At 52.9% G+C, this 57,671-nt stretch carries 52 protein-coding genes and 1 tRNA gene (1 of these 53 running past the window's edge); 26 read left to right on the top strand and 27 right to left on the bottom strand.

Going from position 1 to position 57,671, the window contains the following annotated elements:
- Positions 1-131 precede the first annotated feature (131 nt).
- Positions 132-1,178, top strand: a complete 1,047-nt coding sequence (locus AC0VXT_RS17470) for a sensor domain-containing diguanylate cyclase (protein WP_102783332.1) — start codon at positions 132-134, stop codon at positions 1,176-1,178.
- A gap of 9 nt (positions 1,179-1,187) precedes the next feature.
- On the opposite strand, the gene AC0VXT_RS17465 is transcribed toward AC0VXT_RS17470, so the two are convergent.
- From AC0VXT_RS17465 to AC0VXT_RS17440, 6 genes are all read right to left on the bottom strand, one after another.
- The gene (locus AC0VXT_RS17465) at positions 1,188-3,101 is read right to left on the bottom strand and encodes an ATP-binding protein (RefSeq protein WP_475546441.1); all 1,914 of its coding nucleotides are present in this window, start codon (positions 3,099-3,101) and stop codon (positions 1,188-1,190) included.
- Positions 3,102-3,306: 205 nt separating this feature from the next.
- A tRNA-Gln gene (locus AC0VXT_RS17460) sits at positions 3,307-3,381 on the bottom strand.
- 78 nt (positions 3,382-3,459) lie between these two features.
- Positions 3,460-4,389, bottom strand: a complete 930-nt coding sequence (locus AC0VXT_RS17455) for a 4-(cytidine 5'-diphospho)-2-C-methyl-D-erythritol kinase (protein WP_475546440.1) — start codon at positions 4,387-4,389, stop codon at positions 3,460-3,462.
- A 21-nt stretch (positions 4,390-4,410) separates the two neighbouring features.
- Positions 4,411-6,126: a tetratricopeptide repeat protein gene (locus AC0VXT_RS17450; protein ID WP_475546439.1), complete on the bottom strand. Its 1,716-nt coding sequence runs from the start codon at positions 6,124-6,126 to the stop codon at positions 4,411-4,413.
- Positions 6,127-6,299: 173 nt separating this feature from the next.
- Positions 6,300-6,923, bottom strand: a complete 624-nt coding sequence (locus AC0VXT_RS17445) for a DJ-1/PfpI family protein (protein WP_475546438.1) — start codon at positions 6,921-6,923, stop codon at positions 6,300-6,302.
- Positions 6,924-7,110: 187 nt separating this feature from the next.
- Positions 7,111-8,748 (bottom strand): electron transfer flavoprotein-ubiquinone oxidoreductase, encoded by a 1,638-nt coding sequence (locus AC0VXT_RS17440; RefSeq protein WP_101299047.1) that lies wholly within the window; start codon positions 8,746-8,748, stop codon positions 7,111-7,113.
- A 245-nt stretch (positions 8,749-8,993) separates the two neighbouring features.
- Between AC0VXT_RS17440 and AC0VXT_RS17435 the strand changes: the two genes are divergently transcribed.
- The 3 genes from AC0VXT_RS17435 (at position 8,994) to AC0VXT_RS17425 (ending at position 12,280) form a co-directional block, all read left to right on the top strand.
- A complete protein-coding gene (locus AC0VXT_RS17435) occupies positions 8,994-9,896 on the top strand; it encodes a uracil-DNA glycosylase (RefSeq protein ID WP_475546437.1) in 903 nt (300 codons plus the stop codon).
- 215 nt (positions 9,897-10,111) lie between these two features.
- Entirely contained in the window at positions 10,112-11,986 is a 1,875-nt protein-coding gene (locus AC0VXT_RS17430; RefSeq protein WP_475546436.1) for a lytic transglycosylase domain-containing protein, read from the top strand.
- 18 nt (positions 11,987-12,004) lie between these two features.
- Positions 12,005-12,280, top strand: coding sequence for a hypothetical protein (locus tag AC0VXT_RS17425; protein ID WP_475546435.1), 276 nt, complete (start codon positions 12,005-12,007; stop codon positions 12,278-12,280).
- Positions 12,281-12,341: 61 nt separating this feature from the next.
- Here AC0VXT_RS17425 and AC0VXT_RS17420 read toward each other — a convergent pair whose 3' ends face one another.
- The 10 genes from AC0VXT_RS17420 to AC0VXT_RS17375 form a co-directional block, all read right to left on the bottom strand.
- On the bottom strand, positions 12,342-13,061 hold the full coding sequence (locus AC0VXT_RS17420; protein ID WP_475546434.1) for a tetratricopeptide repeat protein: 720 nt from the start codon (positions 13,059-13,061) through the stop codon (positions 12,342-12,344).
- 49 nt (positions 13,062-13,110) lie between these two features.
- Positions 13,111-13,611, bottom strand: coding sequence for a cytochrome c-type biogenesis protein (locus AC0VXT_RS17415; protein WP_475546433.1), 501 nt, complete (start codon positions 13,609-13,611; stop codon positions 13,111-13,113).
- Positions 13,608-14,144, bottom strand: a complete 537-nt coding sequence (locus tag AC0VXT_RS17410) for a DsbE family thiol:disulfide interchange protein (RefSeq protein WP_417825126.1) — start codon at positions 14,142-14,144, stop codon at positions 13,608-13,610. The genes AC0VXT_RS17415 and AC0VXT_RS17410 overlap by 4 nt, the downstream gene beginning before the upstream one ends.
- Positions 14,141-16,255, bottom strand: coding sequence for a heme lyase CcmF/NrfE family subunit (locus tag AC0VXT_RS17405; RefSeq protein ID WP_475546432.1), 2,115 nt, complete (start codon positions 16,253-16,255; stop codon positions 14,141-14,143). The genes AC0VXT_RS17410 and AC0VXT_RS17405 overlap by 4 nt, the downstream gene beginning before the upstream one ends.
- Positions 16,256-16,394: 139 nt before the next feature.
- The gene (ccmE, locus tag AC0VXT_RS17400) at positions 16,395-16,844 is read right to left on the bottom strand and encodes a cytochrome c maturation protein CcmE (protein ID WP_240626311.1); all 450 of its coding nucleotides are present in this window, start codon (positions 16,842-16,844) and stop codon (positions 16,395-16,397) included.
- Between the two features lie 52 nt (positions 16,845-16,896).
- On the bottom strand, positions 16,897-17,094 hold the full coding sequence (gene ccmD / locus AC0VXT_RS17395) for a heme exporter protein CcmD (RefSeq protein WP_022731031.1): 198 nt from the start codon (positions 17,092-17,094) through the stop codon (positions 16,897-16,899).
- Positions 17,091-17,867 carry a heme ABC transporter permease gene (locus AC0VXT_RS17390; RefSeq protein ID WP_101299067.1) on the bottom strand — a complete coding sequence of 259 codons (777 nt, stop codon included), beginning with the start codon at positions 17,865-17,867 and terminating at the stop codon, positions 17,091-17,093. The genes ccmD and AC0VXT_RS17390 overlap by 4 nt, the downstream gene beginning before the upstream one ends.
- Positions 17,868-17,923: 56 nt before the next feature.
- On the bottom strand, positions 17,924-18,589 hold the full coding sequence (ccmB, locus tag AC0VXT_RS17385) for a heme exporter protein CcmB (RefSeq protein ID WP_475546431.1): 666 nt from the start codon (positions 18,587-18,589) through the stop codon (positions 17,924-17,926).
- Positions 18,586-19,290 carry a heme ABC exporter ATP-binding protein CcmA gene (ccmA, locus tag AC0VXT_RS17380; protein WP_475546430.1) on the bottom strand — a complete coding sequence of 235 codons (705 nt, stop codon included), beginning with the start codon at positions 19,288-19,290 and terminating at the stop codon, positions 18,586-18,588. Before ccmA ends, ccmB begins: the two co-directional genes overlap by 4 nt.
- A gap of 264 nt (positions 19,291-19,554) precedes the next feature.
- Positions 19,555-20,298, bottom strand: a complete 744-nt coding sequence (locus tag AC0VXT_RS17375) for a DUF1223 domain-containing protein (RefSeq protein WP_475546429.1) — start codon at positions 20,296-20,298, stop codon at positions 19,555-19,557.
- Between the two features lie 277 nt (positions 20,299-20,575).
- Here AC0VXT_RS17375 and AC0VXT_RS17370 point away from each other — a divergent pair, with 277 nt between their 5' ends.
- Positions 20,576-21,916 (top strand): sodium-dependent transporter, encoded by a 1,341-nt coding sequence (locus AC0VXT_RS17370; RefSeq protein ID WP_475546428.1) that lies wholly within the window; start codon positions 20,576-20,578, stop codon positions 21,914-21,916.
- Between the two features lie 64 nt (positions 21,917-21,980).
- Here AC0VXT_RS17370 and AC0VXT_RS17365 read toward each other — a convergent pair whose 3' ends face one another.
- Both AC0VXT_RS17365 and acnA read right to left on the bottom strand, forming a co-directional pair.
- On the bottom strand, positions 21,981-24,536 hold the full coding sequence (locus tag AC0VXT_RS17365) for an EAL domain-containing protein (RefSeq protein ID WP_475546427.1): 2,556 nt from the start codon (positions 24,534-24,536) through the stop codon (positions 21,981-21,983).
- Positions 24,537-24,753: 217 nt separating this feature from the next.
- Complete coding sequence (gene acnA / locus AC0VXT_RS17360) at positions 24,754-27,441, bottom strand: aconitate hydratase AcnA (RefSeq protein ID WP_101299075.1); 2,688 nt, start codon at positions 27,439-27,441, stop codon at positions 24,754-24,756.
- 831 nt (positions 27,442-28,272) lie between these two features.
- On the opposite strand from acnA, the gene AC0VXT_RS17355 reads away from it, so the two are divergent.
- The 7 genes from AC0VXT_RS17355 (at position 28,273) to AC0VXT_RS17325 (ending at position 36,650) form a co-directional block, all read left to right on the top strand.
- Positions 28,273-29,082: an ABC transporter ATP-binding protein gene (locus tag AC0VXT_RS17355; protein ID WP_475546426.1), complete on the top strand. Its 810-nt coding sequence runs from the start codon at positions 28,273-28,275 to the stop codon at positions 29,080-29,082.
- Positions 29,083-29,084: 2 nt separating this feature from the next.
- Positions 29,085-31,034: an AMP-binding protein gene (locus AC0VXT_RS17350; RefSeq protein ID WP_475546425.1), complete on the top strand. Its 1,950-nt coding sequence runs from the start codon at positions 29,085-29,087 to the stop codon at positions 31,032-31,034.
- A gap of 62 nt (positions 31,035-31,096) precedes the next feature.
- Positions 31,097-31,990, top strand: coding sequence for a branched-chain amino acid ABC transporter permease (locus tag AC0VXT_RS17345; protein WP_022731041.1), 894 nt, complete (start codon positions 31,097-31,099; stop codon positions 31,988-31,990).
- A gap of 18 nt (positions 31,991-32,008) precedes the next feature.
- A complete protein-coding gene (locus AC0VXT_RS17340) occupies positions 32,009-33,082 on the top strand; it encodes a branched-chain amino acid ABC transporter permease (RefSeq protein WP_102783307.1) in 1,074 nt (357 codons plus the stop codon).
- A 110-nt stretch (positions 33,083-33,192) separates the two neighbouring features.
- Positions 33,193-34,437: an ABC transporter substrate-binding protein gene (locus tag AC0VXT_RS17335; protein ID WP_475546424.1), complete on the top strand. Its 1,245-nt coding sequence runs from the start codon at positions 33,193-33,195 to the stop codon at positions 34,435-34,437.
- A gap of 154 nt (positions 34,438-34,591) precedes the next feature.
- Positions 34,592-35,374, top strand: coding sequence for an ABC transporter ATP-binding protein (locus tag AC0VXT_RS17330; protein ID WP_033368604.1), 783 nt, complete (start codon positions 34,592-34,594; stop codon positions 35,372-35,374).
- 46 nt (positions 35,375-35,420) lie between these two features.
- Positions 35,421-36,650, top strand: a complete 1,230-nt coding sequence (locus AC0VXT_RS17325) for a phenylacetate--CoA ligase family protein (protein ID WP_475546423.1) — start codon at positions 35,421-35,423, stop codon at positions 36,648-36,650.
- Between the two features lie 93 nt (positions 36,651-36,743).
- On the opposite strand, the gene AC0VXT_RS17320 is transcribed toward AC0VXT_RS17325, so the two are convergent.
- Positions 36,744-38,009, bottom strand: coding sequence for a permease (locus AC0VXT_RS17320; RefSeq protein ID WP_475546422.1), 1,266 nt, complete (start codon positions 38,007-38,009; stop codon positions 36,744-36,746).
- Positions 38,010-38,145: 136 nt separating this feature from the next.
- Here AC0VXT_RS17320 and AC0VXT_RS17315 point away from each other — a divergent pair, with 136 nt between their 5' ends.
- The 9 genes from AC0VXT_RS17315 (at position 38,146) to AC0VXT_RS17275 (ending at position 46,778) form a co-directional block, all read left to right on the top strand.
- The gene (locus tag AC0VXT_RS17315; protein ID WP_475546421.1) at positions 38,146-39,354 is read left to right on the top strand and encodes an MFS transporter; all 1,209 of its coding nucleotides are present in this window, start codon (positions 38,146-38,148) and stop codon (positions 39,352-39,354) included.
- A gap of 179 nt (positions 39,355-39,533) precedes the next feature.
- Complete coding sequence (locus AC0VXT_RS17310; RefSeq protein ID WP_475546420.1) at positions 39,534-42,398, top strand: monovalent cation/H+ antiporter subunit A; 2,865 nt, start codon at positions 39,534-39,536, stop codon at positions 42,396-42,398.
- Position 42,399: 1 nt separating this feature from the next.
- Positions 42,400-42,756 carry a Na+/H+ antiporter subunit C gene (locus tag AC0VXT_RS17305; RefSeq protein ID WP_022731049.1) on the top strand — a complete coding sequence of 119 codons (357 nt, stop codon included), beginning with the start codon at positions 42,400-42,402 and terminating at the stop codon, positions 42,754-42,756.
- Positions 42,756-44,288: a monovalent cation/H+ antiporter subunit D gene (locus AC0VXT_RS17300; RefSeq protein WP_475546419.1), complete on the top strand. Its 1,533-nt coding sequence runs from the start codon at positions 42,756-42,758 to the stop codon at positions 44,286-44,288. The genes AC0VXT_RS17305 and AC0VXT_RS17300 overlap by 1 nt, the downstream gene beginning before the upstream one ends.
- A gap of 17 nt (positions 44,289-44,305) precedes the next feature.
- Positions 44,306-44,800, top strand: coding sequence for a Na+/H+ antiporter subunit E (locus tag AC0VXT_RS17295; protein ID WP_022731051.1), 495 nt, complete (start codon positions 44,306-44,308; stop codon positions 44,798-44,800).
- Positions 44,797-45,066, top strand: a complete 270-nt coding sequence (locus AC0VXT_RS17290) for a K+/H+ antiporter subunit F (RefSeq protein WP_022731052.1) — start codon at positions 44,797-44,799, stop codon at positions 45,064-45,066. The genes AC0VXT_RS17295 and AC0VXT_RS17290 overlap by 4 nt, the downstream gene beginning before the upstream one ends.
- A 12-nt stretch (positions 45,067-45,078) precedes the next feature.
- Positions 45,079-45,483 carry a Na+/H+ antiporter subunit G gene (locus AC0VXT_RS17285; protein WP_022731053.1) on the top strand — a complete coding sequence of 135 codons (405 nt, stop codon included), beginning with the start codon at positions 45,079-45,081 and terminating at the stop codon, positions 45,481-45,483.
- A gap of 78 nt (positions 45,484-45,561) precedes the next feature.
- On the top strand, positions 45,562-46,095 hold the full coding sequence (locus AC0VXT_RS17280) for a GNAT family N-acetyltransferase (RefSeq protein ID WP_475546418.1): 534 nt from the start codon (positions 45,562-45,564) through the stop codon (positions 46,093-46,095).
- A gap of 59 nt (positions 46,096-46,154) precedes the next feature.
- A complete protein-coding gene (locus AC0VXT_RS17275) occupies positions 46,155-46,778 on the top strand; it encodes a ribonuclease HII (protein WP_475546417.1) in 624 nt (207 codons plus the stop codon).
- Between the two features lie 36 nt (positions 46,779-46,814).
- Here AC0VXT_RS17275 and AC0VXT_RS17270 read toward each other — a convergent pair whose 3' ends face one another.
- Positions 46,815-47,597, bottom strand: coding sequence for an acyl-[acyl-carrier-protein] thioesterase (locus AC0VXT_RS17270; RefSeq protein ID WP_475546416.1), 783 nt, complete (start codon positions 47,595-47,597; stop codon positions 46,815-46,817).
- 191 nt (positions 47,598-47,788) lie between these two features.
- Between AC0VXT_RS17270 and AC0VXT_RS17265 the strand changes: the two genes are divergently transcribed.
- Positions 47,789-48,382 carry a TetR/AcrR family transcriptional regulator gene (locus AC0VXT_RS17265; RefSeq protein WP_475546415.1) on the top strand — a complete coding sequence of 198 codons (594 nt, stop codon included), beginning with the start codon at positions 47,789-47,791 and terminating at the stop codon, positions 48,380-48,382.
- A gap of 34 nt (positions 48,383-48,416) precedes the next feature.
- Here the strand turns inward: AC0VXT_RS17265 and arfB are convergent, their stop codons facing one another.
- Positions 48,417-48,833 carry an alternative ribosome rescue aminoacyl-tRNA hydrolase ArfB gene (arfB, locus tag AC0VXT_RS17260; protein WP_475546414.1) on the bottom strand — a complete coding sequence of 139 codons (417 nt, stop codon included), beginning with the start codon at positions 48,831-48,833 and terminating at the stop codon, positions 48,417-48,419.
- 154 nt (positions 48,834-48,987) lie between these two features.
- Here arfB and AC0VXT_RS17255 point away from each other — a divergent pair, with 154 nt between their 5' ends.
- The gene (locus AC0VXT_RS17255; protein WP_475546413.1) at positions 48,988-49,389 is read left to right on the top strand and encodes a YbaN family protein; all 402 of its coding nucleotides are present in this window, start codon (positions 48,988-48,990) and stop codon (positions 49,387-49,389) included.
- A gap of 27 nt (positions 49,390-49,416) precedes the next feature.
- Here AC0VXT_RS17255 and AC0VXT_RS17250 read toward each other — a convergent pair whose 3' ends face one another.
- The 5 genes from AC0VXT_RS17250 to AC0VXT_RS17230 form a co-directional block, all read right to left on the bottom strand.
- Positions 49,417-49,800 (bottom strand): MerR family transcriptional regulator, encoded by a 384-nt coding sequence (locus AC0VXT_RS17250; protein WP_475546412.1) that lies wholly within the window; start codon positions 49,798-49,800, stop codon positions 49,417-49,419.
- A gap of 44 nt (positions 49,801-49,844) precedes the next feature.
- The gene (locus AC0VXT_RS17245; protein ID WP_475546411.1) at positions 49,845-51,467 is read right to left on the bottom strand and encodes an ATP-binding protein; all 1,623 of its coding nucleotides are present in this window, start codon (positions 51,465-51,467) and stop codon (positions 49,845-49,847) included.
- A gap of 14 nt (positions 51,468-51,481) precedes the next feature.
- Positions 51,482-52,105, bottom strand: coding sequence for a chemotaxis protein CheC (locus AC0VXT_RS17240; RefSeq protein ID WP_475546410.1), 624 nt, complete (start codon positions 52,103-52,105; stop codon positions 51,482-51,484).
- Complete coding sequence (locus tag AC0VXT_RS17235; protein WP_417824810.1) at positions 52,102-52,476, bottom strand: response regulator transcription factor; 375 nt, start codon at positions 52,474-52,476, stop codon at positions 52,102-52,104. Before AC0VXT_RS17235 ends, AC0VXT_RS17240 begins: the two co-directional genes overlap by 4 nt.
- Before the next feature lie 69 nt (positions 52,477-52,545).
- The gene (locus AC0VXT_RS17230) at positions 52,546-55,020 is read right to left on the bottom strand and encodes an EAL domain-containing protein (protein ID WP_475546409.1); all 2,475 of its coding nucleotides are present in this window, start codon (positions 55,018-55,020) and stop codon (positions 52,546-52,548) included.
- Positions 55,021-55,345: 325 nt separating this feature from the next.
- On the opposite strand from AC0VXT_RS17230, the gene fdxA reads away from it, so the two are divergent.
- The 3 genes from fdxA (at position 55,346) to AC0VXT_RS17215 (ending at position 57,399) form a co-directional block, all read left to right on the top strand.
- On the top strand, positions 55,346-55,681 hold the full coding sequence (fdxA, locus tag AC0VXT_RS17225; protein WP_022731065.1) for a ferredoxin FdxA: 336 nt from the start codon (positions 55,346-55,348) through the stop codon (positions 55,679-55,681).
- Positions 55,682-55,992: 311 nt separating this feature from the next.
- Complete coding sequence (locus tag AC0VXT_RS17220; protein ID WP_475546408.1) at positions 55,993-56,493, top strand: CarD family transcriptional regulator; 501 nt, start codon at positions 55,993-55,995, stop codon at positions 56,491-56,493.
- Positions 56,494-56,595: 102 nt separating this feature from the next.
- Positions 56,596-57,399: a hypothetical protein gene (locus AC0VXT_RS17215; RefSeq protein ID WP_475546407.1), complete on the top strand. Its 804-nt coding sequence runs from the start codon at positions 56,596-56,598 to the stop codon at positions 57,397-57,399.
- Between the two features lie 110 nt (positions 57,400-57,509).
- Here AC0VXT_RS17215 and AC0VXT_RS17210 read toward each other — a convergent pair whose 3' ends face one another.
- Positions 57,510-57,671: the 3' end of a M48 family metalloprotease gene (locus AC0VXT_RS17210; RefSeq protein WP_475546406.1), read on the bottom strand. The gene runs 1,284 nt beyond the window's last position; only the last 162 of its 1,446 coding nucleotides appear in the window; its start codon lies off the right edge, out of view; the stop codon is at positions 57,510-57,512.

Genomic DNA, 57,671 nt, shown 5'->3' with positions numbered 1-57,671 from the left:
TATTGGTTTATGCTATGGTATAGATCGTGCGAAAATTATGAACAAAACACTGCCGGTACAGCGTATAGGGTTTGCCTTCATGTAAGGCGCTTTTGGTGGAAACGGCATCTTATTTTGGAGTGGATATAGTCATGTCAACCGACACACATGCAGCCGGTCAGGTCGCTGCTGAACAAGCGCTTAGTCGGTTGCATCGTATTACGTCGTCTGGTGAGCTTGATTTTGAACAGCGTGTGGATGCGATATTGCGTCTTGGGGCTGAGCATTTCGGGTTGCCGATTGCGATTTTTAGCAAGATCGACGATGAAACATACGAAGTTCAACAGGCCATTCACCCCGAAGATGCCCTTAAACCCGGTATGAGCTTTGAGCTTGAGAATACCTATTGCAGTCATGTGGTTAAAGCCGATGACGTGCGCGGTTTTCACCATGTTGCCGACAGCGAAATTCAAACCCATCCCTGTTACAAAAATTTTGCACTCGAAGCGTATCTTGGCGCGCCAATCATTGCCGACGGGGTGCGTTTTGGCACATTGAACTTTTCAAGCCCGGAGCCGACCCGACCATTTACCGGTCAGGACATCGAACTGGTGCGATTGTTCGCAGCCTGGGTTGGCAATGAAATCGCCAGACGCCGTGATCTTCGCGAACTTGAAGTCGCCCGCACCGAGCTTGAACGTCTGGCCACGACCGATCCGCTGACCGGTCTTTATAACCGTCGTTATATGGAAAATTGTCTGACCAAGGAACTCGAACGGGCTAAGCGATATGGTAAGTCGCTTATCATCGGATTGTTGGATTTCGATGACTTCAAAGAGCTCAATGACAATTACGGTCATACCACTGGTGATGCAGCACTCCGACTGTTTGCCAAGGTATCCTCGGACATGATGCGCGAAACCGACGTTATTGCGCGTTGGGGCGATGAAGAATTCCTGATCCTGATGCCCGAAACCGGTGCCGCCGGGGCGCTTAAGTACCTTCAACGTCTGAGTGACCGGGTGCGTGAAAGTGATTTTCAGGCAGAAGATGCCCGTGTTGAGCTGACGATGAGCATTGGGTTGGGGATTGCCGAGGCCGACGATACGTTGGACAGTCTTGTTTCACGCGCTGATATTGCGATGTATGAGGCAAAACAGGCCGGACGTAACGTAACCAAGTTGCAAAATGATCGTTAGGGATTGCCGTTAACCGGCATCCTTGATTGTTTTTGTCAGAGTTTCCTGTGTGATTGGTTTGGCAAGGTAGCCATCAAATCCTGCTGAGATATAGCGTTCGCGTGCCTGTTCAAGTGCATCGGCGGTGACAACAATAATCCGCGCATTTTGGGATGGGCCAGCCGACAGGCGGATGGCATTCATCGCCTCTGTGCCATCCATCACCGGCATCTGTGCATCCATCAGGATCAGGTGGAAGGCGTTGTTGATCGCCATATCAACCGCCTCCTTACCATTGGTGGCATAACTGACCTGATACTGGCTGGTGTCCAGAAAGGCGCCCAACACAATGCGGTTGAGTTCCTTGTCATCGACGACAAGAACCTTGATCAGGTCGTCTGGCACAGGTTCCGACTTGGATTGTGAATGCACAGCTTTATCCAACCCAGGACCAAACTCGTTAAGGTCAGGATCGGATTTAAGAGGGGCTTCCACAGGGGAGAAAGGTAAATCCACCCAAAAGGTTGCCCCTTTGCCCGGTGATGATGTGGCATCGATTTCGCCACCCATGGCGTTTGTCAGGCGTTTGGCAATTGCAAGCCCCAGTCCTGTGCCGCCAAATTGCCGTGTCGTGCTTTGATCGGCCTGGCTGAATGCTTCAAACAGGTATTGCTTCTTTTCGGGGGCAAAGCCAATGCCGGTGTCGGCAACTTCAAACCGTAAGACAACGCGTTCGGCCCAGTTTTCGGATAAACGGTCACTGCGTTGCAGGGTGACGGTAACGGATCCTTCCTCGGTGAATTTCAGGGCGTTGCCGATAAAGTTTGTCAGGATCTGTCGCAACCTTGTCGGATCGCCCTGAATAAGCTGCGGGGTGTCTTCGGCAATTAAGGTTTTTAACGACAATTTCTTTTCCGCTGCTGTGCTGCCAAAGCTGCCAACTGTGGCGTAGACAACGTCACGCGGGGAAAATGTGATGGTTTCAACGCCAAGGTGCCCCGCTTCGATTTTACTGAAATCAAGAACATCATTCAGAATAGCCATCAGCGATTTTGCCGACTCATTCACCAGCACGGCATACCGTTGCAGGTTGGACGACATTTTACCCTTTGCCAGAAGGTCCGAAAGGCCAAGGATGCTGTTCATCGGGGTTCGGATTTCGTGGCTTACCGTTGCCAGAAATTCCGATTTTGCCTGACTGGCGGCGTTCGCACGATTCCGTTCGTCAGCAAACTGATGCAGACTTGTGCGGATGACGGCGATCATTGGCCAGACGATTGCGAACATCACAACAAGGATGCAGGCAACCAACAAGAACCCCATGAAAAGCGAGACCTGCTGACTGATCTTTAAGTGGTGTTCCGCATCCCGTTGATAAATTTGAACGGCTTTGTCGAGTTTGCTTAAAAGCGGTTTGAAGGCGGCTTTGCGAATGGCTTCGACATCGTCTGAAATCCCCGGCTGATTTTCCGTATGCGTGAGGACCCGGGTAGCAGCATCCAGAAAATCCCGAATTTCCATGTCCAGTGATGGGTTTCCATCAAAGTAATGCTGTCGAATTTCACCATAAGGGGCGGCAAGACCAAGTTCTTCGTTGCCACGGGTGAGAGCCAGATGGGAGCGCCCCATCAGATCAATGGCGTCTGCCAAGGCTGATCGGATTTCGCTTTGTTCTGTTGCCGGGACCGAATCGTAGTGTGCCAGAGATTGGGTGAACCCGCCAATGCGCTGACTAAGCATGCGCTGGCGGCCGCTCATGTTGATTTGAAGTGCGGTCTCATTGCGGGTGTTTTGCGTGTAATATTCAACAAAGCCATCGCCAATGATCACGGCAAGCATCAAAACCGTGGCAACGATGATACGGCGACGAAAAGGGACAATTACGTCTCGCGGGCGCAGCAATAGGGGCCGGCCCGTCTGCGTATCTTGTTCCCCGTTTGTCATTCGGCTTCCCTGGAAAATATCGATTTTGCGCAAAGGCTTAAGGCTCACGCGGGATGCATGATGTGACGCATGAAGCCGATAGGATGCCAAACGCTACAGTGTTGATATGGGGCCTGTCACGCGCAATTCGATAGTTTGTGCGCAGGTGACCTGTCTACAGACAAAAAGAAAACCGCTTTGAGGAAAACCTCAAAGCGGTTTGTCTTGGCTGGGGCGGTAGGATTCGAACCTACGGTACACGATACCAAAAACCGATGCCTTACCACTTGGCCACGCCCCATCAGCGTGTGTGGCGCGGAAAATAGCGTTCCCGTCGCCAGAGCGCAACCCTCTATTTGAAGGTTTTTTTATCTATATCTCAGTCTGGAAAGGATGCGCCGATATTTGACAAAATCTGGGACTGTTCACAACGGATTTCGGTGGGAACAATCCACCAGTTTTCGTGCTGTGATGCGATGGCGTTTGCCGCCTTTTCTGCCTGTGTGGCGGTGTCGTAAATGGCAAAGCAGGTTGCCCCCGATCCTGACATACGCGCCAGTAAACAGCCTTCTTCGCGGGCCATGGCATTTAAAACATCACAGATGTCAGGCAGGATCGATGTTGCGGCAAGTGTCAGGTCATTTCCGCACTCCTGAAGATCCGCCGCAAGGGCGGCACCACTTTCATAACGCGTGTGAATGTTCCACAGGCCTTCGTCACTAAATCCGTCTTCTTCGCGTGCTTTGAAAATAGCTGGTGTTGAAACGGGCTTTCCCGGATTGATCAGGACAATCGGCAAGGGAGGTAAATCCGGAAGTTCGGTCAGTTTTTCGCCAATCCCCGACATCAGGGTCGCTTTGCCATGCAGACAAACTGGTACATCCGCACCAAGCGATAAGGCAATCGCGGAAAGCCGGTCGCCATCCAGACCAAGGTTCCACATCTCATACAGAAGGCGTATGGCTGCGGCCGCATCGGCAGAGCCCCCACCGATGCCAGATGCAACAGGCAGGCGTTTATCAAGGATCAAATCCGCACCAAGTTCGGTATTGGCTTCTTCTTGTAAAAGACGTGCAGCCCGAACGACAAGGTTGTCACTGGTGTGGTCGCTTGAAAGGGCGTCTGCCATCGGGCCAGTGACGGCAAGTGTAATCTTGCCGTCATTACGAAGCTCACCGCTTACAACGTCCCCGGCGGCTGTAAAGCAGACGAGGCTTTCCAAAAGGTGGTAGCCGTCGTCTCTTTTGCCTGTGACATGCAGGAACAGATTGATCTTGGCTGGAGCCTGCTGGCTATAGGTCGCGGACATCGGGTGTTTCTTCCCAAACGGTCAGTTTACGACAATCGGGTCTGTGCTTGGCACCTGGCCGTTGAGCTTGGCTTCTACTGTGGTGCGCAGTTCTTCTGTCGGGTTGAATGACAGCGCACGATGCCATTGGAAGCGGGCCTCGTGATAGCGTCCTGCCTGCCAATAGGCATCGCCAAGGTGATCATTGATGGTCGGATCATCGGGTTTAAGTTCGACTGCTTTTTCGAGCTGCGTCACCGCATCATCAAAGCGGCCAAGTTTATAATAAACCCAGCCAAGGCTATCGACGATGTAGCCGTCATCAGGCTGCAATTCGACCGCGCGTTTGAGCATGTCTTCGGCCTGATCGAAATTCATGCCCATATCAACCCAGCTATAGCCGAGATAATTCAAAACGTATGGCTGTTCGGGTTCAAGTTCGAGGGCTAGCAGGAAATCATATTCCGCCTTTTTCCAGAAGCCTGCACGTTCATGTGCGATGCCGCGACGATACAACAGGCGCCAGCCGACCTGACTGTCACCACCAAGTCGTGCAATCGCCTTGTCATAGGCGCTAGCCGCCCCGGCAAAGTCCTGTTGAATGCGCAGGATATCGCCAAGCTGAATAAGGGCGTCCGGGCGGCTATCGCGCTCGTTGACCATGTTTCTAAGCAGATCGACAGCCTTATCGGCCTGACCAATCTGTTCGAGGCTGGACGCGATACGCAGCTTTGCGTTCCAGCTGTGCGGGGATGTATCGGGGATTGAGCTGTAGACCGAGACGGCGGCGTCAAAGCGTCCCTGAATTTCCATGACCTCACCGACGAGCAAACGGGTGATGTCATCCCCCGGTCGCAACGACAGGGAATAGCGTGCCAGCAAAAGCGATGGATCAACGGCATTTTCCTGACTGAGCAGGGTTGCAATATCCAAGTAGGCTTCTGCCAGACCCGATGCCGGTGTCAGAACGGTTGCAAGCGGTGGGTCACCGCGTTCAAGACGTTTGAGGTGATAGGGCATCGCCAGCGATTGTGGATGACGGTCCATATAGCTTGCATACAGAAGGGCGGCTTTTTGTGTCTGGCCCTTGCGTTCATAAACAGCACCAAGTGCCTCGGCGGCGCGCAAAGGGGCGTCGGCCGGATCACCATATGCACTGGCAAGCGCGCGTTCGGCACCGTCGAGATCATCGAAATATGCCAAGATCAGGCCGCGGTGGTATTCCGAAAGCGGGTTAAGCGCGCCATTGCCTTCTATTTCATTTAGGGCCGCAAGTGCGGGCTCCTTGGCATCAAGCCCGGTATATAGCCATGCTTTGGCAAGCGGGGAGATCAGGGCGTTGATGCCACGTTGCGGCAAGCCCGATACAACATCCAGTGCTGCCTGAAAGTCATTATTTTGAATGTCGGCATCCATGACCGCCATGACGGCAAACAGGTCTTCCGGATTTTCGGCGTAAAGCTGACGTGCGATGTCTTCGGCATCGGCAATGCGGCCATCTGAAATCAGCGCAAGGAAGGCGCGACGACGCAGTTCCTTGTTGTCAGTGTCCAGCTCATGCGCGCGCAAAAGATATTTTGCGGCGTAATCGGTGCTGTTTTCAATCTGTGCGGCTTTCCCGGCAAGGAAGTTACCCGAGAAACCATCGCTTTGCGGATATTCGAATTCTACCTGCCCGCTATCCTTTGGCATGGTGCCACAGGCCGACAGTGCAAGGGCCGTCATCGGAATGATGATGTGTAACAATTGACGTTTCAAAGGCTTATCCTGCATCCGCAATTCGGGTTTGGCATCGCTACATTCTAACAAGTGCCATATTGAATCTCAGGGGTAGCCTACTCAGTCGGCAATTATAAGGCAAAGCATTTGCAACAACGTAAAGCTGTCTTTGGCAACGTTCTTAACCGATAGCCGGTGCCGATATGCTGTGACTAGCAGTAAAGCGGGCGTTTTGCAGGGATATCAAGCTGTTTGCTGATGATGTCGCGCGCCTGTTTGGCAAATTGTGATTTCTGACCAACCGGTGCGACATACTCCAATATCGAGATGGCTTTATGGATCCCGACGTATTTGGCCAACATCCAGCCGGCCAGATAGCTTGACGACAAACACCCGCCACTGGTCACGATATTACCCTGTGCAACAAGCGGGCGGTCTTCTATGACGGCATCGGTACGGGCCAAAACGGGACGGGTTTTGGTGTCAGTTGTAATGGTGGCGGGCAGAATTCCAAGACGATGCAGGAATAAAACCCCGGAGCATTGCGCGCCGATCAATTGACGTGACGGATCAAGTGAAAGCTTTGCCATTAATTCAGGCGTATTGATCTGATCGCGGGTGTGAATGCCGCTGCCAAACAAAACAGCGTCAGCCTTCGCAACAAAAGAAAGTGGTTGTTGAACGGTAACGGTCACACCGTTCATCGACGTAACGGTTTCACCCATGCCGGTTATTTCAGCGCAAACACCATCGGCCTTTGCCCGGTTCAAAATCGACAGGGCGACAAAACTGTCAATCTCGTTAAAACCATCGAGTGTGACGATTGCAATCTTCATGGTGTTCTGCCCGCGTGTAAGAAAAGGGCGGGTATTGAACGCTTGGATTGTAACTTAAACAAGAAAAAACTTGTATAGGGTGTGCCATGGCGGGACGATGTGCCATCATCGACAGGGGCAATGTCGTAAAATAAAAAGGGGCCGCAAATCTGCGGCCCCTTTTGTATGAGGATAAACCTGATCAGGTTTACATGTTCGGGTAGTTCGGACCGCCGCCGCCTTCTGGCACGACCCAGACGATGTTCTGGGTGGGGTCCTTGATGTCGCAGGTTTTACAATGCACACAGTTTTGCGCATTGATCTGGAGGCGGTTGCCACCGTTTTCTTCGTCTTCGACAAACTCATAAACACCCGCCGGGCAGAAACGGGCCTCGGGCCCGTCATACACCGCAAGGTTGGTGCTGACCGGAACACTGGCATCTTTCAATGTCAGGTGGATCGGCTGATCTTCGCTGTGGTTGGTGTTTGACAGGAAGACAGACGAAAGTTTGTCAAAAGTGATTTTGCCATCGGGTTTCGGATAGTCGATCTTTGGCATTTCACTGGCAGGCTTCAGGCAGGAATGATCCGCATGGTTTTTAAACGTCCAAGGGGCCTTGCCGCCAAACAGATATGTATCAACCGCACTATAGGCCATGCCGCCCCAGAAGCCCCATTTGGCAAAGCTTGGGCGGATGTTGCGCACTTTGTGCAATTCAGGATACACCCAGCTGTCTTTCAGGCGCGCCGGATAGCTTTCCATCGAGGCCGGAACTTCGTCGGCGGTCAATGCTTCAAATGCGGCTTCGGCGGCAAGCATGCCGGTCTTCATCGCGGTATGCGACCCTTTGATCTTGGGCACATTCATGAAGCCTGCCGAACAACCGATCAGGCATCCACCCGGGAAAACCAGATCCGGGATCGACTGGAAGCCGCCTTCGTTGAGTGCACGTGCGCCATAGGAAATACGACGGCCGTTTTCGAAAATCTTGCGGACCGTCGGGTGGGTTTTAAACCGTTGAAATTCGTCAAACGGGCTTAAGTGCGGATTTTCATAATCCAGACCGATGACGAAGCCGACAACCACCTGATTGTTATCAAGGTGATAGAGGAACGACCCGCCATAGGTGTCCTTATCAAGCGGCCAGCCGATTGTATGCTGGATCAGGCCTTCCTTGTGGACTTCCGGATCAACTTCCCAAAGTTCCTTGATGCCGATGCCATAGGTTTGTGGGTCGGAATTTTTGCGCAGATCAAACTTTTTGATCAACTGTTCGGACAATGACCCACGGCATCCTTCGGCAAAGAAGGTGTATTTGGCATGCAGTTCCATGCCCGGCTCGTGGTTCGGGCCCGGTGTGCCATCGCGCTGAAGGCCCATGTCGCCAGTCGCAATACCCTTGACCGAGCCGTCTTCGTTAAACAGAACTTCGGCAGCAGCAAAACCTGGATAAACTTCAACGCCAAGGGCTTCGGCCTGTTCGCCCATCCAGCGACAGACGTTGCCAAGGCTGACAATATAGTTGCCCTTGTTGTGCATCTGGGGCGGGGTTGGCATCTTTTGTGCGCCCGTCTCGCTCAACATCATGAACTGGTCTTTGCCCGCCGGAACGTTCAGCGGCGCGCCGCGTTCTTTCCAGTCCGGAAACAGTTCATTCATGGAGCGGGGCTCCATCACAGCACCCGAAAGGGTGTGTGCGCCAACTTCGGAACCTTTTTCCACCACACAAACGGTGATTTCTTTTTCCTGTTCCTGGGCGAGTTGCATCAGCTTGATGGCAGCCGACAGACCGGATACACCAGCGCCGACGACAACCACGTCAAATTCCATGGATTCGCGTTCCATTTGGCCTCTCTCCTTTGGTTGCCAACCATATCAGACTGTTTCCGTCCGTTTGGTTGCAAGCCGGTATTCACCGATCAGGGTCTCGCCCAAGCCCTGATTTCTCACATTTAGCCTTTTAATCGGTAAAGCTATACCGATTTGAGGCGCGTTTGTATATGGTACAAGTGGATCAAAATCGTTAAAGTCGGTCCAAATATCAGTGCGCCATATACAGGTGCGCCGCAACATACACCGTCTTTGTGTAGATGAGCAAACCAATTACAGATTTTGATGTAAATAATCTCGATCCATTTCAGGCGCTGATTTGGCAGTATGAAATGGGTGTTGACGAGGCGATTGCTGACGAGCCGCTTGATCGTTTCAAGGCGTCGGAAAGCCTGAGCCGCAATGCTGCAAACCGTCCGGGCTTTGCGCCTGCGGCGGCGAGCAGCCGACCTGCGCGTGGTTCATCGCCCGCAGCAGCGCGACCGGCAAACGTTCCGTCGGGTGGTGCCGGTGCTGGTGTGCAATCCGCCCCGATTGATGGCGGGTTCCTTTTATCCGATACGCCCCATGAAGCACGCCAGTCCGCCCGTGACGCGGCAGCGGCGGCCAAGACGCTTGATGAACTTAAGGACGCGATCGAGACGTTTGAAGGCTGCGCGCTCAAGAAATCGGCCAGTAATACGGTATTTGGCACGGGAAACCCCGAAGCCAAGCTTGTGTTGGTCGGTGAAGCTCCCGGTGCCGAAGAGGATCGTCAGGGACTTCCATTTGTTGGACCAAGTGGCAAGCTTCTTGATGCGATGCTGCGGTCCATCGGACTGTCGCGTGAAGAGGTTTACATCACCAATATCCTGCCGTGGCGGCCACCGGGAAACCGCCAGCCCACCACAGCCGAAACGGCGGTGTGCGAGCCGTTTGTTCGGCGCCATATTGAGCTGATCGCGCCCAAAGTCGTGATCTGTCTTGGTGGAAGTTCGGCCAAGGCCCTGATGGAAGAAGATCGCGGCATTACCCGTTTGCGCGGAACGTGGAAAGAACTGATCTTTGCGGATGGGGCCAAGGCCGATTTGACGGCGATGTTCCATCCCGCTTATCTGTTGCGCACGCCAGAGCAAAAACGTTTGGCGTGGCGCGATTTGCGCGCGACGGCGCAAAAGCTTTGATGATTTCGCGTTTTGGCGTCCCTGCATAGGAGATATGCAGGCTAGCGGTGTGTCCTTGCGGTTCCTCGCCAAGTGATTGATTCTGGATAAATCATTTCGCTGTTTTGGTGTTTCCTGCTATAACAAGCGCCATCACGCGGGGGGAACACCGCAAGCAACGGGTTGCGACATCAAACTGCTTCGGGATAAATACGCGGCTTTACGATAAAGCTGCGTTGGGGAAGATACTGATTTTGATCGAAGCAATAAGAACGAACTTGCTTGGTGCGCAACGTGCACTGGGGCGGGGTCTTATCATCGCTGTTTTCGGTGCCGTGTCATTTGCCATGGTTGCACCGTCACCTGCTGTCGCCAAGACGCAGGAACAGGCAGCCTTGGGCAATCCCGATCTTGGTGATGCGCTTTCGGGTTCGCTTCCAGAACCACTTTCCGAGCGTGACGCAGAACTTTACGAACAGATTTTTGCCGTGCAGGAGCAGGGCCGCTGGAAAGATGCGGACCGCCTGATTTCGCGCCTGAATGATGATGTCCTGATGGGGCATGTGATGGCGCAGCGATATCTGCATCCGACGGCCTACCGTTCGCGTTACAAGGAACTTAAGGACTGGTTGGCGAAATATGCCGATCTTCCGCAGGCACCACGCATTTATAAACTGGCCCTGACCCGCCGTGGTTCGGCAACCTATCCGAAAAAGCCGGTTGGCGGCTATGTTTCGGGGGCCGGATACGATTACGAAGACATCCGCCCGTATTATCACAAGTCCACCAAAAGCCTGTCGTCCAAGCAGCGTTCGCGTCTTTCGACGCTTAAGCGTCGTATCCGTCATCGCATCGGCAGTGGCTGGCCGACCGGGGCGTTGCAGGTTCTTGAAAGCCAGGAAGCAAAGCGCCTGTTTGATGCCTATGAACAGGATCAGGCACGGACGTCAATTGCGTCGGGATACTATTATTTTGGCAAGCCCGACCTTGCCTTGAAATTTGCCGGTGAAGCCGCAAAACGGTCTGGAAAATACCTGCCGCAGGCGCATTGGACTGCGGGCCTGACTGCATGGCGTCTGGGCAAGATGGATACATCCCATCAGCACTTTGTGGCTTTGAGCACCAATGAATACGCATCAAGCTGGACCCGTACTGCCGGTGCATTCTGGGCCGCACGTATTGATTTGGCCGCCGGGCGCTTTGAAGAAGCTGACACGATGCTAAACCGGGCGGCGGAATATCCGCGCTCGTTCTATGGCTTGCTTGCGATGCGCGCCCTTGGACGCGACGATGTGTTTGACTGGGATAGCCTTGAGCTTGATGAAAATCGTGCGAACAAGCTGAAGCTTGATCCGCACGGGCGTCGTGCACTTGCGTTGTTGCAGATTGACCAGCGCGATGAAGCCGAACGTGAATTGCGTAAAGCCGCGGCCTCGGATGATGATGCGCTGCGTCGTGCGGTTTTGTCATTGACCGATACGGCGAATTTCGCATCCCTGACCATGCGGTTGGGCAGCTATATCGCGCAGAAAACCGGCGAAGTGATCGTAAACGCGCTGTATCCGGTCCCGCCATGGGCGCCGGAAGGCGGCTATGAAGTTGACCGGGCACTGATTTATGCGTTCATGCGTCAGGAATCGGGTTTCAATACCGATGCGCGCAGTCATGCCGGTGCACGCGGATTGATGCAGTTGATGCCCGCTACGGCAAGCTATATCGGCAACACCCGTTATCGTGGTGCCAAACGTGCGGAGCTGTATCAGCCGGAAATCAACCTGTCGCTTGGGCAGAAGTATGTTGATCATCTGCTTGAACAGAACGGCGTTGATAATGGCGTTTTGCAGTTGATGGCGGCGTATAACGGTGGCATTGGCAATCTTGGTCGCTGGCAGAAGGCGCTTAAGGATAACGTCGATCCGCTTTACTTCATCGAAAGCATCCCGTCGCGCGAAACCCGTCTGTTTGTTGAACGGGTTATGGCCAATTTCTGGATGTATCGTTCGCGGTTCGGTCAGGAAGCACCGTCACTTGATCTGTTGGCGGCAGGAAGCTGGCCAACCTATCAGCCCCAGGACAATGCACCTGATAGCGGCCTCACCGCAGAGCGTTAACCGGCATCAATTTCAATCATGGCTGAAAACACCAACAAGCCCGGTTCGGATGGTTCGCATAGAACGGATCTGGGAACCGTGCTTGACCGGATTCCCATGCCGCCTATGAGCGGTGAAGAAGCCCTTCGCCGGTTTGATGAGCAACGGTCTTCTGATCTGGGGGATGGCACGCGCGTGCCACCTCAAAGTGAGCTGTCGCAACTTCATCCCGTCATGCGTCTGTTGGCGCTTGTTGGCACATTGGGATTGATAGTCGGCGTGTTGATCGGTGTTTTGTATCTGATTGGGCGTTGAGAGGCGCTTGATCTAAAGCGGTTGGGGCGTTCGGGCTGCCTCAACACCCTGCCGAATGAAGCTATTCAGCCTCAACCTTTTGATCGACTTTTTTCTGAAGCGCCTTGATCTCGCTCTCAGTGGCATTGCCCAGTGGATCATCCTTGGGGATGTCACGATGAAGGTCGCTTAGGACGCGCAGTGCCTGTTCGGATTTGTCATCCTGTTTAAGCATCATGCCATAGTAGTAGCGCGCCAGAAGATGGTTAGGCATCTGCCCAAGGGCGTGCAGCACCAGATCGCGTGATGTGCTATCGATCTCGCCGTTTTGCGCGGTAATCCGGGTATCGGCATATTCAATCGCCAGAAGTGGATTGTGCCCCGAAAGGGCATATGCCCGGGCAAAGGCCGCAACTGCGCGTTCGACATTCCCCAGACGCAGCGATCCACGTGCCAGAACGATCCAGCCTTGCAAGTTACGTGGATTAACTTCTAACGACAGGACGATCTGGTTGAGCAATTTTCGGATTTGCTGATCTGTTTTGTAGTTCGGATCGGTCACATTACCTGCCGCGGCGGCGGCCGCCGCCAGATTGCGTTCGCCGTCGCGATCAGCATATGGCTGTGCTGGGAGGGTCGGGTTGCCCAAAAATATGTATAGGCCCATGGCACCAATCACCGGCACAACCGCGATGCTCACGCGTCCAAGCGACCGTTTGGGTTGGTCATCTGTTTTGGGCACGCTGACATAGATCACAAAGCTGACCATGCATGCCAGAACAAGTAAGCCAAGCCAGATCACAGACGATCTCCGATGGACATTTTAGGATGTACCAGACAGAAAGGTCGCATCATTTCGAGCCGTCTTTTTGTGCTGTTTCGAGGATTTCATTCAGGCGCGTTTGTTCGTCCTTGGACAATTTATCTGGTTTGGCACCGGATTCGCGCTGTTTGCGGCGATAGAAGGCGGCAACCGCAATCAATGCAAGGATTGTCAGCACAATCGGACTTGCCCACAAAACATATGTTTCGGGTTTAAGCGGCGGGTTCAGCAAGACATAGTCGCCGTACCTTGCAACGATGTAATCGATGACTTGCTGATCTGTATCACCGGCAACCAACCGTTCGCGTACAAGAACACGTAGATCGCGCGCAAGGTCGGCATCGGAATCATCAATTGACTGGTTCTGACAGACAAGGCAACGCAGTTCCTGACTGATGTCGCGCGCCCGTTCTTCGAGCACAGTGTTAGATAATATTTCATCAGGATTGACGGCATGGGCCGGGCTGCTGAGCAGCAAGGGAACGGCAAGCCCGATGACACCGAGTAATATCAGGAAAGGCCTGTTCATCCTTTTAACTCCGCGATTTTCGGCAGCAGAACTTTTTCAAGAACTTCTGAGGTGACCGGGCCGATGTGCTTGTATTTGATTTGTCCCTGACCATCGATGATGAAGGTCTCAGGAACCCCGTAAACCCCAAAATCAATCCCGGTGCGACCTGATAGATCCATGCCGACAGCCTGATAGGGATTGCCAAGTTCTTCAAGCCACTTAACGCCGTCCTGTGGATCTTTTTCCTTATAGTTCAGACCAAAGATCGGAACGTCTGCTTCGCTTGATAATCGTTTGATCATTGGATGTTCCGCCCGACACGGGATGCACCAGCTGGCAAAGACGTTCAGCACGGAAACTTTGCCTTTGGTAAGATCGGCACGCGACAGGCCCTTATCCGCACCCGGCAACGGCGGCAGCGAGAAATCAGGGGCTGGTTTGTCAATCAGGACAGACGGAACAACCGAAGAATCCTTGTCGATATTGATCAGGAATATTCCGGCCAATGCCGCAAACAAAACCAGCGGGATCACAGCAAGCGAGAATCTCATGAAGCGGGAACTCCGTTCTTCCGAATGCGCAGGAACATGCGCGTCAGGATGCTGATACTGCCACCAATCAACATCAAAATCATGCCAGTCCAAACCCACGGCATCATGGGTAAAAAGCGTACCGTTACAATGCGCCCGCCATCTTCGGAACGGTCGCCAACCGAAACATGGACGTCACCGTCACGTCCATGAAAAATGTCGGCTTCGCGGGTTTCCGTTCCCCGGATCGGGTAGTAGCGGATTTCAGGAAACAGTTCAGCCACTGGCAGGGAATGATGATAGAGGATAAAGGTTGCCTGACGCGTGGCATAGTTTTCACCCGCAAGCAGGGCAACGCCTTCGTATTGCAAGTTGTAGGGGCCAACCTCAATGCTTTGTCCCGCACGGGCTGACAACACAACCTGTTCTTCCCAGACGGCACTGGCCGACCCGCCGGCAATCAGAATGGCAAGGCCGATATGGGCCAGTGTCATGCTGATATACCGCGGACCAAGAAGCTGCAGGTTGCGGTATTTGCTTTCGCCGTGATCGGGTTGATGCCAGAGGCGCGCCCAAAGGTCACTTAAGGCCGCAGCCAGTATCCAGCCAGCAAGGCCAATGCCAATTAACGGCAAAGGTGAAAGATCGATAAAGCGGATCGACACAAACAGCACAATGATGAGCGAAAGCATCACGGCAAGCTTCATCCGCCGTCCGATCAACCACAATTCATCCTGCCGCCAGCGCAAAACGGGGGCAAACCCCATGATGAACATAAGCGGTAAGACAACCGGTAAAAGGGCTTCGACGTAGAAGGGCGCACCAACGGTAATGTTCTCGCCGTCAACCCAGCGCAGGACGAGCGGATAGATCGTACCAATCAGAATGACGGCAGCAATCAGCGACAGTGTGACGCTGCTCAGGAACATGCCACTTTCGCGCGATACAAAGCCAAAAGCCTTTTGCTCGGCCATGCGATCCGATTGCCGCCAGAACAGAAAATAGGCTGCACTGAACAATAGACAGAAACCAACCAGCAAAGCGGTACTATCTGCTGACTGCGACAGCGTTTCGGTCAACGGACCCAAAAGGTCCGAACGGGTCAGGTAAACTCCGAACCATCCAACAGCGAAGGCAGACACACCAAGGAAAGCTGTCCAGCTTTTTAAGGTATCGGTCTTTTCAAGCACAGCCCGGCAATGGACAAGTGCGGTGGTCAGAAGCCAGGGGATCAGAAGACTGTTTTCAGCTGTATCCCAATACCACCAATTCCCCCATGCCTGCTGACTATAGGATCGGTAGGCGTTGATCGCGATTGCCAGGCCAAGAAACAACCATGCGCCAATGACCCACGGGCGCAGTGTTTCAGCAAAGCTGCGATCAATTTTATGGGTTAGAAGCCCGGCAATACTCACCGTGAAAATAACGGTTAATCCGGCCAGACCAAGATAAAGAACCGGTTCACGCAAGATGCGCAAAACATCCTGACTTTGCGGGCTCATACCACGGCCATCCAACGGTGCGACAGCGACCCGCAAAAACGGATCAGCATCAATCAAGGTCACAAGGGCGAGGATCGCTATGACAAGCCCAAGGATTGAAAGCGCATTGGCGATAAAAAGACTATCGCTGCTCGCAGTGGTTGGCGTGTTTGATGCCCGGCGAAAAACCTGCAGGGCAAAGACAATATTTGCCAGTGCGGTTGCCAGCACCCAAAGCAACATCGCCCCGCCATCGGGGGTGAAGGCCGCACCAACCCGAAACAGCAAGGGGGTGGAAGAATGGCTGACATCGGCAACAATCGGCAGGCTGAAGTCACTGACAACAAACGCATGGATCAGTGCCGCCTGCGACAGGATCCCCAAGGCCAGAATAATCAGCGGCAGGGCAATCAGGTTGTTGGGGAACGGGGTTGGGAGTGCCGACGAATGAGGTGTGGTATCGGGTTCGTGGACGTCAGACAGTGCTTCGTTCCCAGAATTTCCTGAAACGGCTGTGACGGCTTTGGTCCCGAATGACAAGGATGCAACAATTCTGCCTGCGTGCAGCCTAAGAGGGCTAAACAGCAGGGCCTGGCTGAAGCCGGCCACCAGAATCAGAAGCAGGGCAAAATGTCCGAACTCTGCAAGCATCTGCGGTTAAGGCTTCCCCGAATTTAATTTGCAACCACCGTGGTTCTGCCCGCCCGCAATGAATTGATTTGCGGGTGTGATGATGGATGCAGTGTTTTCCTTATGCACGAAGCTGGATTTTATGATGGCAGAATGTGGCTTAATTGCGCATTTGCTTTGCGTTCTTTGCTTCGATCTCTTCCCAGTATCCGCTTTTTTTAAGGGATTCGGCAACCTCTGGCGGCATATAGTTTTCATCATGCTTTGCAAGGACCTCTGACGCGACAAACGTTCCGTTGGCGTTCATGTGTCCTTCGGCAACAATGCCCTGACCTTCGCGGAAAAGATCGGGCAGGATGCCGCTATAGGCAACGGTAACCGATTGCGCCATGTCGGTGACGACAAAGGCTATGGTTTTACCATCCTGAAGTTTGGTGACAGTGCCTTCTTCGACCAATCCACCGATCCGCAAACGCTGATCCGGGTCAATTGGTGATTTTTCGACAATTTCGGACGGGCTGAAGAAGAACACAACAGAATCTTCAAACGCCGTCAGCGCAAGGGCCGCTGCCCCGGCAACGGCAAGCAGTACGGCACCGATGATATACATCCGCTGGCGTTTGCGGGACTTGGCGCGGGAAAGGGACACGTTTGATCTCCGATCAGGTTGCCTTGCGGCTTTTTCTGTTGCGACGCTGGCGTTTGGTGTGCAGCACCGTTTCAAGTTGATCAAGTTCACGGCGGCTATTGCGTAATCCACGCAAGGTGGCAAGCAGGAGCACAATCATCGCAATCGCAGTGACACCATAACTTGACCAGATATAGCTGCCATATCCCCCCATCGAGAAGAACTCACTCATTGGCTTGCCTCCGCGTTGTGACCCGGATCATAGGGTTCGGCGTCTTGGGCAGTGTCATCAAACATGCCGCTCAGATGCAGGGCGCGAATGCGCCGCTCGTTAAGCTCCAGCCGGACACGTAAAATGAGTACCACGAAATAATATCCGGTAAACCCAAGGATCATCAAAGCCAGAGGCAATTGCATGCTTGGATCAACGGCCGGTCCATCCATGCGCACAATCGATGCCGGCTGATGCAAGGTGTTCCACCAATCGACCGAGAATTTGACAATTGGCACATTGACTGCCCCAACCAAGGCCAGTGCCGATCCGGCCTTTGAGCCACGATCAGGATCATCAAAAGCATTCACAAGGGCGATATAGCCAAGATACAGGAACAACAGGATTAGCATGGAAGTCAGACGCGCATCCCAAACCCACCATGTGCCCCACATCGGTTCGCCCCAAAGTGATCCGGTGATCAGGCACAAGGCGGTAAAGGTGGCGCCAATCGGTGCGGTAGCCCGGGCGCAAATATCGGCAAGTGGATGTTTCCAGATCAGGCTCATCGCGCCACAAATGGCCATCCCGACATAGCAAAAAAGCCCCATCCATGCCGACGGTACATGCAGATACATGATCCGGACAGTATCGCCCTGCTGATAATCAATGGGTGACGCGAACAGGGCGAAATAAAGCCCAGCGGCAATCAGCATTGCCGTCGCACCCGCCAACCACGGCAGGATTGGCGCTGTTAGTTTTAAGAACACACTTGGTTTGGCGAAGCGATGCATTTTCTCTTGTCCGATGTGCGGGGTGTGCCGCAGAAGTCGTTTGTTTGGTGTTGCGGTTATTCCATAGCCTGACGCAGGGCATGTGCGGTGGCAAATGGTGTTGCCGCAAGCGCAAGCAAAAGGATTGCACCCATTATTTGTAACTGTGCCGTTGCCGACATTCCAAGCAAAGCAGCCTCAACCGCACCGGCCCCAAAAATCAGGATCGGAATATAAAGCGGTAAAACCAGCAAGGATACCAAGACCCCGCCGCGTCGTGCGCCCAATATCAGGGCTGCGCCAATCGCACCGATTAAACTAAGGGCCGGTGTGCCCAGCAACATTGCGATCATCAGGACGACAAAGCCGTCCGGGTCCATGTTCAACATCACCGCCATCAAGGGGGCTGCGACAATCAACGGCAGTCCAGTGGTCAGCCAATGGGCAACAACCTTGCCCAAGACAACAACCTCCAGCGAGATTGGCGACAATGTTAGCAGTTCTAATGTGCCATCCTCATAGTCGGTTTGAAAAACCCGTTCGAGCGATAACATCGCAGCCAACAGGGCAGAAACCCAAATGACACCCGAAGCAATGCGCGCAAGAATGTTGGCTTCCGGGCCGACACCGAATGGAAACAACGTGGTGGTGACGATGAAAAACGCGACCACCATAACGGAATCCGCACCCTGACGCATGGCAAGCTGCAAGTCACGCCGCAATATTGCAGTAAATCCGTTCATTGCGCGGCCCTTTTGGGATCAGATCGCATACCGTCATCAGCCGGGGTATCGTGATCTTTGAGCCACTCCATCATCGGGATGGCAAATTTATCAAGATCAAGAAGCGTGGGTTCTTTGACCGCCAGATCAATGTGGGTGGAATAAATCACAATGCCACCCTTGGCACGGAAGTCGGCGATCAGTTGGGCAAGCTCATTGCTGCTTTCGCGGTCAAGGCCAACGGTTGGCTCATCAAGAAGCCATAAATCAGCGTGGCCGATCAGAATACGGGCAAGAGCTGTGCGGCGTTTCTGACCACTTGATAGATAGCGGCCCGCCGTACGTGAAAGATGATGAATTTCAAGCGCATGCAGGGCGGTGTCGATTTCGCGGTCAATATCATCCACACCGCGCAGCTGCCCCCAAAGGTGCAAGTTGTCGCGTACGGACATTACGGGCTTAATCGCGTCCTGATGGCCGAGATACTGCAAGCGGGCATGATGGGCGATACGGTCGCTATGGATGGGTTCATCATTCCAGGTGATCTGGCCTGAGCGTGGGATAAGAAGTCCCGCCATCAGGCGCAACAGGCTTGATTTTCCTGCACCATTGCGTCCGCGCAGCATGATCGCGTCACCGGGATTGGCCGCAAAGGAAAGCTTGCCAAAAACCAGTCGCTCACCACGAAGGCAGGTCAGATCAGAACCGCTAAAAACTGCCATATAACCCGTTCTATTGTCGGAAGTCGCATCGCATCACGTCATTCTATAACGCGTTAGGGCGTAATGTTCATGCTTTAACCGACATTGACGGCAATGACATTGTTTCAAATCAATCAAAAAGACAGTTGTGTTTGAGGGGATTGAAATTCTTGGGCAGGGCATCAAGCGGTGTACCACAGACGGGTAAACACATTCCAAATCGTGGGATTGGGTAATTTACCGGTGTTTAGGGTGCGTGGGGTGTGGTCGCCAAAGTGCGCGACGTCAGAACCGCACCATCGAGGCCGCGATGATGGGGCCACCAAGCCCTTGTTGCACCAGAAGGGCAACGCCGCCGTCACCAGCCGTTTTCATGGCAAAGGTGCGTTCATCCGCCGAACCGTTCCAGGTTCCCAGATCGATCATTTCACGTACGACATTGGCGTGTACCAGATGTTTGCCAGCATTTTCACCAGATCTAACATCACGGGCATGTTCGCGGTCAAACCCTACCAACCACAGCTTGAGGCTTGGTGTGCGCTCAGGCGTGCTTAAGGATTGCAGGGTTATGGTCCCGGTCGCAGGGTGTTGTTGGTCGTGATTTTCGAGCAACAAGGTGGCAACATCGTACAGTGGTTCTGCGCTGTTGCTGGTGTCACCGATTCGCTGCTTTTGGGTGGCGCGAACGACATGTTCCCCATTGATGATAGCTTGCGGCGTATAGACGTATCTTTCGCGCATGTGTTGCGCATATTCACGTTGGCGTTCGCTAAACATGCTGTCGGAAAATGGGTCGGTCCAGCCAAGATAGTTCCAGTAATCGACATGGTACGACAGCACCAGAAGATCGCTACGTTCCTGATTTAACTCATAAAGAACACGGTCGGCAGGCGGGCAGGAACTGCACCCTTCCGAGGTGTAAAGCTCGACAACGGCGCGCGGGGTAATGCTTTCGCTTGCCATCAGGGGGGTGGAAAACCCGACAATGGCAAGTGTAAGCGCAAATATGAGGGGGCGAGTGTGTTTCATGAGCCTGATGATGCCCCAAAAGCGGCATCAACCCCTAATCACAAGACCTTGAAAGCTGTTTGAAGGGATTTGAGACAGATTTTTGCGCTTTTGGGTGGAATTTCGAAAGGAGATTTCCAAAGATTGATGCTATCAGCTGCGGACCAATCGGGACCATTGCGGATGCATGGTGACGTCGTGAGGCGGGGAAATCGCCTTTACGTTAAAAATCAGGAACCGGTCTGTCGGCGGGAGCATCATTCCGGCAAGATCGGTCCGAAACAAGGTTTGCAGGTACATGATTAAACGTGAACACTGGGGCTCTCGCCTTGGATTTATTCTGGCGGCTGCGGGCTCAGCTGTCGGTCTTGGGAACATCTGGAAGTTCCCGTATATGGCAGGTGCCAATGGTGGAGGCGCCTTTTTGGTGATCTATCTTGGGCTGGTCTTTACGATTGGCCTTTCGGTCATGCTGGCTGAATTTGTTATTGGCCGTATGTCAGAAAAGAATGCAATTGGCGCATTTGCCAAACTCAAGGGCGGGCTGTGGCCGATCATTGGTGTGTTTGGTGTGGCTGCGGCCTTTATCATTCTGTCGTTCTACAGCGTTGTCGCTGGCTGGACGATTTCCTACATGATCAAATCTGTGACCGGCGCACTGGCGGTCGAAGACCCGGCGGCACTTGGCGACATTTTTGGTACCTTTATTGCTGATACGACTTCGCCGCTGATTTTCCATGCGGTCTTTATGGCCTTGACCGTCTTTGTTGTTTTGGCCGGTGTTGGCAGCGGTATTGAACGTGCATCAAAAATCCTGATGCCGGCATTGTTTGCGTTGCTGATTGTATTGATTGTGCGTTCGGTGACGTTGCCGGGGGGCATAGAAGGTGTTGCGTTTTTGCTGTCACCGGACTTCTCGAAAGTCACATGGTCGACGGTTTCCGATGCATTGTCGCAGGCCTTCTTCTCACTCTCGCTTGGTATGGGGGCGATGATCACGTATGGGTCGTACCTGTCAAAGAAGGAAAATTTGCCGGGATCGGCAGGTTGGGTGACGTTGCTTGATTTTGCGGTTGCGGTGATGGCGGGTCTTTTGATTCTGCCGGCTGTTTTTGCCTTTGGCTTTGATCCGAGTGCCGGTCCGGGCCTTACTTTCATCACGCTTCCGGCTGTGTTTGCGCAGATGCCTTTTGGCGCGTTCTTTGCCTTCCTGTTCTTCCTGCTTTTGGCAATCGCGGCACTGACATCAGCGGTTTCGATCCTTGAAGTGGTCGTTGCTTATTTCGTCGATGACCGTGGGATCAGCCGTAAGTCAGCAGCCGTCATCATCGGGTTTGTGATTTTCCTGCTGGGCATTCCTTCGTCGCTGTCGATGGGTGTGATGGGAGATGTGAAAATCATTGCGGGCAAGAACTTCTTTGATCTGATGGACTTGATCAGCTCAAGCCTTCTTTTGCCAATTGGTGGCCTGTTTATTTCGCTGTTTGTCGGCTGGGTTGTCTGGGGTAAGGCACAGGAAGAAATTGCGGCGCATAATGGCGTCATTCCAATATGGGTCGGCGCATGGGGTGTGATTGTCAAATTCATCGCACCGATTGCAATTGCCTTCATCCTGCTCAAGGGACTTGGTGTTTTCTAAGCCAAAGAAACCTGGATATCGGTGATCTTTTTGAAAAGGGCGGGGTAATCCCGTCCTTTTCGATTTACGGTGCCAAGGAGTGTTGATTTTTGGCCAATGCACTGATGTCTTTCGCCGACATCGGCTTGCCCAGAAGGTACCCCTGGATCAAGTCGCAGCCTGCATTGCGGAGGAATGACAACTGGTGATGGTTTTCCACACCTTCTGCAACGCAGGTCTTATCAAGGTTCTTGGCCATATTGATGATGGTGAGTGCCAGTGCCTGACCGTCTTTGCCATCATCGATATCAAGGACAAAGCTGCGATCAAGTTTGATGCTGTCAAAAGGCAGGCTTCGCAGATAGCTCAGACTTGAAAATCCAGTGCCGAAATCATCGAGCGAAATCTTGACGCCAAGATCGTGAACGCGTTGCAGTTTGGCGCGCATATCGTCGATGTTGCGCATGAACAGGCTTTCGGTGATCTCTATTTCAAGGCGGTTTGCCGCAATCCCCTTATCGAGCAAGATGGCGCGTAGCTGTTCGGCAAAATCAACTGTGCCATAGAATTGCTGCACCGATACATTGACGGCAAGCCGCAGGTTCAGCAGTCCTTGTTTGCGCCAATCGACCAGTTGGCGGCAGGCTGTTCGCATGACCCAGCGTCCCAATTCACCGATGATACCGATCTCTTCGGCGATTGGAATGAAGGTGGAGGGCGGAATGATTGTGCCGTCTGGCGTCGTCCATCTTAGCAGGGCTTCGACGCCACAAAGTTCTTGGGAACAGGCATCAAATTGTGGCTGATAGGCCAGATAAAATTCCTGATTGTCGAGTGCGTGGCGCAAGGCCGTTTCCAAGGCAAGTGCTTCGCCTTTTTTGGCATGCAGGCCACGGCTGTATCGGCTGACACGGTTGCGTCCCTGTTCCTTGGCCTGCATCATTGCCAGTTCTGCATTACGCAGCAAAGTACTGGTGTCGTTGGCGTCTTCGGGGAAGCAGGCAATGCCAATGCTTGCTGAAAGATAAAGATCAGTTCCCTTTCGGGTCAGGTGCGGTTCGCCCAACCGACCAAGCAGACGTTCCGACAGCATGCGTGCTTCGTTGGCTGTATCGATATCAGGTAAGATCGTGGCGTATTCATCTGCGCCGACCCGCGCGACAACAGCGTCCGGACCAAGTTCGCGACCGATACGGCGTGCAACTTCAATCAGGACATCGTCGCCGTCCGTATGGCCAAGCGCACTGTTGACCCGTTGGAAGTTATCGATATCAAGCATGATCACGGTCAGGCGCATGCCGTGATGGCGTGAACGGCCGATATGATGTGATAGGAGTTCTGAAAACCGCCGACGGTTTGGCATTCCGGTTAGTTCGTCGGTGTGTGCCAGACGCAGGATATCTTCGCGATTTTTTTCCCGGCCACTGATGTCGGTGAAGATTGATGCATAGTGACTTGTGGTGCCATCTGCATCGCGGATGGCCATGATCGATAACCATTCGGGATAGACTTCGCCCGACTTTCGGCGGTTCCAAATCTCGCCTTCCCATTTTCCCGTGCGCAGAACATCAGTCCAAAGCTTTTTGTAAAAGGCCTTGTTTTGACGCCCCGATTGCAAAAAACGCGGATTTTGGCCGATAACTTCTTCGGCCTGATAACCGGTGACGCGGGTAAATGCCGGATTGACGGCCTCGATAGCGCCAAGCGCATTGCACACCATCACACAGTCTGGTGATGTTTCGATAAGTTTGCGCGCCAGCAAGAGTGAACGTCTGGCTTTGGCGCCGTCACTGTTTCTGTCTTCGGTGAGTGCGCGCAGATGTGAAAAATAGTCCTGTTCGATGAATTGTAGCAAGTCGGCAAAAGATAAAACGCCGATCACTTCCTTATGACGATTGCGCACGACAAGATGGCGGATTTTGTCACGCAGCATGATGTTACGTGCATCGTTGAGGTTAACGTCGTGCGTGACTATTTTGACGGGACGCGTTGCAATGTCACCAGCTGTTTGTGCGTCACGCCCCTCAACCAAATGACGCAAGATATCGCGTTCTGTGATGATGCCGGTTTGCTGCGCGGACGGAAGATCCGGGTTGAAGCCCGTGACGATTGCATTGTCGCATTTTTCTAGATGCATCTTTAACCGCAAGTCTTGGACGGGGATCTGCGCATCAACAAAAAGCGTTGAACTTCGAATAGCCGTTTCGACATCGTTGGCACTAAGAGCCTTGCTGACCGCGACCTGACGGATAAGGTCGGTTTGGCTGATGATACCTGCCAAATGACCCTGTTCATCGACCGTGATGAGGTGACGGACATTAAGATCACGCATCCGAACAATTGCAGTTTGCTGGCTGGCGTGAACGGAAATGGTGTGGGCCGGGCGCGACATGCGGTTTTCAATTGGGGCGATAAGGGCTGAGTAGCTGTCAGCGGGAAGCGACAGGATGTCTTTTTCGGTGATGATCCCGACGGGTTTGTTCGATCGTACAACCACAATCGAACTGCAGTTGTTGTCTTTCATAAGTGCAACAGCCCGACCCAGAGGCAGGTCAGGGGCGCAGCTTAGGACCTTTCCGGGCGACAGCGTTCCAACGGTCAAAGGATCACTTTGACTGTCATCAAGGTGGGGGCGTGTCATTTGAACCTGCAAATGTGCGTTGTGAACCTTTGGTTGTGGTGTGGCGGCCAACTCAACCATTGTCACTATCTATCAGAGTAGGTGCTTCTGAGAATTGTTCTGGATCAACGCCGCACTGTGGAAGTGTTCTGAAAAGATAAAAGATATTCCAACGAAAACACCCCGCCGGAAAACCGGCGGGGTGCAAGACGATCAGGCTATTGATTTCAAATTGAAATCAGGCAGCTTTCATCATGTTACGCAGAACGAACTGCAGAATGCCGCCGTTCTGGTAGTAGAGAACTTCGTTCTCTGTATCGATACGGCAGGTGGCGATGCACTCTTCGGTGCTGCCATCTTTGCGCGTGATGCGAACCGTGACGTCCTGAAGCGGGGTAATGCCATCGGCAATGCCCAGTACGTCGAAGGTTTCCGAACCATCCAGTTTATAGGTCTCACGACCTTCACCATTTTTGAACTGCAGTGGCAGAACGCCCATGCAGACCAGGTTGGTGCGGTGGATACGCTCGAAGCTTTCCGCGATCACAGCTTTGACGCCAAGAAGATTGGTGCCTTTTGCGGCCCAGTCACGTGACGAACCTGTGCCGTATTCTTTACCGGCAACAACCACCAGCGGGGTGCCTTCGGCCTGATAACGCATTGCAACGTCATAGACCCAGCCTTGATCCCCGGATGGATAATGAACCGAAACACCACCTTCGGTGCCCGGTGCCATCTCGTTGCGGATACGAATGTTGGCAAAGGTGCCGCGCATCATGACTTCGTGGTTACCACGACGTGCGCCATAAGAGTTGAAGTCGCGAACGGCAACGCCATTGTCCTTGAGGTATTCACCTGCAGGGCTTTCTTCCTTGATCGAGCCGGCCGGAGAAATGTGGTCGGTGGTGACAGAGTCACCGAGGATCAGGAGCGGACGTGCGCCGTGTACTTCGGCAAAGTCACCCGGTTCTTTCGCCATGTTGACGAAGTAAGGCGGGTTCTGGACATAGGTGGAATTGTTGTCCCAGAGGAAGGTTTCGCCTTCGGTGACTTCGATGGCCTGCCAAGGCTTCGGACCGGCAAAGATGTTGTCATAACGATCTTTGTACATCGAAGCCGAGATCGAGGTTGCAATGGTGTCTGCGATCTCTTTGTTGGTTGGCCAGATGTCTTTCATAAAGACGTCTTTGCCATTTTTGTCGGTGCCCAGCGGATCGTTGTTCAGGTCGATCTTCAGGTTGCCGGCAAGAGCATAGGCAACAACCAGCGGCGGTGAGGCAAGGTAGTTTGCCTTAACGTGCGGGCTGATGCGGCCTTCGAAGTTACGGTTACCAGACAGAACTGCCGTTACCAGCATGTCCTTGTCTTCAATCGCACCGGCAATCGGTGCGGAAAGCGGACCGGAGTTACCAATACAGGTGGTGCAGCCAAAACCAGCAACGTTAAAGCCGAGCTGATCAAGATAGTCCTGAAGGCCTGCTTTTTCGAGGTAGTCGGCAACAACCAGCGAGCCCGGTGCGAGCGAGGTTTTCACCCACGGTTTGCTCTTAAGGCCAAGTTCGACAGCTTTTTTCGCCAGAAGACCTGCTGCAATCAAAACACTCGGGTTCGAGGTGTTGGTGCAGGACGTGATCGCAGCGATAACGACGTTACCGTCTTTCATGTCGAAGTTTTCATTCGAAACCGGAACGGAGCGGTCGGCATCAACACCCGGTGCCATGTCGGCAAAGGTGTCTTTGAAGCTCGTCACGGCATCTTTTAGCAGAACACGGTCCTGCGGACGCTTCGGACCTGAAAGGGCTGGCTCGACAGTTGAAATGTCAAGTTCAAGCGTTGCGGTGTATTCAGCTTCATGTGCCGGGTCGCCCCACATGCCCTGTTCTTTGGCATATGCTTCGACCAGTGCAATCTGGTCTTCGTCACGGCCGGTCGAACGCATGTAGTTCAGCGTTTCGTCATCAATCGGGAAGAAACCACAGGTCGCACCATATTCCGGAGCCATGTTACCAATGGTCGCACGGTCCGGCAGGCTCATGTTTGCCAGCGCATCGCCATAGAACTCGACGAATTTGCCAACAACGCCTTTTTCACGCAGCATCTGAACGACACGCAGAACAAGGTCAGTTGCGGTGATGCCCTCTTTCATGGAACCGGTCAGCTTAAAGCCGACAACTTCCGGGATCAGCATCGAAATCGGCTGACCGAGCATCGCGGCTTCGGCTTCAAGGCCGCCAACACCCCAACCCAGAACGGCAAGGCCGTTAACCATGGTGGTGTGTGAGTCTGTGCCAACCAGTGTATCAGGATAAGCAACGGTTTTTCCGTCTGCGTCTTCACCGGTCCAGACGACCTTGGCAAGATGCTCAACGTTCACCTGGTGGCAGATGCCTGCTCCGGGTGGGACGATACGGAAGTTGTTGAAGGCATTCTGGCCCCAACGCAGGAAGCCATAACGTTCGCCGTTACGTTCGAACTCGACTTCCATGTTTTTGTCGAGCGCGTCGTCGGTACCAAAGAAGTCGATCATGACCGAATGGTCAATGACGAGGTCAACCGGTGAAAGTGGGTTCACCTTCTGGGCGTCACCACCCATGTTGACAACGGCATCGCGCATTGCAGCAAGGTCAACAACAGCCGGAACACCCGTGAAGTCCTGCATCAGGACGCGGGCCGGACGGTAGTTGATTTCGTGGCTGCTTTTGCGGGCTTTCAGCCAGTCGACAACAGCTTTGACATCGTCGGTTTTAACAGTGAAATCGTCTTCGTAGCGCAGAAGGTTCTCAAGAACGACCTTCAGCGTGAACGGAAGTTTGGAAACGTCGCCGAATTTTTCGGAAGCAGCTTTCAGGCTGTAATAGTCGAAGGACTTATCCCCGACTTTAAGCGTGCGGCGCGTATTCAGGTTGTCTTTGCCACAAATGGACATCAGACCCTCCTCAAGGTGGTTAAAAGGGCTTGTCGTGACAAGACACCCCGACCGTCGGTGCGCCGAGCGGTGGGCTATCTGTATCTCGTGACGCGGGTCACGGCTACATATGTATGTGCAACGGCGTTACACCACAAATCCCCATGAAAGTCCAGACCCGGAAAAGGGGTATTCGGGAAAACGCCCTGATCGCAGCATATTGGCAAAGCACAACAAGTATTCAAAAACCTATAGTCGATATGTGAGGTGGTCATTCGCCTTTCAATGGTGGGATGAGGATGCTTCGAGTCTATCTGCTCACTTTACCCTGGGGCCTTGTCATCGCGACGCGATCTCAAGCCGGGTTTTTGACCAGACCGACGAGGCGGACGCACAGCTTAACGATGCGAATCGAGAATGGGATTATCTTTCACGTAATCGACTTGCGGCAGCTTTTATCCCGACATGCGCCCTAAAATTGTGCGCTGCACGATGGGGAAGATTTTTTGCACTGCAGTGATTTTTCGGCCCATCGGGAGCGAGTAGCGTTGAGATAACGTTACGTAATCAAGGGTAGAAAGATCATCTATGCGACACGCAGTTAAATTGTGCGGTGCGAATTTGTAGAAAAGGTTCAATCCCTTGTGGATCATTGCATTGACGCAATATGCTGAAATTGGTACTTAAATGCTTATTAAATGTGTCAGGCCCGGTTTCCGTAAGGTAAGGGTCACATAAAAATCCGACACATCATCAGGGAAACTGAAAAGCGGTTAGCAATATTTACCGACATGAACCGGAAATGCGGTTCTGCGGAATTTGCGGCCCAAGTCAGGGAGGGTAAGCGACGTTATGACGTCACAAGGTCCCATTTTGCAGATTAGCGACGTGTCGCTTGTGTTTGGCGGTGTGCGTGCGCTGAGTGATGTCAGCTTTTCCGTGCAGCCAGGCGAGCTTTTTTCAATTATCGGCCCAAATGGTGCGGGTAAGACGTCGATGCTTAACTGTGTGTCGGGGCGATATGCACCGACCACAGGGTCCGTATCCTTTAACGGGCAGGATGTCACCGGGCTTAAGCCAAATGATCGCGCCGAACTTGGCATTGGTCGAACCTTCCAGAACCTTGCTCTTTTTGGGCATATGAATGTTCTTGATAATATCATGGTCGGGCGGCACCACCTTCTGAAGAACAACTTCATCAACGGCCCGTTGTACTGGCTGGGCGGGGCTCAGAAAGAAGAGCTCGAACATCGACGCTTCTGTGAAGACGTGATTGATTTTCTTGAGATCTCCCATATTCGCAAAGCCACAGCTGGCACCTTGTCATATGGGTTGCGCAAGCGTGTCGAGCTTGCACGTGCAGTGGCACTCCGCCCTGATTTGATCCTTTTGGATGAGCCGATGGCGGGCATGAACCTCGAAGAAAAAGAGGACATGGCGCGCTTCATCATCGACCTCAACGAAGAATGGGGGATGACGGTGGTGATGATCGAACACGACATGGGGGTGGTGATGGATATCTCCAACCGTGTGATGGTTCTTGATTTCGGTCGCAAGATTGCCGAAGGCGAACCCGACGAAGTGATGGCCAACAAGCACGTCAAGAAAGCCTATCTCGGCGAAGAAGACGATGACACAGACGAAGACGAGCAGGTGGCCTGAGCATGAGCAGCAATATTCCCGATTATGCAGATGTCCAGGCGATGGACACGTTCCCCAAGGTGCTGGCCTATAACGCGCGCAATTGGGGCAACGACGTTGCCATGCGCGAAAAAGAATTCGGCATCTGGCAGGAATTCACCTGGAAAGACTACAACGACCGCGTCAAATGGATGGCGCTTGGCATGCGTGCCCTTGGCATTGGGCAGGGCGACGTTGTTGGTATTATCGGTGAAAACCGGCCTGAATGGGTCTGGGCTGAAATTTCGGCCCATGCGTTACGGGGCATGTCGGTCGGCCTTTATCAGGACAGCCTGCATGAAGAAGTCGCTTACCTGATTACCTATTCCGGTGCGCGCATCCTGATTGCCGAAGACGAAGAGCAATGTGACAAGCTGATCGAGCTTGGCGATGATATCCCAACGGTTGACCATATTGTCTATTGCGACCCGCGCGGCATGCGCAAATATGACGATCCGCGCCTTTTGGATGTTGAAAAGCTCTATGAAATGGGGCGCGCGCTCGAAGCCAAAGACCCCGGTCTGTATGACAAAATGGTTGTCGATACCCGCGGTGATGAATGCGCGATCCTTTGCACCACATCTGGTACGACGTCCAAGCCGAAAATGGCGATGTTGAACTCCGGCGATTTCCTTGATCATTGTGCGGCGTATCTGCGAGCCGATCCGAAGTATCCGGGGGATGATTATGTTTCGGTTTTGCCGCTGCCGTGGATTATGGAGCAGGTCTATGTTGTTGGTCAGTCGCTGATCAGCCGTCAGATCGTCAATTTCGTCGAAGAGCAGGAAACCATGATGGAAGACCTGCGCGAGATTGGTCCGAACTTTGTGCTGCTTGCGCCGCGTGTTTGGGAAACCATTGCGGCCGACGTGCGGGCGCGCATGATGGACTCAACCCCGTTCAAACAGAAAATGTACGATGTTGGTATGGCGCTGGCGCGCACCGCCTTGGACAACGGTGGGCATTCCAAACTGGCTGACATCATCCTGATGAGTGCGCTGAAAGACCGGTTGGGCTTTACCAATTTGCGCTCAGCCGCCACCGGTGGTGCGGCGATTGGGCCGGAAACCTTCAAGTTCTTCCACGCGATGGGTGTTCCGCTGCGCCAGCTTTATGGTCAGACCGAGCTGTGCGGCGCCTATACCATTCATCAGCCCGGTGACATTGATTTTGATACGGTTGGCGTTGCGTTCGACAATTCCGAAATCAAAGTCATCAATACCGATGAAAACGGGGTTGGTGAAATCGTTGCCCGGACGTCGGGCATGTTCACCAGCTACTATAAAAATCAGGCGGCCTATGACGAGGATGTCAGGGATGGCTGGATGCATACCGGGGATGCCGGATACTTCAAGGACGCCAACAAGCACCTTGTGGTGATCGACCGGATGAAGGATCTGGCGGAAACCTCGACCGGGGTACGCTATTCGCCGCAGTTTATTGAAAACAAACTGAAATTCTCGCCATTTATTGCCGAAGCAGTAATTCTTGGCAAGGATCTGCCGTTTCTGTCGACGATGATCTGTATCCGCTATTCGATCATGGCCAAATGGGCCGAGCAGCGCGGCATTGCCTTTACCAACTACACCAACCTTTCAGCCCAGCCGCAGGTCTACGACATGATTGTCGATGAAGTGCATCAGGTGAATGAAACCTTGCCCGAAGCACAGCGCATCAAAAGGTTCTTACTTCTTTACAAGGAACTTGATGCCGATGACGGTGAACTGACCCGTACCCGCAAGGTGCGCCGCAGTGTGGTTGCCGAGAAATACGCCGACATCATCGATGCGGTTTATGCCGGAAATGACAAGGTTGATATTGACACCATGATCACCTTCCAGGACGGGTCAAAAACCCGCATCCAGACGAGTGTCCGGGTGGTCGATCTTGATGAAAACAAGGCCGCACAGATGGCCCCGAAAGCGGCCGAATAGGTCGCCAATAAACTGTGGTTCCGTGCCAAGGGCACCGGGGCCGCCATTACAGGGATGGCAACATGAATTTCGAACTTCTGTTCCAGCTTTTGCTGAATGGGTTGATCGTCGGAACACTGTATGGCGTCGTCGCCATGTGTTTTGTGCTGATCTATAAATCGACCCAGATCGTCAATTTCGCCCAGGGTGAGTTCCTTTTGATCGGGGCGTGGGTTTGTTACGCCTTCCTTGTCGAAATGCACATGCCGTTCTGGATGGGGTTCCTGTTTACACTGCTGTTCATGATGGTGTTTGGCATTGTCCTGCAGATGGTTGTGCTGCGCCCGATGATTGGCGAGCCGATCATTTCCGTGATCATGGTGACCATTGGGCTTTCAATCTTTTTCCAGGCGGCGACCAAATGGATTTTCGGGGCGACCACCGCGACCTATCCGCAGGTGTTTGAAACCCGTTCTTTGAACGTGCTCGGGATGCAGATCGAGACGGCCTATATCATGAGCTTTGTGATCTCATTGTTCATCATGGCCGGGTTCTATTGGTTCTTTAAATATTCCAAGCTTGGCCTTGCGATGCGCGCCACCGCCTTTGATCAGCAGGTCGCCCAAAGTCTGGGGATTTCGGTTAAAACCGTATTTGCCATGTCCTGGGCGATTTCCGCCCTTGTATCTGGGGTTGCCGGGATCGTGATCGGGATGGTCAATGGTGTGTCATCGGCATTGTCGGTGATCGGGATTAAGGTGTTCCCGGCGGTCATTCTGGGCGGGCTTGATTCGATTGTCGGCGCGATTGTTGGCGGGGTGATTATTGGCTTGCTTGAAAACACGGCCGAGTTTGTCGATGGGCAGTACCTGCATTGGGGCAACCTGTTCTCGATCGCACCGTTCTATGTGCTGATCATAATTTTGTGCATCAAGCCGTATGGCCTGTTTGGCACCAAAGATATCGAACGTATCTAAGGGACGAGGAAAGAAACGATGGCTGGATTTTCGATGCGTCCCTGCGGTGATTTCCGAACGACATATCGGCAAGATACCCGCATTTTTGATACGACTGTTGTGCGCAATGCCGCCATTCTTGGCATCATAGCCGTGGCCCTGATCCCGTTTGTTCTGGACGGCTATTACGTCAACCTGTTCATTCAGATTTCGTATTTTGCGATTGCCGCATTAGGGTTGAACATTCTGGTGGGCTTCACTGGCCAGATTTCATTGGGGCACGCGGCATTCTTTGGCTTTGGGGCGTTTGCGTCGGCCTGGATCAATAATACCACCGGCATTCCGGTGTTGCTGTCGATCCCGCTGGCCGGTTTGATGACGGCGGCGGTTGGTTTGCTGTTTGGTCTTCCAGCTGCGCGGATCAAGGGGCTGTATCTGGCGATTGCCACCCTTGCCGCCCAGTTCATTCTCGAAGATTTCTTTGCCCGTGCGGAATGGTTTACCGGGGGCTCATACGGGGCGGCGGCCAATCCGGTGAATGTGTTTGGCTATGAAATCTATGATGATTTTAGCTTCTTCTATGTCTGTTTGTTCTTTCTGGTGGTGATGTATCTTTTGGGCACAAATCTGATGCGTACCCGTGACGGCCGCGCGTTTGTTGCTGTGCGTGACCATTACCTGTCAGCGGAAATCATGGGGATCAATCTGACGAAATATCGTCTGATGAGTTTTGCGATTTCATCGTTTTATGCCGGGGTCGGTGGGGCAATGTATGGCCATTATCTTGGCTTTGTCTCGGCCGAGGGTTTCACCATCCTGCTGTCGATCCAGTTCCTTGGCATGATCATTATCGGTGGTCTGGGCTCGGTCAAGGGGACGCTTATGGGCACTGTCTTTATGGTGCTGTTGCCCGAAGTGATGGAAAGCGGTGTCAGCGCCTTAAGTGTTTTCGACTGGGCAAGTTCGACGGATGTGACCGACGGGCTGGCCTATATCAAGGAGATGGCGATCGGTCTGGCCATCATCCTTTTCCTGATCTTTGAGCCGGATGGGCTTGCCCATCGCTGGCAACAGATCAGGGCGTACTGGAAGCTTTACCCCTTCTCGTACTGATAAATACCGCCGAAGCCCGTTTCGCTAAAAACCAAAAAAGAAACGGGATCAAAATCGGTGAAGACCGGGAGGCTACTTTGTTTAGTAAAACGTCCAAGGGAGACGTCGTGATGAAACGATTGATTGCTGCAACCGCGATGGTTGCGACCAGCTTGTCAATGACGGCAGCCAAGGCAGATGACGACATGGTGTTTGTTGGTCATTTGATGGATATTACCGGCCCGACCGGCTTTATCGGCAAGTTTTATGCTGATGGTGTGCGTGACGCGCTGTCCTACATCAATACCCACGGCGGGATTGATGGGACGGTTTTAGATTCAGAATCTATTGATTACGCTTATAAAGTTCCGCAGGCGATTGCGAACTATAAGAAATGGCTTTCACGTAACGACATGGTTGCAATGCAAGGCTGGGGCACGGGTGATACCGAAGCCCTGATCAGCTTTGTTGCCAAGGACAAGGTGCCGGTTTATTCCGCATCCTATTCCGGCCATTTGACCGACCCGACGGCAAAGAACCCGAAAACAGCCAAACCGGCACCTTATAACTTCTTCTACGGTGCATCCTATTCCGATGCCTGCCGTGCAATGGCTCAGTGGGCCGCCGAAGACTGGAAGTCATCGGGCAACAGCGGCAAGCCGATCTTCTCGCACATCGGGGACAACCATCCGTATCCCAATGCACCAAAAGAAGCTTGCGCTGAATATGCAACCGAACTTGGGTTTGAAGTTACCGCACCGATTGTTGTGTCGATGAAGCCGGGCGATTTCAAAGCGCAGTGCCTGACGCTTAAGGAAGCCGGCACCAACTATGGCTATCTCGGTAACCTCGGCCCATCGGTTGTGTCGCTGGTGAAATCCTGTGACACGGTTGGCGCGACCCCGAAATGGCTCGCCAATATCTGGGCAGGCGATTACGAAACGCTCAAAACCATTGGGGATGTTGATAACTACATCTTCCCGGCGATGACCAGTTTCTGGAGCGATGAAGGTGTTCCGGGGATGGATTTGGTGCGCGAAATTTCGAAAATGTCCGATAACTCGGGCGAGGAATTCCGCACCCACCATTACATCCGTGGCATTTGCTCTGCTTATTACATGAAAGAAGCCATGGAATGGGCAAAGGCAAATGGTGGCATCACCGGTGAAAACATCAAGGCAGGCATGTACGCCCGCGAGATGTGGGTGCCAAAAGGTCTTGAAGGCGTTTGCATGGAAGCAACCTGGACCGCCGAAGACCATCGCGGCATTAACACCGTCAATATCTATAAAGGTTCGGCAAAAGGTGGCGAAGCATCTGTTGAGAAGTTGACCACTGTGACCTTGCCGCGTCGTGACGATTGGCTTGGTTACTAAGGCCTACGTCTGAGTTGGCCTGAAGACGAATGTCTCCCGTGGTGATCGGGGACGGGCTTTATGCTCCGTCCCCGATACATGGGAACGAAACACGGATGTGATCGAAGGGGACACCATGGCAGAGCCCGCCCGTAAAATCGAAAATGCCGAACCGATGCTGTCGGTCAACAATATCGAAGTTGTTTATGACGAGGTGATCCTTGTCCTGCGCGGGGTATCTCTCGAGGTTCCGCAAGGCAAAATTGTTACCCTTCTTGGTCCAAACGGAGCGGGGAAATCGACGACGCTTAAGGCGATCTCGGGCTTGCTGAAAACCGAAGACGGCGAAGTGACCCGTGGCGATATCAATTTCATGGGAAAACAGATCGCCAATGGCAATCCCGAAGATATCGTGCGGTCCGGCCTGTTTCAGGTGATGGAAGGCCGTCGCATTATCGAAGATATGACCTGTATCGAAAACCTGCGTCTTGGTGCCTATACCCGCAAGGATAAGGGGGTCAAAGACGACATCGAGATGGTTTTTGACTACTTCCCACGCCTGAGAGAACGCACTGGTCTTGCCGGATATCTTTCGGGTGGTGAGCAGCAAATGCTGGCTATTGGCCGGTCCTTGATGGCACGGCCGAAAATGATTCTGCTTGATGAACCATCGATGGGTTTGTCACCGCTTCTGGTCAAGGAAGTGTTCGGGATCATTGAAAAGATTAATCGCGATCAGGGCATTACCATGCTGATCGTTGAACAGAACGCCAACTTTGCGCTGAAAGTCGCCGATTACGGCTATATCATGGAAAGCGGCAAGGTGGTCCTTGATGGCACACGTGACGAGCTTCTCAATAATGAGGACGTCAAGGAGTTCTATCTTGGCGGTGGGTCGGAAGATCGCAAAAGCTTTAAGAACATCAAGTCATATAAACGGCGCAAACGTTGGCTATAACAACCATATCATGATGGTTGACGAAATTGGATGAAAGACGGGCAAAATGCTAAAGACCTTTTACGACGGAAGAGAAACGCGCAAACCTGCTGATCGCGATGTCGGGTTGATGGCAGCGTTGCCGCGGATCATTCACCATGCGAAATCGCAGTCTGCGGGGTTTGGGCGCATTTTGGCGGATGTTGATCCGCAAAGCGTGACCAATCGTGAAGCTTTGGCGACACTGCCGGTGACGCGCAAGTCCGATTTGATCGACGCTCATGCGAAAGAACCGCCTTTTGCCGGATTGAATGCGACGCCGGTTCCTGCGCTTGCGCGTATGTTCCAAAGCCCGGGGCCGATTTATGATCCACAGGGCAAAGGTGATGATTGGTGGCGGATGGGGCGTGCGTTTTTTGCTGCTGGGTTCCGCCCCGGCGACATCGTCCATAATTGCCTGTCCTATCATCTGACGCCGGGTGGCTTCATCTTTGACAGTGGTGCGCGCGCATGTGGTTGTGTTGTGATCCCGGCCGGGGTTGGACAAAGCGAGGCTCAGGTCAAGGCCATCAGTGATTTGAAGCCGACGGGCTATTGCGGCACGCCGTCGTTTTTGAAAATCCTGATCGAAAAGGCTGAGGAACTCGGGGCGGACATCTCATCGATCAAGCGCGCACTGGTGTCGGGCGAAGCCTTGCCCGAGACGTTACGCGACTGGTTTGCCGATCGCGGAATCGCGATGTTGCAATGTTACGCCAGTGCAGACCTTGGTTTGATTGCGTACGAAAGTGACGCCAAGGACGGCATGATCGTTGCTGAAGATATCATTCTTGAAATCGTCCGTCCGGGCACTGGCGATCCGGTGGTCGAGGGTGAAGTTGGTGAAGTTGTCGTGACGTCGCTTAACATGGACTATCCGTTGATCCGCTTTGCGACGGGTGATCTGTCGGCGATTGCAGCAGGGCAAAGCAGTTGTGGCCGCACCAATGACCGGATCAAGGGATGGATGGGCCGTGCCGATCAAACGACCAAGGTCAAAGGCATGTTTGTTCACCCACAGCAAATTGCCGAAATCATCAAACGCCATGACGCAATTACCAAGGCGCGCCTTGTTGTGACGCGTGAAAGCGATAATGACGTCATGACCCTGTTGTGCGAAGGCGCGGATCCCGGGCACATCGATGCCATTGGTGAAACTCTTGCCAGCGTGTGCAAGCTGCGCGGGATCGTTGAATGCGCTGCTACCGGCAGCCTTCCCAATGACGGTAAGGTCATCGATGATAAAAGAGCGCTTTAATAAGTAAGTTAACTAACTCATCAAAGTATTATTTCATTCCCGCTCGGGAACCTTGATGCCGCCCGGTTTCGACCAGTGGCATTTTTTTTTGTTTCAGAGGGTCAAGGCGGCCTTAATGATCAACCCGCCAGCCAGTGCAATCAGGACGGCCAAAATGAGGATGTTTTTGAAGGACCATAGGGATGAAGTTCCGTGGTCGTGATGCTGATGACCCGAATGATGGTCGTGCTCATGATCATTATGGTCTGATGTCTCAGACGCTGCATGTTGGTCGCGATACCTTAACCACAGCAACAAACCGCCCAAGGCGAATGCCGCAATATTGAGGAAAAAGGTGTAGTTGATGCCAAAGGCGCTAACCTCTGCGATGTCGCGACTGCCTTCAGGAATGATGCCAATTACGGCATAGGCATAATGCAGGGTCAGGGCGGTTACGACGATACTGGCATACATGATCGCCGCGATATAAAGCGCTGCTTTCCAGCCATAGTAGCGTGCGTTCACCTTCACCAGCGGTGGTACCATCAGGTCAGAGTATATAAAGCCCATAATACCGGCAAAACTAACACCCCCGGCACTCAGTACAGTTGCAAGCGGGATGTTGCCCATGGATCCGATAAAGGTGGCTGCAGCGACAAATGGGGCAATCAGGGCGTTTTCCAGAACGACCAGAAACGGCATATTTGCCTGATCACCCGAAGCAGCCTCGGCCATAAACAATGTTTGCCAAACCTGATTTGGGACGAATACGGCAATAAAGCCCGCAATCGTGAAACCGATCAGGATTTCGCGCCAGACCATCTGCCATTCCATGGCAAACCGGGTGCCAACCTGTTGCCAGCCATCGAGTGACTTAATGCGCTTTTTCCAGTCAAAATCTTCTTCGTCTTGATTGCTTGCATTGTCGGCATGCTTTTTGGCCGCATTGATTAATTTCTCAGGGTACGTCAAGCGGATCAAAAGGGCGGAGATGGCAATCATCAGAATGCCACCGACAAGTTCGGCCGCAAGGTATTCCCAGCCCAAAAACAGGAAAATCAGAACGCCAAGCTCAATCACCAAATTGGTTGATGCAAACATGAATGCGACGGTGGCAATAAAATGCGCGCCTTTTTGAAAAAGCGACCGAGCTGCGGAAAGGGCTGCGAATGAGCACGAACTTGAAACCGCACCAAACAGGCCCGCAAGAGACACACTTCGAAGATTTGCATCTCCCATCTGATGGGTAAGGCGTTTCTTGGGGACGAAGACCTGAATGGCGGCACTAATGGCGTACCCAAGGACAAAGGCCCATAATGCGTTCCAGAAGAAGCCAATGGCGGTGATGACACCGTTTGCATATTGATCCAGGAGGGGCATGGGGCGCTCCGGTTCTATTGCAAGGTTGCATTTCCTAGTATTTCTGAACGGTTGAAACCCCAAACAGTTCCAAGATAGTCATTTTTGGACTTCCGTGTATTATGCCCCGAACGCGTACAAATCGGTCGGAGAAGGCATGGCACGCACGGGGAAAAGCTTTGCCGTTTCAATGATTACGGTGTGCCAGTTGATGGCGCTTGCTCTTTGGTTTTCGGCAACGGCGGTTCTGCCGCAGTTGCGCGCAGAGTTTGATCTTGGTGCTGTCCAGTCGTCCCTTTTTACCAGTTCGGTTGTGCTCGGTTTTGTTCTGGGTACGGTTACCAGTGCGGTTTTTGGTCTGGCCGACCGGATTGAACCGCGTCGGTTCTGGGCCGTATCGGCAATCATTGCCGCAACGGCCAATATCCTGATCCTGACGGTTCCGGTTGACGGGGTTATAGTCATTGTCCTGCGTCTGGTTACCGGTGTCTGCATGGCTGGAATTTACCCGATTGGCATGAAAATGGTCGCGACATGGGCGCGTGGGGATACCGGGTTTCTGGTCGGTCTTTTGGTTGGGGCGCTGACCATGGGGTCGGCCTTGCCGCATCTGTTTTCCGTGGCCGTCCCGCTTGATTGGCAGCTGGTGATTGTTGCGGCCAGTGTGTCGGCCTATGTCGCGGGGATTGCGGTTCTGTTTGTTCAACTGGGTGGGACACCCGGAAAATCACCGCGCTTTGATCCGCGTATGGTCGGCCAAATCTGGGCCAACAAACCGCTGCGGCATGCCTGTTATGGCTATTTCGGCCACATGTGGGAGCTTTATGCCATGTGGGGCTGGATCGGTTTGTTCCTGTATGGAAGTTTTTCGGATCGTTTGATTGAAAATCCCGGTGTGTGGTCGGCTTTGTCAACCTTTGCCATTGTCGGGGTTGGTGCGTTCGGATCCCTTGCCGGGGGGTATTTCGCCGACCGCATCGGACGCACCACTGTTACCATTGCTGCAATGATCGTCAGTGGGGCATGTGCGCTTGTTGTCGGGACTTTCGGCGGCGTGCCTTTTGCGATCCTGCTTGCCGTTTGCATCATCTGGGGCATTTCAGTGGTTGCGGATTCTGCCCAGTTCTCATCCTGTGTGATCGAACTGGCCGATCCCCATCAGGTTGGCACGGCTCTGACCTTACAAAATGCGATTGGTTTTCTCATAGCCCTTGTGTCGATCCATCTTGTGCCGGTTGTCGCGGATCATTTTGGATGGTGGGGGGCGTTTGCCATGCTGTCGATCGGGCCGGTTTTGGGCACGATTGCAATGGTGCGTTTGCGCCTGATGCCTGAGGCAATTCGTCTTGCAGGTGGTAAACGCTAAGTATTTCGACGCCAGGGTTGTACTTTTTGGTGATCGGTATCACTTGACAGGCCGAAAGTAAAAAACGGTAAGGGTTGGGTTTTCTTGACCATTTTCTGTACAAATATTACCTTCTGCGGGATTTTCTTGCTGTCTCGCGTTGGGGGCGATACGGCGACTTCCAAAAATAAGGGTCTTTCATGAGTCTCACCCTCATTGTTTTGCTTCCCTTCATTGGGGCGGTACTGCCCGCCATAATGATCAGGGCCGGGCGCAACGCATGCGCGACTGCGACTGGTTCTGTCACGCTGCTTGCCCTGATTTTGCTGATGGCAAAGGCACCTGCCGTGATTTCTGGCGAGGTGTTTCAGGTCAGTTATAGCTGGCTTCCGGAACTGGGTCTTAATGTGACCTTCTTCCTTGATGGGCTGGGCTTGCTGTTTGCGACCTTGATCCTCGGGATCGGGTTGCTGATCATTATCTATGCGCGGTTCTATCTGTCCAAGGACGATCCGATGGGGCGCTTCTATGCGTTCCTGTTGTTGTTCCAGGGGGCGATGGTCGGGATTGTTCTGTCGGACAATATCCTGCTGTTGCTGGTTTTCTGGGAACTGACGTCGCTGTCGTCGTTCTTGCTGATCGGGTATTGGAAACATCTGCCCGAAGGGCGTCAGGGCGCGCGTATGGCCCTGGCCGTTACTGGGGCAGGCGGGCTTGCGATGATTGCCGGGATGTTGATCCTGGGCGATATTGTCGGGTCTTATGATTTGACCGTGATCCTCCAGAACGCAAATTTAATTCAAGCGTCCCCGATGTATGTTCCGGCACTGGTTTTGATCCTGCTGGGGTGCTTTACCAAGTCGGCTCAATTCCCGTTCCATTTCTGGCTGCCCCATGCGATGGCCGCGCCAACACCAGTGTCGGCCTATTTGCATTCGGCAACCATGGTCAAGGCCGGTATCTTCCTGATGGCCCGCATGTGGCCGGTTTTGTCGGGGACGCCGGAATGGTTCTATATCGTTGCGACGGCTGGTCTTGTGACCATGGTGCTTGGCGCATGGATTGCGATTTTCAAACACGACCTTAAGGGACTTCTGGCCTATTCGACGGTCAGCCACCTTGGTCTGATTACCATGCTGCTTGGGTTTGGAACGCCGATCGCCGCTGTGGCTGGTGTGTTTCACATCATCAACCATGCAACGTTTAAGGCGGCCCTGTTTATGACGGCCGGTATTATCGACCATGAAACCGGGACCCGTGATATTCGTCGTCTGGGCGGGTTGCTCAACCTGATGCCGATTGCTGGGACGATTGGCATTATCTCTGCTGCATCAATGGCCGGGATTATTCCGCTTAACGGGTTCCTGTCCAAGGAAATGATGCTCGAAGAAGCATGGCACACCATGTGGCTGGATCAGGGCTGGGTTGTGCCGCTTCTGGCCACCGTTGGGGCAATCTTCTCGGTGGCGTACTCCTTCCGCTTTATCTTCCACGTCTGGCTGGGCAAACCACGCGATGAGAACTTGCCGCATCATCCACATGATCCACCCTTTGGCATGTGGGGCCCGCCTGCATTGCTGACGGTTCTGGTGGTTTTGATTGGCCTGTTCCCGGCGGTGATTGTCGGGCCGCTGGTTGCTGCGACGTCGAGTGCGGTTATCGGTGGGGAACTGCCGGAATATCATCTGGCACTTTGGCATGGGCTGACACCGGCCCTTGGCATGAGCGTCATCGCGATTGTTGTTGGTGCGCTGTTGCTGATGCGCCACGGGGCGTTGATTTCGGCGACAGCAAACCTGTCACGGCCTGATGCCAAGGCGATGTTTGATTGTGCGATTGCCAAGCTTGTCGCTTTAAGCCGGGTTGTCTCGGACAATCTGCACAATGGATCGTTGCAGCGTTACCTTTCTGTGATGATTGTTGCGTCCGTTGCGATCGGGGTTTCTGGATTTTATGCCGAGCCCGATCATACTGCGGGCACGCGGGAATTACTGGATGTTTCACCTGCGGCGGCGATTGGCTGGGTCTTGCTGGTTGTAACCAGTATTGCTGCGGTGGTGATGCATCATAATCGACTTCTAAGTTTGCTATTGGTCGGTGTGATTGGTCTGATTGTCTCGCTTGGCTTTATCTATCTGTCGGCACCTGATCTTGCCTTGACGCAAATCTCGGTCGAGGTGGTGACTGTCATCCTGATGTTGCTGGCCCTTAATATCCTGCCAAAGGAAACGCCAAAGGAAAGCCTTCCGGGACGCAAATTGCGTGACGGGGTGGTTTCGATTGCGGCTGGCCTTGGCATTGGCGGGGCGATATGGGCGATCATGACGCGTGACCTGCCAAACTCGATCTCGGCCTATCATCTGGCCAACTCAAAGATCGAAGGTGGCGGCACGAACGTTGTGAACGTCATCCTCGTCAACTTCCGTGGGTTTGATACCTTTGGTGAAATCATTGTGCTGGGCATTGCGGCCCTTTCGATCTTTGCCTTGATCGAAACCGTGACCCAGGGCGAAGCGGCTAAACGTCTGGCAAGTTGGGTCGTCAGTAATCGCCGGTCGGCGGATCGCCATCCGATGATGATGGTGGTCGCGACGCGTGTGATGTTGCCCTTGTCGCTGATGGTGGGTGTTTACATCTTCCTGCGCGGTCACAACGAACCGGGCGGTGGTTTTATTGCCGGGTTGGTCGTATCGGTCGCTTTGGTCATGCAGTATATGGCTTCAGGCTTTGGCTGGACCCAGAACCGCATGAAAGTCAATTACCACGGCATGATTGGTCTGGGGGTTATTGCAGCAGCGATTACCGGGGCTTCGGCATGGGTCGCGGGCTTGCCGTTCCTGACCAGTGGGTTTGTCCATGTTCATCTGCCGATTGTTGGTGAATTTGAACTGGCATCCGCCATGGGCTTTGACCTTGGTGTGTTCCTGACGGTGGTTGGGGCGGTAATGCTGGCTCTTGCCAAACTGTCACAGGTCGAACGCATGGCAGAACATGTCGATGTCAATCTTGATCCGATGGATCACGATCCATCTGTTCGGATAGCAACGCCAGAGAAGGAGGCCTGATATGGAATTTCTTGTAGCAAGCAGTATTGGGCTTCTGACAACGTGCGGAACATATCTTTTGCTGCGTGGGCGGACGTTCCCGGTGGTGATTGGTTTGGCGCTTCTGTCCTATGCGGTGAACGTATTTCTGTTCGCCATGGGACGGCTTACCATCAATATGCCGCCGATCCTGCGTGAAGGTGTGACGGAATACACCGATCCATTGCCACAGGCACTTGTGCTGACGGCGATTGTGATTTCGTTTGGGATGACGGCATTGATCGTTGTGCTGTCGATCCGGACCTTTCTTGAAATCGGGAATGATCATGTTGACGGTCAACCGGTTGGCGAGCCATCCGAAGCAGGAGATAAAAACTGATGGGTGACTGGATTGTTATTCCCATAGTACTGCCCGCTGTGATGGCCGCCCTGATCGTTTTGGCGGTTCGTCATGATATTTTGTTGCAGCGCGTATTTTCTATAACGGCAACCGTGGCCCTTGTCGCAGTGACCTTGTCGCTGTTGATTTTCGCCAATGGCAACGGACCGGAAATGTATGCCCTGTCCGATTGGCCAGCACCCTTCGGGATTGTGCTGGTTCTGGACCGGTTGTCGGCGATGATGATTTTTCTGACATCGCTTCTGGGGCTTGGCGTTGTCCTGTTTGCCTCAAGTGAATGGGATCAGCGCGGCAAGCATTTCCATGCTCTTTTCCAGTTCCAGCTGATGGGGGTGAATGGTGCGTTCCTGACGGGGGACTTGTTTAACCTCTTTGTCTTCTTTGAGGTTCTGCTGATCGCGTCTTATGGGCTTATGCTTCATGGTGCTGGGGCCGACCGTCTTAAGGCGGGCATGCAGTATGTTGTCGTCAATCTGACTGGGTCAGCCTTGTTCCTGGTTGGGGTTGGCATGATATATTCAGTGACCGGGACGCTGAATATGGCAGACCTGGCCATTCAGGTTGCAAACATAGCACCGGGAGATGCCGCGTTGCTGCGCGCCGGGGCGTTGGTTTTATTGCTTGTTTTCTGTGTGAAGGCGGCAATGGTGCCGATCCATTTCTGGCTTCCGGGAACCTACGCCAATGCGCCTGCACCGGTCGCGGCCCTGTTTGCGATCATGACCAAGGTCGGGGCCTATTCGGTGCTGCGTGTCTATTCTCTGGCTTTTGGCGACACTGCCGGTGATATGGCATGGCTCGCACAACCCTATATCCTGCCGGCCGCCCTGATTACCATTGCCGTTGGCATGATCGGTGTTTTGGCTGCAAAACGCCTCAACAACCTGATTGCCTTTGCGGTGATTGGCTCGATGGGGACGCTTTTGACAGCGATTGGGCTGTTCACCCCTGAAAGCATTTCAGCAGGCCTTTACTATTTGCTGCATTCGACGTTTTCGGCCGCCGCCCTGTTCCTGATTGCCGATCTTGTCGTGTCCCGACGGGGCCAGTTTGGCGACAGCCTCAACACCGCCCCGGTTTTCCATCAGTCCGGGTTCCTTGCCGTTCTGTTCTTTATCGGGGCGATTGGCATGGCCGGTATGCCGCCGCTGAGCGGATTTATCGGTAAATTACAGATCCTTGACGCTTCGCGCGACAGTGATGCCATGGTCTGGATTTGGTCGGTTATTCTGGTGACGTCTTTGATGTGCATTATCGGGTTTGGCCGTGCAGGCAGTGTGCTGTTCTGGAAAAGTTCATCGCTCGAAGGCGAGATCGTTGTCGAAGGTGCGAAATGGCCGGTTCTGCCGATCATTGCCGCATGTGGTATGCTTGGTGGCTTGGTTGCCTTAACAGTGTTTGCCGGTCCGATTAGTAGTTACCTCAACGGGACTGCTGATCAGATATTTGATACGTCGCAATATATTCGAGCAGTGCTGGGCGATGGTGCCCTTGCGCAGTTTGGCCAGTAAGTGGTGTTGAAAGGATCATGATGATGAAACGTTATCTTCCCCACCCGCTGCTGTCGCTGGCTTTGCTGGTCGTCTGGGTGCTTCTGGCGAACGAAGTTTCGGCAGGTGCCGTTGTTTTCGGTGCAATCCTTGCGGTGATTATCCCCTTGATCACCGCAAGTTTCTGGCCTGCCCGGCCGAAGATTCGCAACGCGTATGCGATCTGTGAATATGGTCTTGTGGTTCTGTGGGATATTCTGGTGGCCAATGTGGTTGTTGCCGGGCTGATCCTGTTTCGCAAAACCGAAAGCCTTGAAACAAAATGCGTTGTCGTGCCGTTAGAACTGACATCGCCCGAGGCAATCACCACATTGGCTGGCACCATCACCATGACGCCGGGTACGGTCACAATTGATCTCAGTGCCGATGCCAAAAGCCTTCTGGTGCATTGTCTTCATGCCCCGGATGCACAGGGTGTGATTGATGAGATCAAAGACCGCTACGAACGCCGCCTGAAGGAGATTTTCGAATGATCGAATATGCACTGAATTTCGGCTTCGTCTGTGTGTCATTGGCATTGCTGATGAATTTATGGCGTCTGACCATGGGGCCGACAACGGCAGACCGCATTTTGGCGGTCGATACCATGGCGATTAACGCCATTGCCCTTCTGGTGATGTATGGCATCGCCAAGGGAACCGCGATGTATTTCGAAGGCGCGCTTTTGTTCGCCATGTTCGGGTTTGTTTCAACCGTGGCCTACTGCAAGTTCATCTTGCGTGGCGACATCATCGAATAAGGGAGCGTTTTGATGCCATTTATCGTCGAACTCATTATCTCGCTTCTGATTGTGATTGGTGGATTGTTCCTGCTGGTCGGGTCATTCGGGATGCTCAAGCTGCGTGATTTGTTGCCGCGCCTGCATGCGCCGACCAAGGCCAGTACCGTTGGCGTCGGGGGAGTTTTGATTGCCTCGATGCTGTATTTCTGGGTTGAGCGTGGGCATTTCACCATTCATGAATTGCTGATCACGCTGTTCATCTTCCTGACAGCCCCGATCACAGCCAACCTGATCGCCAAGGCGTACATGCTGTTGAATGTTGATCCACATTCGGATTTGCCACCCAGTAAGCAGAATGAAGGTTGGGCGACTTTTGATCCGGTCGGGCCCGAAGGCTACGATCCCAGCGAGGAATATCAGGAAAAGGAAAACTGATTTTTCTGGCTTCTGACTTTCTGACGTAACTTTAAGAACGGCACCGTCATTCGGTGCCGTTTTTGTTAGGATACCCCCATGACAGCATTGCGTGGAACATCCGCCATGATTTTTGAAACCAACCGCCTGATATTGCGTCCCCGAACCATGGATGATTTTGACGACTGTATTGTCATGGACAAGGCCCCCGGTGTTGTCGATTACATTCCCGGACCTTGGGATCAGGACAGCGAACATAGGGCGTTTGTCCGTACACGGATCAATGCGCACTATGGTGACGAGTTGGGGTACTGGTCGGTCTTTGCCAAACCTGCACCAAACACCTTTATGGGCTGGGTACTTTTAATCCCCGAGGATGGCGTTGGGCCGGATGTTGAGATCGGGTGGCGGCTGCATCCCGATTACTGGGGAAACGGCTTTGCGTCTGAGGCGGCCCTTGCTCTGGTGCCACACGCGTTTGAAACGCTAAACTTGCCGCGTATTGTGGCGGGGGTTGATCAACGTAATCATGGGTCCATTGGTGTTGCCCGTAAAATCGGGATGACGTGCCGATCAAAACAGGATGGATATGATGAGTATGTGATCGAAAACCCACAACGGTCTGATGTGTGATCAGTTGTCTGACAGAGCCGTGACTGCTAGACAAAAGGCAAGAGGGAGCCTTTATCATCATGCCTGATTTTTCCATTGAAGATCAGTATTGCGGACGCATTGTCGGGATTGACGAAGTTGGTCGGGGTCCACTGGCCGGACCGGTTGTTGCTGCCGCGGTCATTTTGCCACGTGATGACCGGTTGCCCGCTGTTCTTTTGAACGAACTTAATGATTCCAAAAAGCTGTCAGTCAAAAAGCGTGATCGACTTCATGACATCATCATGAGCTGTGCCGAGGTTGGCATCGGTGCTGCCTCTGTGCGGGAGATTGACCAGATTAATATCTTGCAGGCAACCTATGTTGCGATGCGCCGCGCAGTTACCCATTTATCAGCCCTTCCCGATCAGGCATTGGTCGATGGTAATCGTGACCCGGGGTTGCCTTGTGCGGTTGAAACCGTGGTTAAGGGCGACAGTAAATCGCTTTCGATTGCGGCGGCGTCGATTGTTGCCAAGGTGGTGCGTGACCGTGCCATGGCGCGCCTTGCTGTGCGCTATCCGTTTTTTGGCTGGGAAGGCAATGCAGGTTACGGGGTGAAAAAGCATATGGCAGGTCTTGGTGATGTTGGGCCAACCCCGCACCATCGCCGCAGTTTCAAACCGATTGCCAATTTGTTCGATGCAATGATGGACGGTCGTTAAGAGTATGGCCGTCACTGATGGCTATCCGGATCGTTCCTAAGCCAGTGCGGTGCGATTACGCGGCGTGATTTGGGCACGAACCAAATCGGTGCCGTCTTCGTCGCGGGTAATGGCGGCAAATCCATCGCAATGTCTGATTTCAACCCGTTCATGCACGCGGCATTCGGTTCGAAACTGAATGTCGAGGCTTGCGGGATGAAAGTCTGGCCGATTGTTTTGTCCGGCAATCCCCAGCACCCACTGCATCAGCCGCACATTATTGACGTGCCCATACAGATCAAGGTCCGACGGGCGTGCCTTGATGGTGTCGCACGGCGCAAGTGGTTCAGTGGTGGCCGGTGTCCGCAACGGTGGTTCAATCAATTTCGGCCCCGGTGGATTTGGCAGGCGGTCGGAAATCCAGTCGGGCCATTGTGCAGTACGGCGTTCATGCAAATCAAACATCACCCAGAAACTTTGCGCGACACCAATCACATCACCTTTGGCATTGGTAAGACGAAAATCACGGGTGGCAACCCGGCGCGATACCCCTGATGGCCATGTTTCAACCGTGATGTCTTCGCCATTGCCGGGATAGTCGCGGATGTGGATGACCATGCGTGCCAATACCCATGCGATCCCCTGATCTACCGTGTCGTCATAGGCCAGTTTTAGTATCCTGGCACCCCAACCGGCCGCATCCTGCATGTAATCGGCGAGGGCAGGGAGCATGACCTTGCCATTGTCGCCAATCTCGGAATATCGGACCCGATATGTCCCGCGCCAACCGCAATTTGCGGGCAGGGGGGCATTGGCAATATGATTCCAGTCAATCGTCATGGGGCCGTCCTTTTAATACGATGGACCTTTATATGGATGATGATCGCCTGTTGGCAAATAAAGTGAGTTGTTTGGGTATCGTCGATGCCCGGTAAGCAAAACCGTTCATTGAAAAACCGAAGGCATGTTATCTTTTTGCTTTCTGTGCTGGATTTGGGGTCTGGCGGACATGCAGACACGCTGGGGGCATCATGGCGACGCGGACATACACCAAGACCAAACGCGCAGATAAGGAACAAGATACCCATCAAAAGATCATTGATGCGGCATTATTGCTCTATGGGGGTGTTGGTCCCGCGGCAACGACAATCAGTGCGGTTGCAACCAAAGCATCTGTGCAGCGCCTGACGGTCTATCGCCACTTCCCCAAAGAAAAGGATTTAATGGCAGGCGCGCTAAAGGCGTGGTTTGAAAGCCGCCCTATGCCAGATCCGGCAGACTGGCGCGACCGCGTTAACCCGCAAGACTGGCCCATCGCAATTTTGAGCATGCTGTATCATTATTACAGCGAAACCAGCAACGTATGGGCGGGCCTGCTGTCAGATCGTGGAAAGCTTGAGGATCTGGACAAGGCATTACGCCCTGCCGACAAACATCTTGCCCTTATCCAAGATGACATCATGCGCCATCTTCCTGCGGCACGGAGCGGCAATGACCTTTGCCGGGCCGTTGTTCGCCACAGCTTACAGTTCTCGACTTGGCAGAGCTTGGCGGCCAGTGAACTTGATACGGTCGAGATTGCGGCACTGATGGAAGACTGGCTGCGGCACAGTCCCTTAAGTTAATTGTGGATCGAACTTTGCAGAGCAGGCGTGTTCATCAATATGATGGAGTCTGGCGCATTTTTTTTGTGTCGCCGCGCTTTTTCTTGTTATCAGTGCGTTTGCGCTTGGCCGACATGCTGGGGCGTGTTTTTACACGATATTTCTTGCGCTCGGCTGCTTTGCGCAACAGGGCGAGAAATCGTTCTATCGCATCTTGCTTGTTGCGTTCCTGTGTGCGATGACGCTGGGCGTCAAAGATGATCTGGCCATCGTTGGTCAGTTTGCTTCCAGCAAGTTCACGTAGGCGGTTGCGTACGCGCAAAGGAAGTTCGGTCAGGTCATCAATACGCACGCGCATGTGAACTGCACTCGATACCTTATTGACATTTTGTCCGCCGGGCCCCGATGCGCGCACGAACTGAAAATTCAGATGGCGTTCATCCAGATAAAGGCCTTTTTCGATCTCAAGCATGGGCAACCGTAAAAGATTTTCAGGGCGTAACCGGGGCGGTTAACATAACTGAGTGTAGTAGTCGGCTATTAATTGAATTTCGCAATTACTACGCCTACATTGACGTGGGTCTAGCCTGTCAGGGGCGTGACGGGCTGTAAACAGGAAATCGACGGTGCGCTTTTCGCATATTTATATTGGTCTTGGCTGGCTTGCAATTGGATTGGGCGTTGTGGGTATTTTCCTACCGCTTTTACCAACGACGCCGTTTATGTTATTGGCCGCTTGGCTTTTTGCCAAGGGATCGCCAAGGCTGCACGACTGGATTTGCAATCATCCCCGGTTTGGCGGCCCAATTCGTGACTGGAACAATCATGGTGTCATCAGTCGGCGGGCCAAATGTATGGCGATGTTGGCATTCTTTGTTGTGATTGCGGTATCGTTGATCTTTGTCGAAAGCCGTTGGGTCGTGATGGTTCAGGTGCTGGTCGCTGTTCCGGTCAGTTTGTTTATCCTGTCGCGGCCATCAGAACCCCGGATTGTGAAAGTCACAAATCCAACGGCGGGCAACCCGTAAAGCGGACCAATCTGGGGGCGCTTGATCTTAGCTGGTCTTCTTGCGGTTGAGTTCGCCTTGGCAGGATTCTTCAAGTTTATCTAGTTCATCAAGTGTCGCATCAATGTCCTCGCGCTGTGTGCGAAGCGCATCGCGGCGTTCGTTGATTTTGGACACAAGGATGGTCAACTGGGTGATTTCGCTGCGGTCGCCATCATACAGATCAAGAAGATCACGTATTTCCTTTAATGAGAAACCAAGCCGCTTGCCGCGCATGATCAGACGCAAACGCACCCGGTCACGTTGGCTGTAAATGCGGGTTTGTCCCTGACGTTTGGGCTCGATCAGTTCCTGATCTTCGTAAAAACGGATGGTCCGTGTGGTTACGTCAAACTCGCGGGCAAGATCAGTAATGGAGTAACTGTCGCTCATGGGGGCTCAATGCTGTTGAAGTTTACGCTTACGTAAACTGAAAGCTACATGCTTTCCGATGCTGCGACAATCGGCAATTCTTTTGGAAACTCGACGCAAAATGTGCTGCCTTCGCCCGGCGTGCTGGTGACGACCAGCGATCCACCGTGCCGATCGACGATCTTCTTGCAAATTGCCAGACCAATTCCTGTCCCGGCATAATCGCCATAGCCATGCAGGCGTTTGAAAACCTCAAAAATGGTTTCGTGATATTGCTCTTCAATCCCGATCCCGTTATCGGCGACAAAAACGCGGTAGCTGTTTGGGGTTTCCTTAGCAAATACCCGTACTTTGCCATCTTCGGGGTCACTATATTTCAGGCCGTTGGATACCAAGTTCTGGAACAGCAGCAGTAACTGACTGGCATCGCCGGTGATGGTGGGAAGGGTTCCTTCGCGGATGATATTGCCTTCGGGTGCGGACCCTGCACGTTTGAAGTTGGTCACAAGCGCATCAAACAGGGCTTGTAAAGAAACCGCGTGGAACGGCTTACCATGCCGCCCAACCCGCGACAGGGTCAGAAGATCATCAATCATGCGTTGCATACGTTGCGTGCCGTCAACAGCATAATGAATGAATTCATCGGCTGTATCGTCAAGCTGGCCTTCATACCGTCGGGCGATGAGCTGGGTATAGCTTGACACCATGCGCAGTGGTTCTTGCAAGTCATGGGACGCGGCATAGGCAAACTGTTCAAGTTCGCTGTTGGAACGTTCTAGTTCAGCCATGGTGCGCTGAATTTCCATCTCATGGCGTTTGCGTTGGGAAATATCGCGCAGAGTAATAATGTAGTGATAGCGTTCATCAGCGGAAAAATGACTGATCGCGACTTCCAGAGGTATGTTGCGCCCGCTCGACGTGCAGGCGAGAACCTCGATCACCCCGGTTCCAAGGTCAGTCAAAAGTCGATCCTTTGGTGGTGGCGACGGGGTGATGTGTTCGCTGTCAGGCAAAAGAAAGCGAATGATGTTGCGTAGTTCCGGGTCGCCTTCGGGCCCGCAAAGTTCCTGCGCGCGTGCGTTTAGGGGTTCAATATTGCCATCATCTGACGCCACCAAAATGGCATCAATGGTATTTTGCAAAATCGCACGTGTCCGGCCTTCGCTGCGTCTGGTTTGGGTAACAAGATCAGCCAATTCGGCGGTCTGCTGGCGAAGCAATCGGTCGCGTTGAACGGCAAGAGTAACATCGCGAATGGTCAACGAACACAGTGTGCCGTTGCTGCTGGTCTTGATTGGATGGATGCGGATTGATTGCTCCATGCGATCAAAGCTTGCAGCAAATTGGGGCAGGGGCTTTAACGGCAGGGCGCCTTGATTAAGCGATGGGGAAATAACGGCGGGCATGCCAAATTTCAGGCAGTCTTCAATCGCCTGACTGACCCGACCCAATCGGGTTTCAGGAAAAACGTTGACAAGCTGTTTGCCAAGAACTTGATGCGGTGCCAGATCAGACCGGTTTTGCATCCATTTGTTCCAATGGCAAATCGCGCCATCCTGCGAAATCGCAAGCGAACCGTTGTCTGCTGTATCAAGCAACGCGCTATAAAGTTCGGCGGCATTGTCTGATCTATCGAGACTGTCCGACAGCGTTCTGTGGTCCAACGATGTTGGCGTCGTTTTTTTCATTCATCTCGACCCGGTTAACCAAGTGAATTGGCCAGAAAACGACGGACCAGTTCCCTGAGCATCTGGATTGAATCCAGATCCATAACAAACAGGACATATCCATCAATGTCATTTTGACGCAGCATGAATTGCACATGCAAGATCATCAAGACTGGTCTTTTGCCAGTTTGGCTACCTACGTCATCTTGATCCAGCAACGATCGGCTTTCGCGTTTGCGAAATGATGGCATTGAACAATTTATCGGTTCACCAAGCACATTTGAAATGCTGCCAAGGCAGGCATTCAAAATGATATTTCCGACTTCCATCAGGGCTTCTTGCTCAAGATCGGTCAAGGCCTCAAGCGGAACGTCAACTTTCAAAAGGCTGCGCACGAGTTCCAGGCTGCGTTCTTCGGGAAAGACCAGCATGGCCTCGCCTTTAAAGGGGCCATCGAATGTCTGACTGACGGCAGAAACAATTTCAGTTGGCGCCTTGGCAAGGTCAGTATCAGAAAACCGTTCGACGAAAGTAATGCGCGGAACGGTTAGTTCAACCGGTTGCTCGACCATTTCGGACAAGGATGATGCGGCCCGACCAACACCGATGTTGATCAATTCACTGATGGTGTCATGTTCGAGTTCTGTGAGGTCAATCATCGGTCCGCTTCCTTGGCCGCGATGTAGTCACGAATTTTTTCTTCGGTCGGTGGCTTTGCTAGAAAATCAACACCGATGCTTTCGGCCTTGTTCTGGATTTCTTTTTGAATATTGGCCGTCAGAAGGGCTATCACGGTATCAGGAAATTGCGCACGTAACTTCTCGCAAAGCTCAAGGCCATTCATGCCGGGCATATTGAAATCGACCAGCAGATAATCGTAGGATTTTTCCGCGACCATCGCCAAGGCTTTTGCCGCATCTTCGGCCTCGTCAATTTCCCACCCCGCAAAATTGCTGGATATGAATGCCTTGACCAGAAGCCGGGCGAATTTGCTGTCATCTATGAGCAGGACGGATTTTTGTGGGGCCATTTTGCTTCTCGGATAACCAGACGTTTGAATGTGGTGCGCAGGTTGCGCTTCTTCGTTGGTGTTAACGACTTATGGTTCAATATCGGCCTTGGCGGACAGACGTATAATATGGTGAACCGCCTCATGTGCAGGCAGCGGTGTTGCAATCAGGAAGCCCTGAACTTCGTCACACCCACTGTCGCGCAGAAAGTCCATTTGTTCTATGGTTTCAACACCTTCGGCAACCACTTGCAGGCCAAGATTATGGCCCATGATGATAATTGCGCGCGTGATGGCGGCATCATCACTGTCCACTGTGATGTCGCGGACAAACGACCGGTCAATCTTGATGGAATTGATCGGCAGGCGTTTAAGATACGCCAGGGATGAATAGCCCGTGCCAAAGTCATCAACCGCGATTTGCAGCCCAAGGTGGCGCAGTTCTTCAAGGATTGTAGCCGATTTCTTGATTTCCTGCATCATCACGGTTTCGGTAACTTCAAGCACGATACGTGCAGCAGGTGTATCGGTTTGTTCAAGAATACGCGCAATCGTTTGCGTGATCCGGCCTTCCATCAATTGCCGTGGTGACACATTGATCGCAATCGGAACCGGCGGGACAGTCGCGGCGTCCCACTCACCAATCTGGCGGCAGACTTCCTCGAAAACCCACTCGCCGATCTTGCCGATCAGTCCGGTTTCTTCTGCCACCGGGATGAACTGCATCGGCGAAATATAGCCGCGCCCAGGATGTTTCCAGCGGATAAGCGCCTCAAGCCCGCAAATCTGGTCGGTTTTAAGGTTGACCTTGGGCTGATAATGCAGCTCAAATTGATTTTTTGCGAGGGCTTCCCGGAGATCATTTTCGATCACAAGACGCGCCATCGCACTTTCGTTCATCGTCTTGGTAAAGAAGTGATAGGTGCCGCCACCCCCCGATTTCGCGCTATACATCGCAGTATCGGCGTTGCGCATCAATGTTGGGAAATCTTCACCATCGGATGGATAAAGCGCAATGCCGATGGATGGGGTGACAAACAGAATACGTCCCTTGATATCGAAGGCTGGTGTCAGTGCGTCAAGCACGGCCTGCGACAAATTGGCGGCATCCTGCATTTCCTTTAGATCGGGAATAATGATCAGGAACTCATCCCCGCCAAGACGCCCGACAATTTCCTGACGGCCAATGACTTTTTGCAGTCGTAGCGCCACAGCCTTGAGCAATAGGTCCCCGACATGATGTCCCAAGCTGTCATTGATTACCTTGAAACGATCAAGGTCGATAAAGACAACTGCGGTTGCGCCGTGGCGTCGGTCTTTGTCATCTTGGTGTACCGCCAGCGCATTGGACAGGCTGTGTTCAAGCATGCTGCGGTTCGGCAGATTGGTCAGCGTGTCGTGGTTGGCCATATAGACCAGCTGTTCTTCATAGCGCTTGCGCACGGTAATGTCGTTTAGAACAGCTGTAATGAGCGGGGTTGCCGCATCAGGGATCGGGCGGAAGGCAAAAGAAACGTCAATTTCGCGTTGGTCTATCCTAATGATGGGTAAGATGATGCGTTTTTCTGTTATCTCAACGCTCGGATCATATGCGGCGAGTTCTTCAAGGGTGTGTTCAAGTGTCGGAATTGATCGCGGGGCGATAAATTCCTGCAAGGCGCGTCCTTGGGGGGTTTCATCACGCATCAACCCCAGTAGGGGCCGGATGGCAGCATTGTATTCGACGATACGACCTGTCAGTGAGATCGTCAGAATCCCGTCAGCAACATTCTGAACAATGGCGTTAAGTTGCGATTCACGGTCTCGGACTTGCTGTTCGGTAACGCGCAGCTTGGTAAGGTTTGTCGAAATGCTGTCGATCAGATTGCGCGTGGTATGCAAAATCATACCCAGCTCATCGCGGTCATGTTTGACCGGGACGACGATGCTCTGGGGATCGGGATGTTGTGGGTTAATCTTGCGCAGTGTCGCCGAAATGCGCAAAAGTGGTTTGGTCAGTGTCGCATAGAAAAACGCAACCAATACCAGCCCCAAAAGCAGATTTCGTAAAATACCTGATGCCAGGATGCGTGTTGCACGATTGATAAAACCCTCGGCAATCAGGTTGGTATCGATTTGAACACTTAAATATCCGACCAGTTCTCTGGTCGGACCTGTTTCAAGACGAACATCATATTCCTGATTGTCGCCAAACATTAATCTGGTCAGCAGGGACCGGCTGGAACTGCTTGGTGGCTCCGAATGGCGGGCAAGGACATTATCGAAATTGTCGCGCAAGACCGCTTCATAGACCGGCTCATATTCAAACAAGCCGGCAATAACGCGCGAGGCCAGATTTTCATCAAGACCGTACGCCGCCTGTGTCGCGGATTCGCGCAAAGTCGCAAGAACCTGATTAACGGTACGGTCAATCAGGGTTTGTTCTTCGCGAAGATCAAGGGTGATTTGAATAGCACTGAGCAGCAGGCCAATAAGCAGGGTAATGGCGACCGCAATGCGTGCCTGTTTTACAGACAGGCGATCCAGCCACTTAAGTTGTTGCTGATCAAGGTTTTCGTTAGACACCCCGAACCCCAAATATTCACTTTTCCCAATCAGTTAAAAGCACACTATGGCGTTGTGTTGTTAAAAGCAATTGTCCCAAGGCCCTAAGAACTGGAAAAGAGCAAAGAAATCTGTATGGTCTGCGCAGAATTTCGAAGGTAAATATCCTATATCTTGCTGGCCGATGTTTCTGCACTGCATCAAACTGGCAATACTACGCAAAAAAATGGGATTTTAATGGAGTTGCACACAAAGGCCGTGCGTGATAACCCAATGCCCGAGAGAGAACAAGGCCAAGCGCGGGTGCAGCCGCAATCTGGTCCAGCAACCTGTACGGAGTTACACCATGACCTATGTGGTGACGGAAAACTGCATCAAGTGTAAGTATCAGGACTGCGTCGAGGTTTGCCCCGTCGATTGCTTCTATGAAGGTGATAACTTTTTGGTTATTCATCCTGACGAATGCATTGATTGCGGTGTCTGTGAGCCGGAATGCCCCGCAGAGGCGATTATTCCTGATACGGAACCGAACTTGGACAACTGGTTGGAAATCAACCGGAAATTCGCTGAAGTCTGGCCAAATATTACCCGTAAAGGGGATGCGCCGGCTGATGCGGACGAGTGGAATGGCAAAACGGGTAAAACCGAAATGCTCAGTGAAGCACCTGGTAAAGGTGACTGATCAAGTCGCATAACCATCAAGAATTAAACCATATTTGGGTCAATCCTGTGTCGGTGTTTGGCCCTTTGCATGGCTGCATTGAGCTGGTGACACGGAAAAATTCTGTGAAACACCGGCTCTTTGTGTTATTGTCTCCAACTCGCGTTTAAGGGCTCGACAGGCTCGTTCCGAATTTACCGGATCCCCGTTTAATATCCCCTGTCTGAAACCGCGACTTTGCCAAAAGCTTGGTCGTGTGCAGCTCTTCGCGTCACTGGGTCTATAGTGTTACAGTTGAATGACCAGGTCTCATACGGCCGGAAGGATGCTTGATGTCGGATAAGTTGCCCTTTACTGTTGGCGATTACGTTGTTTACCCTGCGCACGGTGTTGGCTGTGTCAACGGTCTGGAAACCCAGGAAATCGCGGGTCAGGAATTGCGCCTTTATGTAATTACCTTTGAATCCAGCCGCATGACTTTGCGTGTGCCGGTTAATAAGGTGGGCAACTCGGGTCTCCGTAAGCTTTCCTCTAAAAAGCAGATGGACTCGGCACTTATTACCCTTAAGGGGCGTGCACGCGTAAAACGCACCATGTGGTCGCGCCGTGCCCAGGAATACGAAGCAAAAATCAATTCAGGCGACCCTGTTTCCATCGCAGAAGTCGTGCGCGATCTTCATCGCAGCGCAACCCAGCCGGAACAGTCGTTCTCTGAACGTCAGATTTACGAAGCAGCCTTTGAGCGCCTCGTTGACGAATTGGCTGCGATTGAAAAAATTGATAAGGACAAGGCATCTGGCAAACTTGAAAAGCTTTTGTACAAAGCTGCCTGATTGCAGACGTTTCCTTACACACCTATTTATAAAAACCGGCCCACAAGGTATCCTTGATATCCTCGGGGCCGGTTTTGTTTTTGTTTTAGGCAGGTTACAGCGATGAGTGCAGTTCTGGCGCCGATTAAGCCGGCAGAAAGAATCTGGGTTGTCGGCGCGATCAATGGTGATCATGACGCGTTGCGGGCAGTTCATCAAAAGCTTGCCCCGCGCATCACCCTGGGCGACCGGCTGGTCTATCTTGGGAATTACTGGGGCGATGGATCGGGTGAAACTGTCATCGCCACCATCAACGAGCTTCTGTTGTTTCGTCGCTACTTTATTGCGATTGACGGCATTGATATTGCTGACATCGTTTTTCTACGTGGTGCGTCAGAAGAAATGGTCACCAAGTTGCAACAAATCCAGTTTGCTCCTAACCCGGGTGAAGTTTTTGACTGGATGTTGACGCGCGGTGTTGCTGGTACGATCCGGGCCTATGGTTTTGACCCGGTCAATGTGCAGTCGATTATGCGTCAAGGCGCGCACGCTATTTCGCAATGGACCTCACAATTTGCCGATGCGCTGCGTCGTTACAGCGGGCACAGTGCCCTTTTGGCCGATCTTAAACATGCTGCCTATACCACGGACGGTCGGTTGATCTTTGTCCATGCGGGCCTTGACGGATCGCGTCCCTTGACCGGACAGACCGATACGTTCTGGTGGGGCGGGTCGATGTTCGAAAGCATCACGGACCGGTACTACGACTGTGCGCGTATTGTGCGCGGCGCATCGGGTAGTCAAACCGGTTTGATTGAACGTGAATTCACCCTGTCAGTTGACCATGGTGCGGGTCGTGGTGGGGCGCTTTTGGCTCTGGCCCTTGATGGTCAGGGTAAGGTTTCTGATCGCATCGAAAGCATTTAAATACCTTGGCCTTGCCGCCGGTTGGTCAGGACGGTCATTGGAATACGAAAAAAGGCAGCATGTGATTATGCTGCCTTTTGATGTTTTGTCCGCTGGTGGTCTTGGTATTGCTAATGCCTGACGACTTTGACCAAAGCGTTGGGGGCAGGGGCCTCGTCTGCGGCCAGGCCGTTAATGGTCGCAAATGTTGCGGCAGGCTCACGGTCAACCTGCATGTCATCAATAAACGTCTGCAAGGTATATTCCGGGTTTGCTGCCCGTACTTTAATGCG

This window comes from Thalassospira sp. Z349TD_5 (assembly GCF_056173045.1).
This window is presented reverse-complemented; position numbering and strand designations above follow the sequence as displayed.

Coding starts and splice junctions, on each gene's coding strand:
- AC0VXT_RS17370 (WP_475546428.1), top strand. CDS start 20,576: ATGATTAAACGTGAACACTGGGGCTCTCGCCTTGGATTTATTCTGGCG.
- fdxA (WP_022731065.1), top strand. CDS start 55,346: ATGACCTATGTGGTGACGGAAAACTGCATCAAGTGTAAGTATCAGGAC.
- AC0VXT_RS17355 (WP_475546426.1), top strand. CDS start 28,273: ATGACGTCACAAGGTCCCATTTTGCAGATTAGCGACGTGTCGCTTGTG.
- ccmA (WP_475546430.1), bottom strand. CDS start 19,290: ATGGCAGTTTTTAGCGGTTCTGATCTGACCTGCCTTCGTGGTGAGCGA.
- AC0VXT_RS17300 (WP_475546419.1), top strand. CDS start 42,756: ATGGGTGACTGGATTGTTATTCCCATAGTACTGCCCGCTGTGATGGCC.
- AC0VXT_RS17240 (WP_475546410.1), bottom strand. CDS start 52,105: ATGATTGACCTCACAGAACTCGAACATGACACCATCAGTGAATTGATC.
- AC0VXT_RS17440 (WP_101299047.1), bottom strand. CDS start 8,748: ATGGAACGCGAATCCATGGAATTTGACGTGGTTGTCGTCGGCGCTGGT.
- AC0VXT_RS17285 (WP_022731053.1), top strand. CDS start 45,079: ATGCCATTTATCGTCGAACTCATTATCTCGCTTCTGATTGTGATTGGT.
- AC0VXT_RS17215 (WP_475546407.1), top strand. CDS start 56,596: ATGAGTGCAGTTCTGGCGCCGATTAAGCCGGCAGAAAGAATCTGGGTT.
- AC0VXT_RS17435 (WP_475546437.1), top strand. CDS start 8,994: ATGAGCAAACCAATTACAGATTTTGATGTAAATAATCTCGATCCATTT.
- AC0VXT_RS17375 (WP_475546429.1), bottom strand. CDS start 20,298: ATGAAACACACTCGCCCCCTCATATTTGCGCTTACACTTGCCATTGTC.
- AC0VXT_RS17265 (WP_475546415.1), top strand. CDS start 47,789: ATGGCGACGCGGACATACACCAAGACCAAACGCGCAGATAAGGAACAA.
- AC0VXT_RS17340 (WP_102783307.1), top strand. CDS start 32,009: ATGGCTGGATTTTCGATGCGTCCCTGCGGTGATTTCCGAACGACATAT.
- AC0VXT_RS17470 (WP_102783332.1), top strand. CDS start 132: ATGTCAACCGACACACATGCAGCCGGTCAGGTCGCTGCTGAACAAGCG.
- AC0VXT_RS17335 (WP_475546424.1), top strand. CDS start 33,193: ATGAAACGATTGATTGCTGCAACCGCGATGGTTGCGACCAGCTTGTCA.
- ccmB (WP_475546431.1), bottom strand. CDS start 18,589: ATGAACGGATTTACTGCAATATTGCGGCGTGACTTGCAGCTTGCCATG.
- AC0VXT_RS17310 (WP_475546420.1), top strand. CDS start 39,534: ATGAGTCTCACCCTCATTGTTTTGCTTCCCTTCATTGGGGCGGTACTG.
- AC0VXT_RS17290 (WP_022731052.1), top strand. CDS start 44,797: ATGATCGAATATGCACTGAATTTCGGCTTCGTCTGTGTGTCATTGGCA.
- AC0VXT_RS17345 (WP_022731041.1), top strand. CDS start 31,097: ATGAATTTCGAACTTCTGTTCCAGCTTTTGCTGAATGGGTTGATCGTC.
- AC0VXT_RS17280 (WP_475546418.1), top strand. CDS start 45,562: ATGACAGCATTGCGTGGAACATCCGCCATGATTTTTGAAACCAACCGC.
- ccmE (WP_240626311.1), bottom strand. CDS start 16,844: ATGTATATCATCGGTGCCGTACTGCTTGCCGTTGCCGGGGCAGCGGCC.
- AC0VXT_RS17445 (WP_475546438.1), bottom strand. CDS start 6,923: ATGAAGATTGCAATCGTCACACTCGATGGTTTTAACGAGATTGACAGT.
- AC0VXT_RS17365 (WP_475546427.1), bottom strand. CDS start 24,536: ATGACACGCCCCCACCTTGATGACAGTCAAAGTGATCCTTTGACCGTT.
- AC0VXT_RS17455 (WP_475546440.1), bottom strand. CDS start 4,389: ATGTCCGCGACCTATAGCCAGCAGGCTCCAGCCAAGATCAATCTGTTC.
- acnA (WP_101299075.1), bottom strand. CDS start 27,441: ATGTCCATTTGTGGCAAAGACAACCTGAATACGCGCCGCACGCTTAAA.
- AC0VXT_RS17325 (WP_475546423.1), top strand. CDS start 35,421: ATGCTAAAGACCTTTTACGACGGAAGAGAAACGCGCAAACCTGCTGAT.
- AC0VXT_RS17390 (WP_101299067.1), bottom strand. CDS start 17,867: ATGCATCGCTTCGCCAAACCAAGTGTGTTCTTAAAACTAACAGCGCCA.
- arfB (WP_475546414.1), bottom strand. CDS start 48,833: ATGCTTGAGATCGAAAAAGGCCTTTATCTGGATGAACGCCATCTGAAT.
- AC0VXT_RS17405 (WP_475546432.1), bottom strand. CDS start 16,255: ATGCTTGCAGAGTTCGGACATTTTGCCCTGCTTCTGATTCTGGTGGCC.
- ccmD (WP_022731031.1), bottom strand. CDS start 17,094: ATGAGTGAGTTCTTCTCGATGGGGGGATATGGCAGCTATATCTGGTCA.
- AC0VXT_RS17330 (WP_033368604.1), top strand. CDS start 34,592: ATGCTGTCGGTCAACAATATCGAAGTTGTTTATGACGAGGTGATCCTT.
- AC0VXT_RS17220 (WP_475546408.1), top strand. CDS start 55,993: ATGTCGGATAAGTTGCCCTTTACTGTTGGCGATTACGTTGTTTACCCT.
- AC0VXT_RS17465 (WP_475546441.1), bottom strand. CDS start 3,101: ATGACAAACGGGGAACAAGATACGCAGACGGGCCGGCCCCTATTGCTG.
- AC0VXT_RS17245 (WP_475546411.1), bottom strand. CDS start 51,467: ATGAAAAAAACGACGCCAACATCGTTGGACCACAGAACGCTGTCGGAC.
- AC0VXT_RS17295 (WP_022731051.1), top strand. CDS start 44,306: ATGATGATGAAACGTTATCTTCCCCACCCGCTGCTGTCGCTGGCTTTG.
- AC0VXT_RS17235 (WP_417824810.1), bottom strand. CDS start 52,476: ATGGCCCCACAAAAATCCGTCCTGCTCATAGATGACAGCAAATTCGCC.
- AC0VXT_RS17315 (WP_475546421.1), top strand. CDS start 38,146: ATGGCACGCACGGGGAAAAGCTTTGCCGTTTCAATGATTACGGTGTGC.
- AC0VXT_RS17425 (WP_475546435.1), top strand. CDS start 12,005: ATGGCTGAAAACACCAACAAGCCCGGTTCGGATGGTTCGCATAGAACG.
- AC0VXT_RS17305 (WP_022731049.1), top strand. CDS start 42,400: ATGGAATTTCTTGTAGCAAGCAGTATTGGGCTTCTGACAACGTGCGGA.
- AC0VXT_RS17350 (WP_475546425.1), top strand. CDS start 29,085: ATGAGCAGCAATATTCCCGATTATGCAGATGTCCAGGCGATGGACACG.
- AC0VXT_RS17275 (WP_475546417.1), top strand. CDS start 46,155: ATGCCTGATTTTTCCATTGAAGATCAGTATTGCGGACGCATTGTCGGG.
- AC0VXT_RS17320 (WP_475546422.1), bottom strand. CDS start 38,009: ATGCCCCTCCTGGATCAATATGCAAACGGTGTCATCACCGCCATTGGC.
- AC0VXT_RS17415 (WP_475546433.1), bottom strand. CDS start 13,611: ATGAACAGGCCTTTCCTGATATTACTCGGTGTCATCGGGCTTGCCGTT.
- AC0VXT_RS17270 (WP_475546416.1), bottom strand. CDS start 47,597: ATGACGATTGACTGGAATCATATTGCCAATGCCCCCCTGCCCGCAAAT.
- AC0VXT_RS17410 (WP_417825126.1), bottom strand. CDS start 14,144: ATGAGATTCTCGCTTGCTGTGATCCCGCTGGTTTTGTTTGCGGCATTG.
- AC0VXT_RS17250 (WP_475546412.1), bottom strand. CDS start 49,800: ATGAGCGACAGTTACTCCATTACTGATCTTGCCCGCGAGTTTGACGTA.